48 protein-coding genes and 3 tRNA genes (2 of these 51 cut by a window edge) are annotated in these 57671 nt (G+C 43.7%); 23 read left to right on the plus strand and 28 right to left on the minus strand.

Annotation, left to right across the window (positions count from 1 at the left end; genetic code table 11):
* The 5 genes from gyrA to VXQ11_RS08815 form a co-directional block, all read right to left on the minus strand.
* Window positions 1–2088 carry the 5' portion of a DNA gyrase subunit A gene (gene gyrA / locus VXQ11_RS08795; protein WP_416680795.1) on the minus strand. The gene continues 894 nt to the left of window position 1, outside the view, so only the first 2088 of its 2982 coding nucleotides appear in the window; the start codon lies at window positions 2086–2088; the stop codon falls past the left edge of the window.
* A 322-nt stretch (window positions 2089–2410) separates the two neighbouring features.
* Entirely contained in the window at window positions 2411–3070 is a 660-nt protein-coding gene (locus VXQ11_RS08800; protein ID WP_416705847.1) for a hypothetical protein, read from the minus strand.
* A 177-nt stretch (window positions 3071–3247) separates the two neighbouring features.
* Window positions 3248–4180: an FAD-binding protein gene (locus tag VXQ11_RS08805; protein WP_064096284.1), complete on the minus strand. Its 933-nt coding sequence runs from the start codon at window positions 4178–4180 to the stop codon at window positions 3248–3250.
* An 18-nt stretch (window positions 4181–4198) separates the two neighbouring features.
* Window positions 4199–4951: an electron transfer flavoprotein subunit beta/FixA family protein gene (locus tag VXQ11_RS08810; protein ID WP_064096285.1), complete on the minus strand. Its 753-nt coding sequence runs from the start codon at window positions 4949–4951 to the stop codon at window positions 4199–4201.
* Between the two features lie 521 nt (window positions 4952–5472).
* On the minus strand, window positions 5473–6078 hold the full coding sequence (locus tag VXQ11_RS08815) for a LysE family translocator (protein WP_416705848.1): 606 nt from the start codon (window positions 6076–6078) through the stop codon (window positions 5473–5475).
* 112 nt (window positions 6079–6190) lie between these two features.
* Here VXQ11_RS08815 and VXQ11_RS08820 point away from each other — a divergent pair, with 112 nt between their 5' ends.
* Window positions 6191–6685, plus strand: a complete 495-nt coding sequence (locus VXQ11_RS08820; RefSeq protein ID WP_064096287.1) for an Lrp/AsnC family transcriptional regulator — start codon at window positions 6191–6193, stop codon at window positions 6683–6685.
* A 223-nt stretch (window positions 6686–6908) separates the two neighbouring features.
* On the opposite strand, the gene VXQ11_RS08825 is transcribed toward VXQ11_RS08820, so the two are convergent.
* From VXQ11_RS08825 to VXQ11_RS08855, 7 genes are all read right to left on the minus strand, one after another.
* The gene (locus tag VXQ11_RS08825; RefSeq protein WP_064096288.1) at window positions 6909–7292 is read right to left on the minus strand and encodes a hypothetical protein; all 384 of its coding nucleotides are present in this window, start codon (window positions 7290–7292) and stop codon (window positions 6909–6911) included.
* Between the two features lie 231 nt (window positions 7293–7523).
* Window positions 7524–8459, minus strand: a complete 936-nt coding sequence (gene xerA, locus VXQ11_RS08830) for a site-specific tyrosine recombinase/integron integrase (RefSeq protein ID WP_064096289.1) — start codon at window positions 8457–8459, stop codon at window positions 7524–7526.
* A complete protein-coding gene (locus tag VXQ11_RS08835) occupies window positions 8460–9065 on the minus strand; it encodes an alpha/beta fold hydrolase (protein WP_064096290.1) in 606 nt (201 codons plus the stop codon).
* A gap of 87 nt (window positions 9066–9152) precedes the next feature.
* A complete protein-coding gene (dapF, locus tag VXQ11_RS08840; protein ID WP_416705849.1) occupies window positions 9153–9998 on the minus strand; it encodes a diaminopimelate epimerase in 846 nt (281 codons plus the stop codon).
* 13 nt (window positions 9999–10011) lie between these two features.
* Entirely contained in the window at window positions 10012–11256 is a 1245-nt protein-coding gene (gene lysA, locus VXQ11_RS08845) for a diaminopimelate decarboxylase (protein ID WP_144724599.1), read from the minus strand.
* 24 nt (window positions 11257–11280) lie between these two features.
* Window positions 11281–11514, minus strand: coding sequence for an LPS translocon maturation chaperone LptM (gene lptM / locus VXQ11_RS08850; protein ID WP_064096473.1), 234 nt, complete (start codon window positions 11512–11514; stop codon window positions 11281–11283).
* A 132-nt stretch (window positions 11515–11646) separates the two neighbouring features.
* Window positions 11647–13050 (minus strand): amino acid permease, encoded by a 1404-nt coding sequence (locus VXQ11_RS08855; RefSeq protein WP_064096293.1) that lies wholly within the window; start codon window positions 13048–13050, stop codon window positions 11647–11649.
* A 319-nt stretch (window positions 13051–13369) separates the two neighbouring features.
* Between VXQ11_RS08855 and VXQ11_RS08860 the strand changes: the two genes are divergently transcribed.
* Window positions 13370–14716 carry an alanine/glycine:cation symporter family protein gene (locus VXQ11_RS08860; RefSeq protein WP_064096294.1) on the plus strand — a complete coding sequence of 449 codons (1347 nt, stop codon included), beginning with the start codon at window positions 13370–13372 and terminating at the stop codon, window positions 14714–14716.
* A 96-nt stretch (window positions 14717–14812) separates the two neighbouring features.
* Here the strand turns inward: VXQ11_RS08860 and VXQ11_RS08865 are convergent, their stop codons facing one another.
* Entirely contained in the window at window positions 14813–15217 is a 405-nt protein-coding gene (locus tag VXQ11_RS08865) for a hypothetical protein (RefSeq protein ID WP_416705850.1), read from the minus strand.
* A gap of 174 nt (window positions 15218–15391) precedes the next feature.
* Here VXQ11_RS08865 and radA point away from each other — a divergent pair, with 174 nt between their 5' ends.
* The 12 genes from radA (at window position 15392) to VXQ11_RS08925 (ending at window position 31546) form a co-directional block, all read left to right on the plus strand.
* A complete protein-coding gene (gene radA, locus VXQ11_RS08870; protein WP_416705851.1) occupies window positions 15392–16783 on the plus strand; it encodes a DNA repair protein RadA in 1392 nt (463 codons plus the stop codon).
* Between the two features lie 118 nt (window positions 16784–16901).
* Window positions 16902–17906, plus strand: a complete 1005-nt coding sequence (locus tag VXQ11_RS08875; protein ID WP_064096296.1) for a Tim44 domain-containing protein — start codon at window positions 16902–16904, stop codon at window positions 17904–17906.
* Between the two features lie 221 nt (window positions 17907–18127).
* Window positions 18128–18484, plus strand: a complete 357-nt coding sequence (locus VXQ11_RS08880; RefSeq protein WP_064096297.1) for a hypothetical protein — start codon at window positions 18128–18130, stop codon at window positions 18482–18484.
* A gap of 1 nt (window position 18485) precedes the next feature.
* A complete protein-coding gene (locus VXQ11_RS08885) occupies window positions 18486–20219 on the plus strand; it encodes a PepSY-associated TM helix domain-containing protein (protein WP_416705852.1) in 1734 nt (577 codons plus the stop codon).
* A complete protein-coding gene (locus VXQ11_RS08890; protein WP_416705853.1) occupies window positions 20216–20554 on the plus strand; it encodes a DUF3325 domain-containing protein in 339 nt (112 codons plus the stop codon). Before VXQ11_RS08885 ends, VXQ11_RS08890 begins: the two co-directional genes overlap by 4 nt.
* 97 nt (window positions 20555–20651) lie before the next feature.
* Entirely contained in the window at window positions 20652–21176 is a 525-nt protein-coding gene (locus VXQ11_RS08895; protein ID WP_213687532.1) for a tetratricopeptide repeat protein, read from the plus strand.
* Between the two features lie 344 nt (window positions 21177–21520).
* On the plus strand, window positions 21521–22903 hold the full coding sequence (gene ahcY / locus VXQ11_RS08900; RefSeq protein WP_416705854.1) for an adenosylhomocysteinase: 1383 nt from the start codon (window positions 21521–21523) through the stop codon (window positions 22901–22903).
* A 182-nt stretch (window positions 22904–23085) separates the two neighbouring features.
* Window positions 23086–23922: a methylenetetrahydrofolate reductase [NAD(P)H] gene (gene metF, locus VXQ11_RS08905; protein ID WP_416705855.1), complete on the plus strand. Its 837-nt coding sequence runs from the start codon at window positions 23086–23088 to the stop codon at window positions 23920–23922.
* A gap of 108 nt (window positions 23923–24030) precedes the next feature.
* A complete protein-coding gene (locus VXQ11_RS08910) occupies window positions 24031–24741 on the plus strand; it encodes a 16S rRNA (uracil(1498)-N(3))-methyltransferase (RefSeq protein ID WP_416705856.1) in 711 nt (236 codons plus the stop codon).
* 178 nt (window positions 24742–24919) lie between these two features.
* Window positions 24920–27796 carry a putative bifunctional diguanylate cyclase/phosphodiesterase gene (locus VXQ11_RS08915; protein ID WP_416705858.1) on the plus strand — a complete coding sequence of 959 codons (2877 nt, stop codon included), beginning with the start codon at window positions 24920–24922 and terminating at the stop codon, window positions 27794–27796.
* Between the two features lie 139 nt (window positions 27797–27935).
* The gene (locus VXQ11_RS08920; RefSeq protein ID WP_064096305.1) at window positions 27936–30215 is read left to right on the plus strand and encodes an NADP-dependent malic enzyme; all 2280 of its coding nucleotides are present in this window, start codon (window positions 27936–27938) and stop codon (window positions 30213–30215) included.
* Window positions 30216–30310: 95 nt separating this feature from the next.
* A complete protein-coding gene (locus VXQ11_RS08925) occupies window positions 30311–31546 on the plus strand; it encodes a multifunctional CCA addition/repair protein (RefSeq protein ID WP_416705860.1) in 1236 nt (411 codons plus the stop codon).
* An 82-nt stretch (window positions 31547–31628) separates the two neighbouring features.
* Here VXQ11_RS08925 and epmA read toward each other — a convergent pair whose 3' ends face one another.
* From epmA to greB, 5 genes are all read right to left on the minus strand, one after another.
* On the minus strand, window positions 31629–32603 hold the full coding sequence (gene epmA, locus VXQ11_RS08930) for an EF-P lysine aminoacylase EpmA (RefSeq protein ID WP_416705861.1): 975 nt from the start codon (window positions 32601–32603) through the stop codon (window positions 31629–31631).
* The gene (locus tag VXQ11_RS08935) at window positions 32600–33667 is read right to left on the minus strand and encodes a 4-phosphoerythronate dehydrogenase (RefSeq protein WP_144725253.1); all 1068 of its coding nucleotides are present in this window, start codon (window positions 33665–33667) and stop codon (window positions 32600–32602) included. Before VXQ11_RS08935 ends, epmA begins: the two co-directional genes overlap by 4 nt.
* Window positions 33668–33845: 178 nt before the next feature.
* Window positions 33846–33935 (minus strand) — tRNA-Ser (locus VXQ11_RS08940).
* Between the two features lie 273 nt (window positions 33936–34208).
* Window positions 34209–34298 (minus strand) — tRNA-Ser (locus VXQ11_RS08945).
* An 88-nt stretch (window positions 34299–34386) separates the two neighbouring features.
* Window positions 34387–34881 (minus strand): transcription elongation factor GreB, encoded by a 495-nt coding sequence (gene greB / locus VXQ11_RS08950; protein ID WP_064096309.1) that lies wholly within the window; start codon window positions 34879–34881, stop codon window positions 34387–34389.
* 363 nt (window positions 34882–35244) lie between these two features.
* Between greB and VXQ11_RS08955 the strand changes: the two genes are divergently transcribed.
* On the plus strand, window positions 35245–36360 hold the full coding sequence (locus VXQ11_RS08955; RefSeq protein WP_191730776.1) for a transglycosylase SLT domain-containing protein: 1116 nt from the start codon (window positions 35245–35247) through the stop codon (window positions 36358–36360).
* 91 nt (window positions 36361–36451) lie between these two features.
* Here the strand turns inward: VXQ11_RS08955 and VXQ11_RS08960 are convergent, their stop codons facing one another.
* Both VXQ11_RS08960 and ttcA read right to left on the minus strand, forming a co-directional pair.
* Window positions 36452–36838 (minus strand): SCP2 sterol-binding domain-containing protein, encoded by a 387-nt coding sequence (locus VXQ11_RS08960; protein ID WP_004280536.1) that lies wholly within the window; start codon window positions 36836–36838, stop codon window positions 36452–36454.
* A 206-nt stretch (window positions 36839–37044) separates the two neighbouring features.
* Entirely contained in the window at window positions 37045–37971 is a 927-nt protein-coding gene (gene ttcA / locus VXQ11_RS08965; protein ID WP_064096311.1) for a tRNA 2-thiocytidine(32) synthetase TtcA, read from the minus strand.
* A 500-nt stretch (window positions 37972–38471) separates the two neighbouring features.
* Here ttcA and VXQ11_RS08970 point away from each other — a divergent pair, with 500 nt between their 5' ends.
* The gene (locus VXQ11_RS08970; RefSeq protein WP_144724385.1) at window positions 38472–39344 is read left to right on the plus strand and encodes a lytic transglycosylase domain-containing protein; all 873 of its coding nucleotides are present in this window, start codon (window positions 38472–38474) and stop codon (window positions 39342–39344) included.
* Window positions 39345–39520: 176 nt separating this feature from the next.
* Window positions 39521–40426 (plus strand): protease HtpX, encoded by a 906-nt coding sequence (gene htpX / locus VXQ11_RS08975; protein WP_064096313.1) that lies wholly within the window; start codon window positions 39521–39523, stop codon window positions 40424–40426.
* A gap of 102 nt (window positions 40427–40528) precedes the next feature.
* Here htpX and VXQ11_RS08980 read toward each other — a convergent pair whose 3' ends face one another.
* The 5 genes from VXQ11_RS08980 to VXQ11_RS09000 all read right to left on the minus strand — a co-directional run bounded on the left by VXQ11_RS08980 (window position 40529) and on the right by VXQ11_RS09000 (window position 50799).
* Window positions 40529–41107 (minus strand): DUF4112 domain-containing protein, encoded by a 579-nt coding sequence (locus VXQ11_RS08980; protein WP_416705864.1) that lies wholly within the window; start codon window positions 41105–41107, stop codon window positions 40529–40531.
* Between the two features lie 74 nt (window positions 41108–41181).
* The gene (gene mgtE, locus VXQ11_RS08985; RefSeq protein ID WP_416705865.1) at window positions 41182–42516 is read right to left on the minus strand and encodes a magnesium transporter; all 1335 of its coding nucleotides are present in this window, start codon (window positions 42514–42516) and stop codon (window positions 41182–41184) included.
* A 41-nt stretch (window positions 42517–42557) separates the two neighbouring features.
* A complete protein-coding gene (locus tag VXQ11_RS08990; protein ID WP_416705866.1) occupies window positions 42558–45683 on the minus strand; it encodes an efflux RND transporter permease subunit in 3126 nt (1041 codons plus the stop codon).
* Between the two features lie 160 nt (window positions 45684–45843).
* On the minus strand, window positions 45844–48939 hold the full coding sequence (locus VXQ11_RS08995; RefSeq protein ID WP_416705867.1) for a multidrug efflux RND transporter permease subunit: 3096 nt from the start codon (window positions 48937–48939) through the stop codon (window positions 45844–45846).
* A 258-nt stretch (window positions 48940–49197) separates the two neighbouring features.
* Window positions 49198–50799, minus strand: coding sequence for an isocitrate lyase (locus VXQ11_RS09000; RefSeq protein WP_416705868.1), 1602 nt, complete (start codon window positions 50797–50799; stop codon window positions 49198–49200).
* Between the two features lie 659 nt (window positions 50800–51458).
* Here VXQ11_RS09000 and VXQ11_RS09005 point away from each other — a divergent pair.
* From VXQ11_RS09005 to VXQ11_RS09015, 3 genes are all read left to right on the plus strand, one after another.
* Entirely contained in the window at window positions 51459–52448 is a 990-nt protein-coding gene (locus VXQ11_RS09005; RefSeq protein WP_064096319.1) for a LysR family transcriptional regulator, read from the plus strand.
* A gap of 127 nt (window positions 52449–52575) precedes the next feature.
* Window positions 52576–53898: a hemolysin family protein gene (locus tag VXQ11_RS09010; RefSeq protein WP_064096320.1), complete on the plus strand. Its 1323-nt coding sequence runs from the start codon at window positions 52576–52578 to the stop codon at window positions 53896–53898.
* 61 nt (window positions 53899–53959) lie between these two features.
* Window positions 53960–54238, plus strand: a complete 279-nt coding sequence (locus tag VXQ11_RS09015) for a hypothetical protein (protein WP_416680768.1) — start codon at window positions 53960–53962, stop codon at window positions 54236–54238.
* Between the two features lie 37 nt (window positions 54239–54275).
* Here VXQ11_RS09015 and VXQ11_RS09020 read toward each other — a convergent pair whose 3' ends face one another.
* Entirely contained in the window at window positions 54276–54782 is a 507-nt protein-coding gene (locus VXQ11_RS09020; protein WP_064096322.1) for a hypothetical protein, read from the minus strand.
* Window positions 54783–54955: 173 nt separating this feature from the next.
* On the opposite strand from VXQ11_RS09020, the gene VXQ11_RS09025 reads away from it, so the two are divergent.
* From VXQ11_RS09025 to VXQ11_RS09035, 3 genes are all read left to right on the plus strand, one after another.
* Window positions 54956–55684, plus strand: a complete 729-nt coding sequence (locus VXQ11_RS09025) for a hypothetical protein (protein WP_416680766.1) — start codon at window positions 54956–54958, stop codon at window positions 55682–55684.
* A gap of 171 nt (window positions 55685–55855) precedes the next feature.
* Window positions 55856–55941 (plus strand) — tRNA-Leu (locus VXQ11_RS09030).
* Window positions 55942–56034: 93 nt separating this feature from the next.
* The gene (locus VXQ11_RS09035) at window positions 56035–56718 is read left to right on the plus strand and encodes a hypothetical protein (protein ID WP_416705869.1); all 684 of its coding nucleotides are present in this window, start codon (window positions 56035–56037) and stop codon (window positions 56716–56718) included.
* 33 nt (window positions 56719–56751) lie between these two features.
* Here the strand turns inward: VXQ11_RS09035 and VXQ11_RS09040 are convergent, their stop codons facing one another.
* Both VXQ11_RS09040 and folP read right to left on the minus strand, forming a co-directional pair.
* A complete protein-coding gene (locus VXQ11_RS09040; RefSeq protein ID WP_064096325.1) occupies window positions 56752–57066 on the minus strand; it encodes a DUF5713 family protein in 315 nt (104 codons plus the stop codon).
* Between the two features lie 108 nt (window positions 57067–57174).
* On the minus strand, window positions 57175–57671 hold the 3' portion of the coding sequence (gene folP, locus VXQ11_RS09045; RefSeq protein ID WP_416680764.1) for a dihydropteroate synthase. The gene runs 355 nt beyond the window's last position; 497 of the gene's 852 nt are visible here — the last part of the coding sequence; the start codon falls outside the window, past its right edge; the stop codon is at window positions 57175–57177.

Genomic DNA, 57671 nt, shown 5'->3' on the forward strand with positions numbered 1-57671 from the left:
AAGTGCATCAGAAATATCATCTGCGCCATCTTCAGATTCAGCCAATGCAGCTTCAAGTGCAGCAAAATGACTATTGATCACTTCATTACTTTGCAATTGTGCTGCATTTGCTTTTACAAATGCCTTGAAGTCCGCCAGACGTTCTTTAAATTTCTTCGGTGCATCAATCACAGGCAAGATGGCTGTAATCGTCTCGTTTTCGTCTAGTGGCAACAAGTTCACCATTGGACGGCCTTTGGCACCACGTGAGGCTTGTGGCACTTCGTAGACTTTCAGACGGTAAACCTTACCGACATTGGTGAAGCAAAGCACGGTTGCATGATTCGAAGTGACCACCATATGCTGGATGTAATCATCTTCTTTCATGCTGGTTGCAGACTTGCCACGGCCACCACGACGCTGTGCAGCGTAGTCAGACAATGGTTGAGTTTTTGCATAACCTGTTTTTGAAACCGTCAGCACCATTTGCTCTTCAGGAATCAGATCTTCACGAGAGAAATCGATACGTGACTCGACAATTGACGTTTTACGAGCATCGCCATACTGCTGCAGAATCAAGGCTAGCTCTTCACGAATCACGTTCATCAATAAGTTAAAGTCATTCAAGATAGCCGTGTATTCAGCAATCTGCGCAAGAATTTCAGAATATTCAGCTTGAAGTTTATCTTGCTCAAGGCCAGTCAAGCGATGTAGACGCAGTTCCATAATCGCGTTAACTTGCGTCGGTGATAAGCGATATACATCGCCATCAATACCGAATGGACGGCTAGGATCTTCGCCTTCAATTTCGTCAGGACGTACAGAAACAGCACCGGCTTTTTCAAGTAAAGCTGCTACACCACCTGCTGCCCACTCGCCCGCTTGTAAACGCTCACGCGCCTCAGCCGGGTTTGCAGATGTTTTGATGGTTTCAATAATCTGATCGATATTGGCAAGTGCAACTGTCAAACCTTCCAAGATATGACCACGTTCACGCGCTTTGCGTAATTCGAACATGGTACGGCGGGTGACCACTTCCTGACGGTGACGGATAAATGCCGCAATGATGTCTTTCAGGTTCATCAACTTCGGCTGGCCATTGTCCAGACAGACCATGTTGATGCTGAAAGAGTTTTCAAGTTGCGTGTTCTGGAACAGGTTGTTCACGATCACTTCTGCGTTTTCACCGCGCTTCAGGTCAATCGCGATACGCATACCGTCTTTGTCAGACTCATCACGAAGCTCTGAAATGCCTTCGAGCTTTTTCTCTTTGACCAGTTCAGCAATGCGCTCAATAGTTTTTGCTTTATTGACCTGATACGGAATTTCAGTGAAGACAATCGTGGTGCGGCCATTCTTCGGATCTTCTTCGAAATGGTACTTCCCACGGATATGCAAACGGCCCTTACCGGTACGGTAAGCATCGACGATACCTGATTTACCGTAAATGATGCCGCCTGTCGGAAAATCCGGACCAGAAATATGTTCCATCAACCCTTCAATACTGATCTGGGGATCATTGGCATAGGCCAGACATGCATTCACCACTTCAGTCATGTTATGCGGCGCCATATTGGTCGCCATACCGACTGCAATACCGGTCACACCGTTAATCAACAAGTTCGGAACACGGGTTGGCATGACCTGAGGAATACGCTCAGAGCCATCGTAGTTGTCTTCCCACTCGACGGTATCTTTTTCAAGATCCGCTAACAGTTCGTGGGTCAGTTTACGCATACGCACTTCGGTATAACGCATCGCTGCTGCGCTATCGCCATCGACTGAGCCAAAGTTACCCTGGCCATCTACCAACTGGTAACGCAAGCTGAAATCTTGCGCCATTCGTACAATCGTTTCATATACGGCAGAGTCACCATGCGGGTGATATTTACCGATGACGTCACCGACTACACGTGCAGACTTTTTATAAGCTTTGTTATAGTCATTGCCTAATTCGTGCATTGCGAAAAGCACACGACGATGAACAGGTTTCAAACCATCTCGTACATCGGGCAATGCACGTGACACAATCACGCTCATCGCATAATCGAGATATGAGCTTTTAAGTTCATCCTCAATGGCAATCGGTCTAATTTCCGATACGCTCATGCATACTCCTTATTCTACAAGCCAATTTTGGCTTGTATTTATATGTCGTAAAACTAGCAAAATCATTAACTCAAACGACTGAGTTAAAAACTAAAATACAGCCCTAAATTATAGCATACACACTTGTATTTTTGTGTCGAAATATTCGGCTTAACCTTGTTAATTATCTTCATTTTAGTGATCATTTTCTTATTATTTAAAAAGCAAAAATCAGTCAGTCCGATCCACTTCTTTTTAATCTTTAAATTGTGCAAAAATAGAATAATACAAAAAAAGATACGCCAATTTACTGGCGTATCTTTAGCGTTTTTTTATATGTTTTTTAGTGAGGCTGATTCAATACTCTACGGTAGCTTAAAACTGCAACAATCAATAGAATTGGCAACAACATCTCCACCCCTTCCTCGATCGTCATAATCATGACTTGACTATGTTTTAGCAACTCGATTCCAAACTCTTCTTTCAGGGTTGAGGTCGTACGATCCAGCATCTTGCTCAGTCCACCACAGGCAATGGTAAGAAAGATAAAAAAATGTGCAATATTTAAGGAATCTTTCATACTTCGTACGGTTTGTACCAGTTTTTTCGCCAGCACCAGAAAGACAAAAATAATTCCGAGCAACAAAATAAATCCAAGCAGCTTATCCATTAGCGGAATTTCAGCGCTGCGATAGAAATTCGTTTTGATGAAGCTGATGTCGAACAGGCGCTTGTGAAAATCCATTTCCCGTAACCCCAGCAATACTGCCGCTAAAGCTGCAAACACCCGGGTATCAGGCTTGATTTCAACATTCAGCAAACATAGCACTGCCAGCAAGTACCAGAGCCATGGGCTCATAACTTCAAAAGCACCTGATTCACTAAACAAATACTGGGTCACCGGAATCGGTGCATTCAAGGCGGTATGAATACAGATCCCCAGATAAAGCGCGATCAGCAGGAAACTAATGAACAGGATATGTGCGGTTTTAGAAAAGGACATGATGAGAAACAGGAGAAAAATCAAACCGGGATTTTATCACTTTTCATCCAAATGACATACTCTAGTTTCGACTGCCGAGTATTTTTAAAAAATCAATAAAAAACGCCCTTGCACAAAACAGTAAAAGATTACTTTCACTATTCGCACAAAAGCGTTTTTTTGAAGCTAATTCAGAAATTAGATTTTAGAAACCAATTCAGGAATAACAGCATTCAAGTCACCTACTAACCAGTAGTCAGCAACTGCGTTAATTGGTGCTTCTTCATCTTTGTTGATCGCAACGATCACTTTAGACTCTTTCATACCAGCCAAATGCTGAATCGCACCAGAAATACCGACAGCGATGTACAGGTCAGGTGCAACGATTTTACCAGTTTGACCCACTTGCATATCGTTTGGTACGAAGCCGGCATCTACTGCAGCACGTGACGCGCCTTGAGCAGCACCAAGCTTGTCAGCTAGCGGATCAAGGATTTTATGATAGTTCTCGCCCGAACCTACACCACGACCACCAGAAACAACAATACGTGCAGCTGTCAGTTCAGGACGTTCAGATTTTACGATTTCTTCGTTAATAAACTTAGAAATACCGGCATCACCAGTAGAAGCAATAGCTTCAACCGCAGCAGAACCACCTTCCGCAGCTACAGCATCAAATGCCGTACCACGAACAGTCGCCAATACGATGTTTTCGCCTGATTCTACAGTCGCAATCGCATTACCGGCATAGATTGGGCGTTTAAAAGTCTTAGGACCATCTACCGCAATGATGTCAGTAATCATGCTTACATCAAGAAGCGCAGCAGCACGCGGCAAAATGTTTTTACCAGTCGTGGTAGAAGCAGCAAGGATATGGCTATAATCTTTGCCCAATTCTGCAATCAGTTTTGCTACGTTTTCCGCTAACTGATTTGCATAAGCCGCATCATCAGCAAGCAATACTTTGCTTACGCCTGCAACTTTAGCCGCCTGGTCAGCAACTGCCTGAGCGCCAGAACCAGCCACCAATACAGTGATATCACCACCGATTTTTTGCGCCGCAGCAACAACGTTTAGAGTAGCAGCGTTTAATGCTTTGTTGTCGTGCTCAGCGATAACTAAAATACTCATGATTTTTATCCTTCTGTATTAGATCACTTTCGCTTCGTTTTTCAATTTTTCTACAAGTTCGTCTACAGACTTCACTTGTACGCCAGCTTTACGCTCTGCAGGAGATTCAACTTTCACTGTTTTCAGTTTAGTTGTAGTGGTTACACCGAAATCTGCAGGTGACTTGGTATCAAGCGGTTTTTTACGCGCTTTCATGATGTTTGGAAGTGCCGCATAACGTGGCTCATTCAAACGTAAGTCAGTGGTAATGATTGCTGGAAGTGTCAGCTCAACAGTTTGTAAACCACCGTCAATTTCACGTGTTACTTGTACTTTATCGCCGTCTACTTTCACTTCAGAAGCGAATGTACCCTGACCTGCACCCAATAAAGCACCCAGCATCTGACCAACCTGATTAGAGTCGTCATCAATGGCTTGCTTGCCTAGAAGGATCAATTGTGGTTGTTCAGCATCAACAACGCCTTTCAGAATTTTAGCAACTTCCAGCGCGCCTAGTTGGCTGTCATCAGCTTCAACCAGAATACCGCGGTCAGCACCAAGCGCCATTGCAGAACGGATTTGTTCTTGGGCTTCTTTAGGACCAATAGAAACAACAATGATTTCTGAAACAGTTCCTTTTTCTTTTAAACGAACCGCTTCTTCCACTGCGATTTCACAGAATGGATTAATTGACATTTTAACGTTAGTTAAGTCAACACCACTGTTGTCCGGTTTAACACGAACTTTAACGTTGGCATCAACCACACGTTTTACAGCAACAAGAGCCTTCATGTAATCCTCGGCTGTTTTAGCAAATGTAAATGTTGAGAAAAGTTAGTGTAACTCTTCACTTAAATTTTTTTAGGTGCCCTATCTTGCAATGTGTACGGCATTTCGGTCAAGTCACAATTCAACAAAGAGCTGTAAAAATGCGTAATTTTCCCTGAACGATGCGTTCACAATTAATTGTTATCGTTTTATTACAATGAAATTTATCGATATTTACTTAAAATTTAACCATTGATTTATATTATTTTTTTATCTGATTAATAACATCAGAAGTTTTGATTGATGATTTTAAATTTAAATTGATTTAAAGCCGCTTGAAGCAAAACGGACGGAATATAGATAGGTCAGCTTTTGTCATTTTAGACAGAAATCATATTGAGAGCGAATTAAACTCAATATATAGACAAATTGAATAAATAATAAACCAGTACATTCATCCGGCTCTGACAAAGTAATTACTTCTTTTCAAATTTTCTCAATCATAAAAAAGCATACTGCGAACAGTATACTTTTTCGGGATCCGATTAATTGATGATGAGCCAGCTTGCTGCAAGTGCCAGTAAACCACCAGAAGTTCCATCCACCCATTTTTGTTTACGTTCATCTATTTGAGTTTTCTGGCTGATTTTGCTGAATAAAATACTTAAGCCACAATACACCACAAAAATAAGACTGATAAAAATAAAAGAAAGAATCAAACCCTGGCTCACTGTATTGGCTGCTTTATCAATAAACTGCGGTAAAATTGCAAAATAGATCAGCATACCTTTTGGATTTAACAGGGCAGTAAAAAATCCTTTTTGAATCGGATTGGACGAAGTTTTTTTCTCAATATTTAGCGCATTTTTACTGAATACCGATTTGAGCAAACCAAAAGCCAGATACAACAGATACGCGATCCCGAGCCAGCGAATAGTTTCAAACAGCACCGGAAAAGAAACAATGATGGCTGCAATACCTAGCGCTACCAGGATCGAATGCACCAGATAACCGCAACACACTCCTACGGTTGCCATCATACCTGCTTTTGCATCTTTACCCATCACTTGAGACAGGATAAACAACATATCGGGTCCAGGCGTAAAAATCAGGGGAAGCACGGTCAGTGCAAAGAGTACAAATACAGACATTTCCTTTTCCTTTCAAACTCCAGAAAATGAAATAAGTATCTGTGATTTTTTATAAAATTGGCTTTCTTTTTATTCTATAATAAGTTTTATTTTTCGAATATTATTCTAATTTATGAAAATATCCACAAAGTCTGTGCGGGTAAAACTTGATCGGATTGATAAAAATATCATTCGTTACTTACAAGCCAACGGCCGTATTCAGAATAATGATCTGGCACGGGAAATCGGACTTTCACCATCATCCTGTTTGCGCCGGGTAAAATTACTGGAAGATGCAGGTGTCATTCAGAATTACACTACTATCGTTGATCAACAAAAAATTGGGTTTCAATTGATCCTGTTTTCGCGCATCTGGCTGGTCGGTCAGGATGCTGAAACCATTGACACTTTTATTGAAGCGATGAAAGAACTGCCTCAGGTGATGGAGTGCTACATTATTCTGGGGGAAAGTGATGCGATGCTGAAAGTCGTGGTGCCTGATCTGGAAAGTTACCGGAAATTCCAGTCGACTCATCTGACAAAAAAAAATGGCATTACCAGTGTCAAAACGGATTTACCCAGCCAGATTATCAAACAGAGTTTCCAGCTGCCTTTAGAAGATCTATAAAAGAATGAATTACAAGTAGCGACGCTGGCATAGGTTTAATTTTAATTCTGAACAGTATCTTTAATCCGAAGCTGGACTGAAATTAACTAAGCTGCAAGTTTTATTAAAAGATAAAAGTGAGGTTGCCTGTGCTGATATGCTTAAAGACAACCCTCTCCTCTTGAGCAAAACCAGAATACAGCCCGAGTCTTAATTTTTTATATTATGGTAGCTGTAGGAACATTTAATGAGTTTCTTGTGCCAAAAAATCACGATGCACATGGCTTAAATCCACCAGTTCATAGTTTGCCAACTCAAAAATTTGCCAAATCGCAACTGCATCTTCTTTTAAGTCGACTGCCTGTGTCGCACGATTCGACAATTGCCATTGCAGGTCAGAAATCCATAAATAGTATTGTCCGGTGCTCGCGTTAAATGCCTGAACTTTACCATCGGCATTAATGCCTTGAATAATGGCACCTTCAGGCAAAGTCGCTTCAAGATTGGGTAAGCTAATGTCCACAAAATGCTTGATTTGCCGCAAACCATAACCGGCAAACATTTCTTTTTGAGCCTCACTTAACTGTGCATATTTTTGTTCTATGTCCGCAATTACCAGTGTGTCCATATTGCCTCCCATCGGTCAAATACTGAGACTCTGCTCAGTAATATTTCATTTTAAATATTAAATAGTATTTATTGTTATACCTGAAATGGCGCATTTAACGAATAAGACAATAGTGAAATGCCAATCCCAACGCCAATGTTCAGTTGAATTCCATTTTAAGGTTTATATATGAAAGTTTTATGCCAAAAATACATTTTTTATGATCTCTATTCCTTAAAACCTGGCATATGATCAATCTTCTTTATGTTGCGCACGCGGATGAGCCTGATCATAAATTTGAGCCAGATGATCAAAATCGACATGGGTATAAATTTGCGTAGTGGTTAAATTACTGTGTCCCAGCATTTCCTGCACGGCGCGTAAGTCCCGGCTATTGGATAACATGTGACTCGCAAAACAATGTCTTAACAAATGCGGATGTAAATCTACATTGACGCCTGCACGCTGCGCCTGAAATTTAACCCGGTTTTCAATCTGTCTTGCACCAAGCGGATTGCCTTTCTGGGTAATAAATACATTCGCCTCGGGCACAAAATCACCATTCCATAAGGGATAGACTTGCAACCAGGCCATCACGCTGTCTTTGGCCTTGGAGCCAAAAGGCACAATCCGGGTTTTATTGCCTTTACCAGTAATACGTAATAATTGCCGGTTGAAATCAATATCTTTAATTCTCAGGCTTTGCAGTTCTGCCAGACGCAGCCCACTGGAATAAAGCAACTCTAACATCGCTTTGTCCCGGAGCCACATTTGCTGCTGTATTTCATTGTCAGGCGCAGGCTGATCAATAATCTGGTTAACGGTTTCAATATCCACCATGCCCGGCAAAGGGCGCGATTGACGTTTTAACTGAAAATCATCCGCAGGATTAAAAGCCATATGCTGAGCCTGCTCGGCCCATTTCATAAACTGGCGAATGGCTGAAAGCATACGTTGCATGCTGCTGGGACTCAGTTGATGCTGTTCGACTTTCTCAGCCAGAAACTGGCGTAAATCGGTGGCTTCCACATCGTTTAAATTGAGCTGTTCACGCTGGCAAAACTCTAAAAAATCCGAGACATCACGCCCATAAGCTTGCAAGGTATGTTTGGACTGGTTTTGAATTTCACGTTCTTTCAGCCACATGTTGAGCAAGAGTTGAGGTGGGACAATCACTGCTTGCTCCATTTAGAGTTGCTCCAGATAATCTTGAATCAGCATTGCAACCTGATCTGCATGAGTGCTAGCAAAGAAATGATCTCCACCTTTAATAATATGCAATTTTGCATTTTTAAAAATTCCTGCCAAGTATTGTCCAAGCTGAACAGTGCTTAAAGGATCATGATCGCCCCAGATCAGCAAGATCGGAACGTCCAGACTTGCGAGCTGAAGGCGGCTAAATTCAGTTTGGTCTTGTTCAAACCAGTCCGGCGCTGTTTTAAACAGTTCACGATAATCTGTTCGCCAGTCTGCACAATGAAATGTTTTTAAATTCAGACCACCAGATGTCGCCAACAATACCAACCCTTTGACTTTCTGTGGATGCTTAAGTGCCAACCCAATGGCCAAGACCCCGCCCATAGACTGGGCAATTAGAATGGAATCATCTTCAATTTGCTTTTTCACGAATTCTTGCAGATCATGCAGGTTTTGAATAGCTAAATTTGGTGCTACACCATCAAAGCCTGGATAGGCAATGACTTGCTGATCTGTATATTCGGTTAATGCTGCTCTTAATGGCTGCCAAAAGTGCTGGCTTCCTGAAGCACCCGGCAGGAAAACAAGCTTATTCATCTCATTCAAATTCTACAGTTTTTCCCATCCTAGCATAAAAAAAAGCACCATCGATCAGACAGTGCTTTTTCTCAAACGGCACGAAATCTAGCTCTGGAAGTAACGTAAATCAAGACGACCTTCATACACGGTAGCCGTTGGTCCAGTCATCCAGACCACATCACCTTCTTTCCACTCAATCTGCAACTTTCCACCTGCAAGTTCGATTTCGACTTTGCTCGACAGCAGACCACGGCGCATACCAGACACTGCGGCTGCACAGGCACCTGTACCACAGGCCAAGGTCTCGCCTACACCACGTTCATATACACGTAAACGTGCCTGTTTCTCATCAATAATCTGCATAAATCCGGCATTGACCCGTGCCGGGAAACGCGCATGGGACTCGACCTGCGGACCAATACGTGCGACATCTGCAGTAATCACATCCGGTACAATCGTCACCGCATGCGGATTACCCATATTCACCACATCAATCGTCAGCTTTTCACCGTCGGCAAGATCGATGTCATACAGGCTTTCCGGTGCATCAGCCACAAATGGAATTTCCTGCGGCAGGAATTTTGGATAGCCCATATTCACACGCACCCAGCCATTCGCGCCCAATTCTGGTACTACAATACCTGACTTGGTTTGTACCTTGATTTTGGTTTTGGCGGTCAACTGCCGATCATGCACAAACTTGGCAAAACAGCGCACACCATTGCCACATTGTTCCACTTCCGACCCATCAGCATTAAAAATCCGGTATTTAAAATCTGCACTCGGAATATCAGGCGGCTCAACGATCAATAACTGATCAAAACCGACCCCAAAGTGACGGTTGGCCAGGCGTTGAATCGTCAGGGTATCCAGATAAGCACGCTGGCTGATCAGGTCCACTACCATAAAGTCATTGCCCAAGCCATGCATCTTGGTAAATTCTAATAACATCCTGATTTACTCCTTAAGGCAATAAACGCTCACGTTCCCAGAGGGATTCAATCGTTTCACGTTCACGAATCAGATGCGCCTGATCGGCGTCGACCATCACCTCAGCAGCACGGCCACGGCTGTTATAGTTTGAACTCATGACAAAGCCGTATGCACCCGCACCAAGCACTGCCAGCACATCATCTTCCTTGATCGCAAGCTCGCGCTCTTTACCCAGGAAATCACCGGTTTCACAGATGGCACCCACGACATCCCATTTTTTGCTTTCGACATCAGTACGCGGCCTAACAGGTTGAATGTCCATCCATGCTTCATACAAAGCTGGACGAATCAGGTCATTCATCGCTGCATCAATGATCGCGAAATTGCGGTGACTGGTCGGTTTGAGTAGATCCACTTTGGTCAGTAGCACCCCCGCATTGGCAGAAATACTGCGTCCCGGCTCCATATACACCTTCAAGCCCAGTTTTTCTAAAGCTGGACGCAGTGCGTTGGCATATTCTTCAACCGACGGCGGGGTTTCATCTTTATACGTCACGCCCAGACCGCCACCAATATCGATGTGCTTAAGGTGGATGCCCAGCTCTTTTAACTGCTCAATCATGACAATGACCCGATCCAGTGCATCGACAAATGGCTGGGTTTCGGTCAGCTGTGAACCGATATGGCAGTCAATTCCGACCACATCCAGATTTGGCAATGATGCCGCATATTGATAGGTTTCAAACACGCTATCCGATGGAATACCGAATTTATTTTCTTTTAAACCGGTTGAAATATAAGGATGGGTTTTGGCATCGACATCCGGATTCACGCGCAATGAAATCGGTGCTTTGACATTCAATTCAGCCGCCACCTTTTGAATACGATCCAGCTCGGCATAAGATTCTACGTTGAAACACGCGATCCCGACTTCCAAAGCTTTTTTGATATCTGCTTCAGTTTTACCCAAACCGGAAAATACAATTTTCGATGCATCACCACCGGCTTTTAGCACACGGGCCAATTCACCACCGGTCACAATATCAAAACCTGCACCTTGCTTTGCCAATACATTCAATACCGCAAGATTAGAGTTGGACTTTACCGCAAAACAGATTTGATGATCGATAAAGTTAAAAGCACGGTCCATATCTAAAAAATGTTTTTCCAAAGTGGCTTTGGAATAAACGTAGAGTGGTGTGCCAAATTGCTCCGCGAGCTGTTGTAATGAACATTGCTCAGCGTGCAATACCCCATTAATGCGGGTGAAACTCATGAAGGTATCCTTTCTGTGAAAGCGTTATGGTGTGGTTTTAACGTCTGAATCGGCAGGTGCAGCAAACTGTTGTGGCATGGGTATCTCGCGTTCTTCATCGGACGCTTTGGACTCATTTTCAGTATTTTTGTATAGCAGATACTTGGCCCGCTTGTCGTAATTCGGATCATTTGGCAAGTGCAAAGCACCTGACTGTCCACAACCTGCAAGAACGAGACCTGTCGCTAAGATACTGATGTAGCAAATGACTTGGCGCATCTGACCACCTAATGTAATAGTTTCGATGAAGTATAACGCGATCATTCAGCATGACCCAAGCGTTAAACGCTAGAGAGTATCTTTAGACAAAAAAAAACGCCAGCAGATCGCTGACGTTTTTATTGATAAGGTTTATTTATGTTTCTGTTTATAGAAGCCAAAATAGCCAATGATGAGCAAAATAAACCAGATCGGGCTGACCATCAGGGCCTGGCGGGTATCTTCTTCCAGTGCCAAGACCACAATCATGCTGAGGAAGAAGATAATTACCATCCAGCATGTCACCAGACCGCCCGGCAACTTAAAGGTTGATTTGGCATGCAGTTCCGGACGTGTTTTGTAATACACGATATAGCTCCAGATAATAATGATCCAGACACAGATAAACAGAATCGTGGACAAAGTTGTGGCCAAGGTAAATGCCCGGACAGTATTTGGAACAAAATACTGCAGTGCTGCTCCCAACAACAAACATACCGCTGAGAAATACAAGGCGTTGGCAGGGACCGCACGACGGTTCAGGCGACCAAAAGCCACCGGTGCCTGCTTTTCACGTGACAGGCCAAACAGCATACGGCTGGTCGAGAATACACCACTGTTCATTGATGACATTACCGAGGACAACACCACCAGATTCATGATAATCGCAGCCGCTGCAATGCCAGCCTGACTGAACAGGTTTACAAAGGGCGAAACATTCGGGTCAATCTGGTTCCAAGGTGTCACTGACATCACAATCAGCAATGCCAAAACATAGAAAATAATGATACGGATCGGAATAGAATTCACCGCTTTTGGCAGGTTCTTTTCTGGATCTTTGGTTTCAGCCGCAGTAGTCCCCACCAGCTCCACCCCGACAAAGGCAAAGATGGCAATCTGGAAACCGGCAAGGAAGCCCATGGCACCTGTAGGGAATATCCCGCCATGATCCCAGATATGACTAAATGAAGCGACCGTTCCAGCATCAGAAGTGAATCCTGTAAAGATCATCCAGAGGCCGACGGCAATCAGCACCACAATGGCAATAATCTTGACCAGGGCAAACCAGAATTCCATTTCACCAAACAGTTTTACCGTAACCAGATTCAAGCCTATGATAAACACAATCGAGGCAATACTGATCATTACCCCCTCTTCAGGACTAAAGGGCAAGCCATTATTGAAGAATTGCAGATAGTAAATGATGGCGGACAGATCTGCGATCCCGATGGTGATCCAGCACAGCCAGTAGGTCCAGCCAACAAAGTATCCGGCCCAAGGCCCAATCAGATCCGTGGCAAAATCAATAAATGATTTATATTGCAAGTTGGAAAGTAACAGTTCGCCCAGTGCACGCATCACCAGAAAGACCATAAAACCGATGATCATATAGATCACCAGAATCGAAGGTCCTGCGAGACTGATGGTTTTACCCGATCCCATAAACAGGCCGGTTCCGATGGCACCCCCAATGGCAATTAGCTGTAGGTGCCGGTTGGATAGACTCCGCTTTAATTCATCGTGCTCCGCCGACGAATTGTTATAGTTTTCTGACATTATTAATTACAACTTCGAATTTTACTTGCGACAAATTAACGTAAAAAATGCTGAATACAAAAATAAAAATCACATCATTTGTATTTCCTGATTAATTGAAGAAGTTAATTTATTTTTCTTATATCGCTCTCCAAACACATTTCTGCCTTATTTTTGACCTGCAAGATTTCAGTAATTTCTTGTCAAACCCCTAAAATTATGTAAAAAATGGAACACTATTCAGCCATTTTATGCACTCAGGATGAAGGCATCTGGCATAGCAATTGCTTTTTAATCAATATCTCGAACGACGCAAACATGGATCCATAAGAAGAATTTTATGCAAAATTTACAAAGTTTAATGGAAACTTTAAGCGGCTGGGTCTGGGGCCCTTATATGTTGGTACTGATTGTCGGTACCGGGGTATTCCTCACCTTCCGTTTATTGTTCTGGCAGTTCCGCATGTTGCCACTGGCTTTTAAACAGGTCTTTGGCAAGCACCCAGACCACGCAGGTGATATTTCCCAATTTGCTTCACTCATGACCGCACTTTCTGCCACGATTGGTACCGGTAATATTGCCGGCGTGGCCACTGCCTGTGTTCTTGGTGGTCCAGGGGCTGTGTTCTGGATGTGGATGACTGCCCTCTTTGGTATGGCAACCAAATACGGTGAAGGTGTTCTGGCAGTCAAATACCGAATTAAAAATGAGAAAGGTGAAATGTCCGGTGGCCCGATGTACTACATCGAACGAGGCCTCAAATGGAAATGGCTGGCGCTGATTTTTGCCTTGTTCGGAACTCTGGCTTCTTTTGGAATCGGCAGCTCCGTACAGTCCAATACCGTAGCATTGGCAGTGCAAAACAGCTTGGGCATCGAAACCTGGATGACGGGTATCATTATCACCGCTTTTTCGGCACTGGTGATTTTGGGCGGGATTAAATCAATTTCCAGAGCAGCGTCACTGATTGTTCCTATTATGGCTATAGGCTATGTGGCAGGGGGATTAATTATCATCTTTAATAATCTCGAACTGGTCGTTCCTGCGCTTAAAATCATCTTCACCTATGCCTTTACTGGAGAGGCCGCAGTGGGCGGTGCAATTGGTGCGGCGATTCGTTATGGTGTAGCACGTGGCGTATTCTCCAACGAAGCGGGTATGGGCTCTGCACCCATTGCGGCCGCAGCGGCAAAAACCGATCATCCGGCCCGTCAAGGTCTGGTGTCTATGACCGGTACCTTCATTGATACCATTATTGTCTGTTCAATCACCGGTATTGTTCTGGTCATGGGCTATATCATGGCAGGCAATTCATTCGGAGGCCAAACCGGTGCCGTATTAACCATCGGTGTATTCGACAAGCTGCTACCTGGTATTGGTGGCTGGGTGGTGACTTTCGGAATCATTTTCTTCGCTTATTCCACTATTTTGGGCTGGAGCTACTATGGCGAAAAATGTACCAGCTATTTACTTGGCGAAAAATTCGTTTTGCCCTATCGCATTATTTATATTGCCTCAGTGTTTATCGGCTGCATTGCAACACTGGATCTGGTCTGGCTATTCGCCGATACCTTTAACGGCCTCATGGCGGTGCCGAACTTAATCGCATTATTATTACTGTCTGGTGTCATTGCCAAAGAATCGAAAGACTTCATTGCAAAACGTAAATCTGGTGAGCTGTATTAATAGATAAGTTTTGTAAATACTCAATCCAAGTATAAAAAAGCCACGTAAATCGTGGCTTTTTTATACTTCAGTTTTCCCATTTTTCATTATGAAATTTTAGCAACGTAAACCACTACAGGCGAGCTTGTCCCGCTCAGATTCAAGCTCCAGTGCCAGTCCTAAAGATAAAACAAAGAACTGAATGCCTTCAATTTTCATATTGCCCTGTTCATCTTCCAGATAATGACTCAGTTTTTGATAGGTTTTATGATGCAGATCAAAAGGTACATCCAGATAAAGCCCACCCAGGTAGATTTCACTATGGACCGTTTGATCCAGACCTAAACACGGCATATAGGCAATCCCCTGCTGCTCTAGCCAGCCGATCAACATTTGGCGAACCGAGTCTGCATTCCGATCTGGATGTACATAATGATCAAAATGCACAAATAACACATCACGGTTTTTTTCACGTGCGATCGCATCAATATGTTTCAACAAGTGTGACAAAATCTGTTCCATTCCAGCATGACAAGACCGGCATTATAGACAGCGTTGATGCACAACATCCGCATCAGCCTAAATAAAAACGACAAGCCTTGTCGTAAAAACCATGATTTTTCAGGTGAAAGGCTTGGTTTTAGCTAGCATTCACCGCTATGCTGTCATTCAATTTCAATCGCTGCATCTTAAAATATGGCTAAAGCAAAAAGTGTGTATCGTTGTGAACAATGTGGTGCCGATCATCCGAAATGGTCCGGTCAATGTTCAGAATGTGGGGAATGGAACAGCCTGCTTGAAGTGACCATTGCACCTGCCGTTACCCATCGCGCTCAGCCAAAGATCGGGGGTGGATATGCAGGTCAGGCGTCCAGTATCACCACTTTAAATCAGGTCTCGGTATCGCATGAAACCCGATTACCGACCGGGATCAGCGAATTTGACCGGGTTCTGGGTGGCGGGCTGGTCACAGGTTCGGTGGTCCTGATCGGCGGTGATCCCGGAATTGGTAAATCCACCATCTTGCTACAAACAGCCACGCACATGGCATCTGCCAAAAATCCGGCCCTGTATGTGACCGGTGAGGAATCTTTGTCTCAGGTTGCTTTACGTGCCCAACGTCTGGATCTGCCAACCGACCAGCTCAAAGTCATGGCAGAAACCTGTGTCGAACGTATTTGTGAAGTACTGGCCCAGCAACGTCCTGCGGTAGCCATTCTGGACTCGATCCAAACCCTGTATACCGAAACCCTGCAATCTGCACCGGGTGGTGTCTCACAGATTCGTGAATCAGCGGCCCTGTTAACCCGTTTTGCCAAAAATAGTGGTACGTCTTTGTTTCTGGTCGGTCATGTAACCAAAGAAGGCGCACTGGCCGGCCCACGTGTACTGGAACATATGGTCGACTGTGTGCTGTATTTTGAAGGCCAGTCGGATTCACGTTACAGGATGATCCGAGCGGTCAAAAACCGTTTTGGTGCGGTTAATGAACTCGGTGTGTTCGGCATGACCGACAAAGGTCTACGCGAAGTTTCCAATCCTTCAGCCATCTTTTTAAGCCGTTATGATGAAGCGATTCCCGGCTCAATTGTAATGATCAGCCGGGAAGGTACGCGCCCGCTCCTGGTTGAAGTTCAGGCCCTAGTCGATGATGCACATGGCCAACCACGACGTGTAGCGCTTGGCCTGGATCAGAATCGCTTGAATATGCTCCTTGCAGTCATGCATCGGCATGGTGGTGTGCAAACCTCCGGCCAGGATGTTTATGTCAATATCGTCGGTGGGTTGAAAATCACCGAAACCGGTTCGGATCTGGCGGTACTTCTCGCCTGCGCCTCCAGCATTCGTGGCAAAGCCTTACCGCAACAGCTGGCGGTTTTTGGTGAAGTCGGCCTGTCTGGAGAGATTCGTCCTGTGCCGAACGGCCAGGAACGCCTAAAAGAAGCGATTAAACATGGGTTTAAATATATTATTGTCCCTCGCGGCAATGCACCGCAAAAACCCATTGAAGGCGTGCAAATTATTGCAGTTGCGCGTTTACATGAAGCCTTAAGCGAGGCGATGGCGCTGAGTGATGAACTCAACTAACTGTAAACTGGCCTATTTGGTACAAAGAGCAAAAAAATACAGATTTTTGATTGAAATTCCACACAAAGCCTATATAAATAGACTGTACAAACAGGTTTTATTCTCATAGGAAAAATGAATGGAAGTTCGACAGCGCGGTTTGATCACAGGTCTCTTGACAGCAGTTTTATTGGTTGCGCCTTTTGCAGCTGAAGCAAAACGTGCCGGTGGCGGTAAAAGTCACGGCATGCAACGTTCTGCACAACCTACTCAATCTTATCAACAACCTCGTCAAACTGCGCCTGCTCAACAAGCGCCAGTTGCCGGTGCTGCAACCCAGCAAAAATCTGGTCCGGGTGTCGGCGGTATGGTGGCCGCGGGTGTAGCCGGTGCTGCGATTGGTGCAGTTGCTGCCAATGCCTTGGCGGATGATCAAAGTGTAGCAGCATCTGAAGCTCAGGCTGCTCAAGCAGAAGAGGAAAAAGGTGGTATTCCGGGCTGGATCTGGATCCTTCTTGCTGCTGCTGTTGCCTTCTTCATTTTCCGTAAAATGAGCGCAAAAAAAAAAGTAGCTTCTAACCCTTTTGCACCAAATAGCGGTGCTGGTAATACAGCACCTTTTGGTCAGGCACCGACTGCACCTCGCGGTGGTGACAGTACCAATATTTTTGGCCAGAACGTGGGTGGTCAAACGTCAAGCAATAATGCTCCGCTTGGTTCCGCTCCGGTAAATAATGCGCCTTTTGGTGCAGCTTATACCCAAAGTGGCAGCCAGTTACCGGATGGTACTGAACCTGCTGCATTCTTGCGTGTAGCGCGTCAGCGTTTTAACCATATTCAGTCCATGAATACAGCAAGCAACATTTCTGAAATTCAGCGTTATCTGACTCCTGATCTTTATCAGTCAATGTATAACGACATCATGAGCAATCAGGATCAGGATGTTGCCGAGTTTTTAAATCTGAATGCGATGGTTGTCGACTCATCGACTGACAATGGCCAGTATATTGTCAGCGTACGCTTTACCGGTACGGTAAGCGAAGACTTAAACAGCTTGCCGCAACCGTTCGCAGAAATCTGGCATTTCACCAAACCAGCAGCTTCAAATCAGGACTGGGTGGTTGCAGGTATTCAGCAAGACTAATTCGTAATAGATTGTTTTTAAACAGCGGCTTTCAAGCCGCTGTTTTTATTTTTAAATTCTATATATTTTAATCCACGCTCCCCCTCCCCCCCTTTTTTTAGACTTATCAATAGTTCTTTATATTTTTCACTTAAATAGCTTTATATTTCTTATTTTAAATATAAATAATAATTGTTATCATTCTCACTAATTACTTCATAAATTTGTAAATAGAATTTCCGATGATGAATAGTCCGAATATGCAAACCATAGCGACTGGAACAGTTACTGCACCAAATCCCTCAAGCAAAAATAAAGTCAAAGCCAATATGCTGGCTTACCGTGGGATGATTTTATATCGCTTTATTCTGGCGGGTGTGGGCGGTTATCTACTGGCTACACTGGCAACGATCGTGATTGCCCAGCTTTTTATCGACAGTGGAAGCAGTGCTGCCATGTCCGCGACCCTGAGTGGCTTTAGCTTGAATACTGCTGCATTTATCTGGGTATTTATGGTGAATAAAACGCTCAAAGCTACGCTCGGGATCGCGATTCCCGGTGTTTTGCTCTATATCGCCTATAAGCTTTTAGGAAATTAAAATGAGAATAGATGCAAAACCCGAAGGTCCGCGCCAATCGATGGCATGGTTGCATACCTGGGCCAGTCTGATTTTAGGCTGGCTTTTATATGCGATATTTTTAACGGGAACCTTGAGTTTTTTCCAGAACGAAATTACCGTCTGGATGAAACCGGAATTTCATCAGTCAGTTCCACCAAAGACTCAAATCGAACAAACCCGTGTGGCACTGGCTTATCTGCAACAGCACCATCCGGATGCCGGCAGCTGGGCGATTCAGCTTCCTACCACACGCCAAAATACCACCACCCTGACTATTCGTAGTACCGGTGAAGATCCGCGTGCCCGTCGTGGTGGTACCCGTGTGACAATTGACAGCGCCACGGGCGAAGTTTTGCAAGCGCGTGAAACACGCGGCGGTTCATTCTTATACCGTTTCCACTTTGAATTGTATGGTTTGCCAAGAATCTGGGCGCGCTGGATTATCGGTATTGCAACCCTGCTCATGCTGGTGGCAATCATCAGCGGTGTCATTACCCATAAGAAAATTTTCAAGGATTTTTTTACTTTCCGTCCCGGCAAAGGTCAGCGTTCCTGGTTGGATGCACATAATGCTACTGCGGTATTTGCCCTGCCCTTTCATATCATGATTACCTTCAGTGGCTTATTACTATTACTCTTTACCCTGATGCCTTGGGGCGTAAACCAGATTTATGAAAATCGAGGTGCTTTCCTTCAGGATCAACGTAAAAGTTTGATTCAGAACACCAGTATTCAAGCTGAATCCCGTGATGGCCGTAGTGAAAGTAAAGAACGTCGACCGCAAGCTGAGAGAGAAAATCGTGGCGAGCGCGGTGAAATGTCTGCACGTGGTGAAAGTCGCCACTCTCGTGATGAAATGCAAGCTGCACCTCCTGCACCATTAACCGATTTGACTCCGATCTTGGCAATAGCCGAAAAAGAATGGAAAAATAATCCAGTGGGTACGATAACTATCATCCAGCCAAATACCGTAAAAGCTGAAATTGAACTTCGTGCTTTAAACGGAGTCAGCGTAGCTTATCGCAATGTTTATCCGAGCCTTGCTTTCAATGGCGTAACAGGTGAATTAAAGTCGGATCAAACCACACTGAAAACACCTTCGGTTGCAAATGGTATTTATAATGTATTCACCACATTGCATGAAGCACGTGGCGTGGATCTGGCTTTACGCTGGTTATTGTTCATGTCAGGTGTGGTCGGCACCTTGATGATTGCGACTGGCTTGATTCTATGGTGTGTTAAACGTGCACCACAGCAACAGAAGCAAGGCTATAAATCCTTTGGCTATCGCGTGGTTGAAGTCACCAATATCGCTGCCATTATTGGTTTACCGATTGCCTGTGCTGCCTATTTCTATGCCAACCGCTTTATTCCGGCAGACATGGAGATGCGTTTGAACTGGGAAATTCGTAGCTTCTTTATTGTCTGGTTACTGACATTGCTGTATGCCATGATTCGCAGTCATCGTCAGGCCTGGCTGGAACTATTACTGCTTTCCACTGCTGCATTTGCCTTGCTGCCAATCGTGAATTTCATGACCGGCGGTGAGGCGATCTGGAATAGCATCTTGCATGGTCAATGGGTCATTGCTTCTTTTGATCTGGCGATGTGGGTGCTTGCGATCTTGTTCTGGTTTTCATTTAAAAAAGTGAAAAACCATAAAGGCTTGTCGCCTAAAAAAGTCAAGGTTGCTCTCAAGGAGAAGCAGGCATGATGTTCTTCTTACTGATTTGGGCTTTAACTTCACTGGGTTTCTTTGCGCTTGCAATGTCGATATCCAAACGTCAAAAACAGATTGTTGACACAGAACTTGACCCTGCAAAAACACAACTTGCGACTATTCTCGGTTGGGTATTGCTCATAATTTCCCTGACTCTGTGTCTGTTAACAGGAGCTGTCAGCAATATGATCAGTTACTGGCTGGGTAGTCTGACTTTTGCAGCACTGGTGGTCGGTTTAAGTCTGAGTTATCTGGCAAGTAAAATTAAAGTGATCGTAATGTTCTGTGTGTTCATCGCCTCGATCTCAGGGATTTTTTGCTTGATCTAATCATTGGATTGACCAATCTCTTTAAAAAGCTGACCTTCGGATTGGCTTTTTTGCTTTAAACCTTTTAGTCTACGCACAATATTTTTGAGATGTTGATATGACCCAGCGTGTTTCTCCCCCTGCTGCCTTGACTAATCTTGCCTTAGCCGGCAATGCTGAAGCGCAATTTGAACTGGCTGAACTGTATATGCAAAGCGAGCATGATGATGACATCATTCTTGCTGAAGAATGGGCGTTGAAAGCTGCCAACGGCGGGCTGGTGGATGCAATGTACTGGTTAGGTGAAGGTTATACCGTTTATGCCAAAGAACTAGCAGAAGAAGATCCGGAAGAATCCAAAGCTCACTTTGAGTTAGCCTATTACTGGTTAAGCAAGGCCAATATCGAGAAGCACCCTGCTGCGACTTTAGAGCTGGCGGGTTTCTACCGTCGCGGTGATGTGATTGAAAAAGATGTAGAGAAATCAATTTCTTTAGTGAAACAGGCTGCGGAATGGGGTGAAGTTCAGGCCATGCGCGATCTTGCTTTTATTTATGCCAATGGTTTAGGTGTAGATGGTGATGAAGAACTAGCTGAGTTCTGGACCCAAAAAGCGGATGCTGCTGAGCAAGAAGCTAAATAAAACGAAAAGCCCGTCAAATGATAGGCTTTTTATTTAACTCTCATACTCCCTCCTACATGATGCAGAAGAATCTTAAAAGAAAACATTTAATTTACCGTATTTATATTGATAGGCTTTTGATCAATTAAAAGCTCAAAATACAGAAAATAAATAATATTATCTTTTTCAACTTGGCTCATGTTTAGATTCCAAGTACAATACTGCGCTAGTCGAGGGATGCTGCGACGTTTTACAGGCACTAAATGTAAAATCGCTAGGCTCGACCATCGGTCAGACATTCGTTCTGATCAACAACGGCATCCGCGAACAGAACGATCCAATCTATTTTTTCCTAGGAGATCCTGATGAACGCGGTTACTGCTTCATTTACAGATTACAAAGTTGCTGATATTTCACTTGCTGATTACGGCCGTAAAGAAATTAAACTTGCTGAAGCTGAAATGCCAGCCCTAATGGGTCTGCGTAAACGCTATGCTGCTGCTAAACCACTTGCTGGCGCGAAAATTCTCGGCTGTATCCACATGACAATCCAAACCGCTGTTCTTATTGAAACACTGGTTGAATTGGGCGCCGAAGTTCGCTGGACTTCATGTAACATCTTCTCGACTCAAGATCATGCTGCTGCTGCAATTGCTGCTGCGGGTATTCCTGTGTTTGCCTGGAAAGGCGAAACTGAAGAAGAATACATGTGGTGTCTTGAACAACAGATCAATGTCAATGGCAAACCTTGGGATGCCAACATGATTCTTGACGATGGCGGTGATTTAACGCTACTTGTTCACGAAAAATACCCAGAAGTGATTGCAAAAATTCACGGTGTCACTGAAGAAACAACAACAGGTGTTCAACGTCTGTACGAAATGCTTCGTGATGGCACTTTAAAAGTTCCTGCAATCAACGTAAACGATTCAGTAACCAAGTCTAAAAACGACAACAAATACGGTTGCCGCCATTCACTCAATGATGCAATCAAACGTGGTACAGATATGCTTTTATCTGGCCGTCGTGCGCTTGTAATCGGTTACGGTGACGTAGGTAAAGGTTCTGCTCAATCACTTCGTCAAGAAGGCATGATTGTACGCGTCACTGAAGTTGATCCAATCTGCGCAATGCAAGCATGCATGGACGGTTACGAAGTTGTTTCTCCATACAAAAATGGCGTACAAACTGGCAAGAAAGAAGACATCAATATTGATCTTCTTCAAAACACTGACCTGATCGTAACGACTACGGGTAACTACCACGTTTGTGATTCAGCAATGCTTGATTCATTAAAAGCGGGTGCTGTTGTATGTAATATCGGTCACTTCGATACTGAAATTGATACAGCTTACCTACGTGGCTATAAGTGGGTTGAAGTTAAACCTCAAGTACACCAAGTGTATCGTTCAGAAAATGAAAATGATTACCTGATTCTTCTTTCTGAAGGCCGTTTGGTAAACCTTGGTAATGCGACTGGTCATCCATCACGCATTATGGATGGTTCATTTGCCAACCAGGTATTGGGCCAAATGCATTTATTCGCTGAGAAATTTGCTGACCTTCCAGAATCTGAAAAAGCTGCACAAATTCGTGTAGAACTTCTTCCTAAGAAATTAGATGAAGAAGTTGCTGCTGCGATGGTTGCTGGTTTCGGTGGTGTCTTGACTCAACTGACTCAAGAACAAGCGGATTACTTGGGCGTTCAAGTTGAAGGCCCATTCAAGTCGGATGCTTATAAATACTAATTTTTGTTTTACCTCTCCCTAGCCCTCTCCTAAAAGGAGAGGGAAACTTCTATTGTGAAAATAGTTAGAGGGTAAGCCTTAAAGACCTTAACTATCATAATGGAAGTCCCTTCTCCCTTTGGGAGAAGGTTAGGATGAGGGCAATCCAAAATTACAAGTATTTATAAAAAAAGGATTTGAACATGTCTAAACAGATTCCAATTTCATTTGAATTCTTCCCAACCAAAACTGATGTAGGCGCGGAAAAACTCAAGCTTGTACATCAAGAGTTACAACTCTTAAATCCAGAATTCTTTTCTGTGACCTATGGTGCTGGCGGTTCAACCCGTGAACGCACCCTGTCTACTATCAATGACTTTAATGGCAAAGGTGCACCTGTTGCCCCTCACCTGTCTTGTATTGGCGATGATAAGGCACGTATTGCAGAACTTCTAGACCTGTACAAATCTCAAGGTATTGACCGTATTGTTGCCCTGCGTGGTGACTTACCTTCTGGTCAGGTCGGTTTGGGTGAATTACCTTATGCACAGGATCTGGTCCGCTTTATTCGTGAACATTCAGGTGATCATTTCAAGATTGAAGTGGCAGCTTATCCGGAAATGCATCCACAGGCTGAAAGCTTTGACAAAGACATTCAGCACTTTGTTGATAAAGTCAATGCGGGCGCCAATGCGGCATTAACCCAGTTCTTCTTCAATCCAGATGCTTATTTCTATTTTGTAGATCGTATTCAGAAAGCAAGAATCGATATTCCGGTTGCCCCTGGCATCATGCCAATTACCAATGCCAGTAATCTGATTCGTTTTGCTGATGGTACCGGTGCTGAAATTCCACGCTGGATTCGTAAACAACTGGCTACCTATGGTGATGACACGGCCAGTATTAAAGCCTTCGGCCATGAAGTTGTGGTGAAATTCTGTGAGCGCCTGCTTGCAGGTGGGGCGCCAAGCCTGCACTTTTACACCATGAATACTACTGATCCTACACGCCAGCTTGTGAAAGACTTAGGTCTCGCATAAGTTTCTAGGCTGCATTGAGTTTCCCCACTCTTTCTTTCTCTGGAAGAAATTCAAAGAGGGAAAACAGCAATGCAGTCCTGTTTTGTTCCACCTGAGAGTAATCACCCCATGCCACGTTTTTATATTGAAGCAGACTTAAATGTTGATACTGCGGTCGAGTTAACAGAAACCGTTTTTCATCATTGGGTGAAGGTATTACGCGCTCAAGTGGGCGAAACCGCAACATTGTTTAATGGACAGGGTGGCGAATATGACGTGACCCTTACTGAAGTTGCTAAAAAATCAGCTACGGTCTCGGTCAATGCATTCCATCCCGCTAATCGCACGCCCAAGTTTCAGGCTTTGCTCGGTCAGGTCATGAGCAAAGGCGACCGTATGGATTATGCAATTCAGAAAGCTGTCGAACTGGGCGTATCTGAGATTCAGCTGTTGACCTCGGAACGTTGCGAAATGCGTTTAAAGTATGATCGCGACCAGAAAAAACTGGAACATTGGCAAGGTGTTGCTATTGCCGCTTGTGAACAGTGTGGTCTAAACATTGTACCCAAGATTTTAGCGCCAATCTCACTTGAAAAATGGCTGGAAAATGAACTGCCAGACACCAAACTGGTTTTAGCACCCAATAAAGATGAAACAGATGTACTGGCAGAGGCGACCTTAGATCTTGCCCTGCTGATTGGCCCTGAAGGTGGCCTGAGTGAGGCAGAAATTAGTGCCGCAAACCAGAAAGGTTTTCTCAACTGGTGTATAGGTGAGCGTGTCCTGCGTACCGAAACCGCTCCTGTTGTTGCCCTGTCAATTTTGAATTATGTGCTTTAGTTCATCGGATGAGTAAAAATTTGTCTTTAATTTTGTTGATTTTTATTTTTAAGACATCTAATCTCGACTAAAGAATAATAAATACTTATTAATTGATTTCACACATTTCCTGGGGGTTTTTATAACAACAATGCACAAGGACGAAAACCGTTTAGGATGAATACAGGCATTGAATCACATGGTTGATAATCAGGACGACTATATTCAGCAGCATTTACATGATGCTCAGATTGCGAACACGCTTCGCCATAGTCGCTATTTTTTGCTCAGTATAATGGTGATCTGCCTTTATATTTTTTGTATTTATCACATTCAATATAGCCCGTCTAATACCTATTTTAATACCTGGTTTATTCTGACAGAACTTCTGGTCAGCATGTGTTGGCTAGTAAGTACGCTGTATTTCAAGCCTGAACAATATAACCAGAAAAGTGCACACCGCTGGTTACAGATACAGAGTCTGGCTGTTGGCATCAGTATCGCGGCAGGTATTTTTACAATTTACTATTATTTGCCACAAGCCAATCCTGCATTTGAAGATATTGAAGCACTGACCTTGTCTGCCTTGTTGCTCATTGTGAGCCAAGCCTTCGGTTTAACCTATTTAACCCAGAAACTCAGTTATTTCTGCCTGGCATTTTTCCCGTCTTTACTGCCCTTTTTACTGTCGCAAATTTATCATATAGGTCATTCCAATCCGTTCTTTGCACTGGCCTTAAATTTCGCCATGATTGTGATTTTGCTGTGCGCGACGAGTAGTTATCGAATTCACAGCCGCACCTCACGTCTGTACGCGGAAAATGATATTCTGGTAAAAAATGCAGAACAGCAAGTGCATTGGACTGATGAACTGTGTCAGCAACTCAAAACTGAAGTCAATAAATCCAAAGATATTGAACTGCAATTACAGCTCAGCAATCAATTGCTGGAGCAAAAAGTACGGGAACGTACCTATGATATTGAACAGATCAATCATGATCTGAAAAATCAACAGCAAAACCTAGAACTTGCACATGAAATTGCCGGTATTCGGCCATGGGACTGGAATATTCAAGAGCGCTGCATCACCTTAACCAATCATAAAGACGAAAAGATTCTGCGTGATTCCAAAGATCACCATCTGCAATTACAGCATCTGATTCACCCTGAAGATCTGGACTATTTTAAGCACAATATGAAACAGCATCTGCGTGGCCAGATTGACCGCTATGATGCTACTTACCGGATCAGGCTCAGTGAAGGTGGCTGGAGTTGGGTGCATGATATCGGCCGGGTGATCAGTCGTGATCCTAAAAATAAAAAACCCTTGCGCATGGTCGGTATCCGGCGTGATATCCAGCAGGAACGTCTGTCTCAGGAACGTTTAAAGCTGGTGGCCAGTGTACTGGAACAGGCTGCGGAAGGCATTTTCATTCTGAATCCTGATTTGGATTATATTGATGTGAATCCTCATTACGAATACCTGAGCGGTTTTGAGCGTGACGAGATTATCGGTAAATCCTTATTTGATATTGCGGTGCAAAATAAATCCCAGCAACGTGCTTTTCAGGCCAATATTGTCAAACAGATTCAAAAGATTGGCTCTTATGATGGAGAGGTCTATGCCAAATTTCTGTCTGGCAAAGAGTCGACCTTATGGCTGCATATTAATGCCGTGACTGATGATGAAGGCCGGATTACCCATTATATTGGCATCGTATCAGATCTGACTGAACGTAAATTACAGGAACAGCGCCTGTCCTATCTGGAAAATTATGACACGCTGACCGATTTACCGAACCGCTTCTATTATAATTATCAGTTGCATCAATATCTGGTTTCGCAAAAAGACTCGATTAAAGAGATGGCTGTGATTCGGCTTAACATCGACCGTTTCCGCCCATTGAATGAATATCTGTCCAATAACGGCGGTGATGAACTTTTACGTCAGGTGGCGCAGCGGCTGCGCATGACCAATGCAGAAGCGCTATTTGTGGCACATCTGAATGGCGATGATTTTGCGATTCTCTATGAAATTTCGCATATTCGCCCTTCAGTTCAGCACCATTGTGAACGCATTGCCCAGGCCTTTAGCAGACCATTTAATATTTACGGTCAAGATCATGTGATTACCCTGTCCATGGGCGTGGCATTCTATCCTGATCATGGTCGTCAGCTGGATTATTTAAATAACTGTGCCGAACAGGCATTGAACGAAGCCAAAAATCTCGGTGGCAACACCATTCATTTTTATTGCAGTGAAAATCATTCATTACAGAACAAAGGAGTTTTTCTGGAACGGGATTTGCGTAAAGCGATCCAGAATAATGAACTGGTTGTTTATTATCAGCCAAAAATCAATTTCAGCGATCACAGCATTTATGGCTTTGAAGCGCTGATTCGCTGGGCCCATCCAGAAAAAGGGACTATTGCACCCGATCTGTTTATTCCTTTAGCCGAACAAACCAGCCTGATTTCAGATATTGGCCGTCTGGTCATTCAGCAGACTGCTAAACAGATTCGCCAATGGAATGATCTGGGCTTTAATCATATTTGTGTATCAGTCAATGTCGTGGCGCAGCAGTTGCGTCGCGGTCAGCTGCTCGATGATCTGGATCAGGCCATTGCAGACCACCAGATTTCAGGCAACAGTCTCGAACTGGAAATTACGGAATCTTCGTTAATTGAAAATTCAGAAGCAGTCAAAAACCTGCTGAACGAGATCAAACAGCGACATATTCATATTGCGCTGGATGATTTTGGCACAGGCTATTCATCCCTTTCCTATCTTGCTGATTTTCCAATTGATACCTTAAAAATTGATCGCAGTTTTGTTTCTAAGATTGGAAAAAACAAACATGAAGCAATTGTCAGTGCTATGGTGGCCATGGGTAAAGCCATGGGCATGACTGTGGTTGCAGAAGGGATCGAGACTGAAGAACAATTAGAATATTTACGGGATTTAGACTGTGATATAGCCCAAGGCTTCTTATTTTCCAAAGCCCTACCTGAACGAGAAGCAACCGCTTATTTAGTGCGAGACAAGAGAGATCAATCTTATACATATCAAGTCTAAGTCTATATTTGACACAATAAGTTTGTTGGAAAAACGGCCGTCTTTGTCTGTCCGAACTGGTTAACAAATGGTATATTCAGGAACATAAATAAATTCTTTGCCCACTGACTGGGTAATCTTTACAACGATCGAGAGACTGATGGACGAACAATCTTTAAAGCAACAGGCCCTTTACTATCACGAATTTCCTACCCCGGGGAAAATCAGCGTTACACCAAGCAAACAATTGGTCAACCAACGTGACTTGGCCCTTGCTTACTCGCCTGGCGTAGCTGCACCTTGCCTTGAGATTGAACGCGACCCTTCAACTGCTGCATTGTATACAGCACGGGGTAACCTGGTTGCTGTAGTAACCAATGGTACGGCTGTGCTGGGCTTGGGTAATATTGGTCCTTTGGCTTCTAAACCGGTGATGGAAGGTAAAGGCGTATTATTCAAAAAATTTGCTGGTGTGGATGTATTCGATATTGAAATTGCTGAAAATGATCCAGACAAAATTGTAGATATTGTCGCGGCATTAGAACCGACTTTTGGCGGGATTAACCTAGAAGATATCAAGGCGCCAGAGTGTTTCTATATTGAGCAGAAACTGCGTGAACGCATGAATATTCCAGTATTCCATGATGACCAGCACGGCACTTCGATCATTGTCGGTTCTGCTTTACTTAACGCCCTGGAAATTAATGGCAAAAAAATTGAAGAGATCAAGATTGTGGCTTCAGGCGCGGGCGCTGCCGCACTGTCTTGCTTAAATCTGCTTTGCGCCCTAGGTGCTAAAAAAGAGAACATCATTGTTGCCGATTCACGCGGTCTGCTGACTACGCATCGTGAAGGTCTGGATGAATCCAAGAAAGCTTATGTGCAAGACATTGAAGCTACTCAGCTAGGTGACGTGATTGCAGGCGCAGACATGTTCCTCGGTCTTTCTGCTGCCGGTATTCTGACCAAAGAAATGGTCAAGGTCATGGCAAAAGATCCGATCATCTTTGCATTGGCGAACCCGGATCCAGAAATCCTGCCTGAACATGCACATGAAGTTCGTGATGATGTCATCATGGCGACTGGCCGTTCTGACTATCCGAACCAGGTGAATAACGCGCTGTGCTTCCCGTATATCTTCCGTGGTGCGCTGGATGTGGGTGCAACCACTATTAATGAAGACATGAAAATTGCCTGTGTCCATGCAATTGCACGTATGGCGCATATTGAAGCCGATGCGGCAACCTATGGTGAAAAATCAGCTTCATTTGGCCGCGAATACCTGATTCCTGGTCCACTGGATCAACGTCTGATTCTGGAGATTGCCCCTGCTGTGGCACAAGCTGCAATGGATTCTGGCGTGGCAACTCGTCCAATTCAGGATTTCTCGGCGTATCGTCAACGTTTGTCTGAGTTTGTCTACAACTCGGCATTCGTCATGAAACCGATCTTTGAACAGGCGAAATCTGATCCTAAACGCATTGCCTATGCTGAAGGTGAAGACCTGCGTGTATTACGTGCTGCACAAATTGCTGTGGATGAAGGTCTGGCAAAACCGATTCTGGTAGGCCGTCCGGCAGTCATCGAAGCCAATATCAAGAAACTGGGTTTACGCCTTGAAGACGGTGTAAATATCACTATCATTGATCAGGAAAAGAACCCGAACTATGAAATGTTCGCGGATGATTACTACAATATCATGCAGCGCAAGGGTGTAACGCCTGAATATGCACAGCGTGAAGCACGTCGCCGCTCTACCCTGATCGCTGCGATGTTGGTAAAACATGGCATGGCAGACGGTATGCTGTGTGGTACTTATTCAAGCTACGATATTCATCTGGACTTCGTCAGCAACATCATTGGCAAGAAAGATGGTCATAACACTTTCTTTACCTTGAATGCCTTGATGCTTGAAGACCGCAACCTGTTCATCGCCGATACCTATGTCAACACCAATCCTACGGCTGAACAGCTGGCTGAAATGACCATTCTGGCGGCTGAAGAAGTGCGCCGTTTTGGTATGACACCACGTATTGCCCTGCTTTCTCATTCAAGCTTTGGTTCAGACCAGCATGATGCCAGCGCGCAAAAAATGCGCAAAGTGTATGACATTCTGTCTGAAATCGCGCCTGAGCTGGAAGTTGAAGGTGAAATGCATGGTGATGCAGCACTGGATGAAAACATTCGTCAGTTTGCATTCCCGAATTCACGTTTCAAGGGCTCTGCAAACCTGCTGATCATGCCGAATCTAGATGCTGCCAATATCTCGTTTAACCTGTTAAAAGCAACTTCAGGCAACAATGTGACCATTGGACCAATTCTTCTGGGTGCTGCAAAACCTGTACACATCTTGACACCGACTGCAACTACGCGCCGTGTGATCAATATGACTGCGCTCACTGTGGCAGAAATCCAGCAAGCGGAACAAGATGCACTTTAAGCCAATGACAAGATAACGACGCATTCGCCTCGTTTCTTAACTTGAGAAAACCTCTATTCTGTAGCATGATGCTTCTAAGAATAGAGGTTTTTTTCATGCAAGTTTATTTAGTAGGCGGCGCCGTTCGAGATCATTTGCTCGGACACCCCTATCACGAAAAAGATTATGTCGTCGTGGGTACAACTCCCGCACAAATGCTTGAGCTAGGCTATCAGCCAGTAGGCAAAGACTTTCCTGTTTTTTTACATCCCCAAACAAAAGAAGAATATGCACTGGCGCGTACTGAACGTAAATCTGGGCATGGTTACCATGGTTTTGAGTTTCATACTGATGTTAGCGTTACCTTGGAGCAAGATCTGATCCGGCGTGATCTGACCATTAATGCCATGGCCATGGATGAAGCTGGTCAGATTTATGATCCTTATGGCGGTCAGCAAGATCTGGAAAACCGGATTCTACGTCATGTTTCCGATGCTTTTGTTGAAGATCCATTACGGGTACTGCGGATTGCCCGGTTTGCTGCACGCTATACCAGTACGGGTTTCGTGATTGCCGATGAAACCATGGCATTGATGCAGCGCTTGACTGAATCTGGCGAATTAAATGCGCTCATACCTGAACGTGTCTGGAAAGAAACTTCGCGTGCATTATCGGAACGTCATGCTGATGTGTATTTTGAAGTATTACGTCAATGTGGGGCTTTAAAGGTGCTATTCCCTGAGATTGATGCCTTATATGGCATTCCGCAACGTCCTGAATATCATCCGGAAATTGACTGTGGCATTCACACCATGATGTCCTTACAGCAAGCTTGCCGTCAAAACTACAGCCTGGATGTACGTTTTGCCGTTTTAGTGCATGATTTAGGCAAGGCTTTAACGCCGCTTGAAGAATTACCGCGACATATCATGCATGAAGAACGTGGCATTAAACCAGTGAATGAACTGTGTGAGCGTTTAAAAGTGCCGACTTATACCAAGCAACTGGCTTTGGCGGTGTGCAAAGAACATCTGAAATGTCATCAGGCCTTCAATCTTAAACCGGGAACTTTATGGCGATTATTACAACGCCTGGATGTATTACGTCGCCCTGAACGTGTTGAAGCTTTTGTACAGGCTTGTGAATGTGATTCACGTGGCCGCCTGGGTCTGGAAGATCGTGCTTATCCACAAGCACAGTATATTCTTGATGCTATGCAGACCGTACGTGCCATCAAGGCACAAGACCTTCCTGCCGATATTCAGGGTCCGGATATTGGCGAAATGCTGATTGAACGACGGATTCAGGCACTTGGTCAGCTCAAAGCGCAACAAACCGTAGCGATTGAATAATAAAAAAGCACCTTCGGGTGCTTTTTTAATGGCTTAGTTTCTCTTTATCACAAAAAAATTAAGAAATATTGAATCAGTACCATCAGGAAATATCTGCCGGAAAGCTGATTACTTGCTCCAGTTTCATTTGATTAGTTGCAATCATCAACAAACGGTCAATTCCCAAAGCAATTCCTGAACATTCCGGCATCTTCGGTAAAGCCGCCAGTAAATATTCATCGATGGGCATGACATGCAAGCCAAGTTTGGCTCGTTCAGCATTATCTGCCTCAAAGCGCGAACGCAATACCTCGGCATCAATCAGCTCATTATAAGCATTGGCCAATTCTAAACCTTCGATATACAGTTCAAAACGTGCGGCGACCAGTTCACCATCTTCATCGATTCGGGTTTTGGCCAAAGAAGCCATTTCAGGGGGAAAATCGGTCAGGAATACTGCGGTATCAAACCCCAGACTAGGTTCAACCATATGTGAAAATAACAGGTCGATATAAGCGAGACGATCCTCGCCTAAATCCAGATTGAGACCGACGCGGCGGCAGCAGTCTTTCAGTTCTTGTATAGTTGCCTGAAGCGGATTGAGATCCAGACGATCCATAAATGCATTCTTATAACTCAGAATGGTCGGACGGATTTCGCCAAAACGTGCTTTCAAGGTCACATTCAACAGATCAGATACTTCAAACATCAGATCTTTTAAACTGAACCCCGGACGATACCATTCCAGCATGGTGAATTCGCTATTGTGCTTACGCCCATGCTCATCATCACGGAAAACTTTACAGATCTGGTAAATGGGTCCAGAACCACTTGCCAATAAGCGCTTCATGGCAAATTCAGGTGAGGTCTGCAAATAATGTGTATGCGCTTTACCCAGCACATGACGCTGGGCCTGTACCGAAGTCAAATGCACATCGGTCACACCGGCTTGAGATAAAATCGGTGTTTCGACTTCTAATACATCGCGCTCAGCAAAAAACTGACGGATTTGACGATATAAATTCGCACGCGCATGCATGGCTTGAAGGTCACAAGTGGGTTGATATGTCATCATCATGCCTTCGGCCCACCATGTGCTGCCCACTCACGACGTAGTGGGTAGGTTTTACGTAAATGATCAAATGCCTGCTGATCGACTTTACCTTCTTTGAGACAGGCACGTAGATTGGCATCATCACGAGCAATGTCATAAATTTGGGATAAATGCTGTTGCAATGCCATTTTTAAATCCTGCCCCTGAAAAAACTGCTCACAGACAGGCAGCTGGGATTCAAACTGTTTATTGGCCGCAAAACCGAAAGTGTGACAAAAAGCTTCGTAGATCATCTGGGTACCACGTGCCTTGCCTTCCAGACTATAGCCGGCAATATGCGGAGTGACCAAAGTCACCAGATCCAGAAGTTCTGCTGAAATCAGCGGCTCATGCTCAAAAACATCCAAAACCACGGTGCGATGTGTCGCCTGTATATCCTGGATCAGCGCGGCTTCTTCAATGACTGGCCCACGTGCTGAATTAATCAGGATTGCATCAGGCCGCATGTGCGCCAGCGAAGCAGCATTAAATAAATGATAGGTTGGATATGCGCCTGTTATGGTTAAAGGGACATGAATCGAAATTGCATCCGCCTGCTGCAATAATTCATGAAATTCAACTTGATCAACCTGCTCTCTTTGCACCAAAGGATCATAGCCAATCACGCGCCAGCCCAAGAGCTTCGCCATGTAGGCCAGTCGGATTCCAACATTACCCAAACCGACAATACCCAAGGTAAATGTCGCATTGGCATCGATTAATTCAGGACGCACCTGCAATAACGCGGTAATCACATATTCAGCCACTGCTTGCGCATTACAGCCGGCTGCATTACTCCATTGAATCCCATGCTGTTCTAATGCAGCAATATCCAAATGATCTGTGCCGATGGTGGCACTTCCTACAAATTTGATCGAACTATTCTTTAGCAGTGCTTCATTGACCTGAGTCACTGAACGTACCAGCAAGCTATCAGCATCTTTGACATCATCAGCGCTTAAGGTTCGTCCTGCACGATGTTGAATATCACCAAACTCGGAAAAAAAGTAATCGGTAAATGCCAGATTTTCATCTGCGACAATTTTCATAATGAGATCCATATGATGCTTGGGCGTATGATAGCGCGTTGATGCTTCTGACTCTATATTTGGCTGATGTGTCAATTTTCAAGATTTGGTAGCTTGATTTCAGAACTGAGGAATTTAAGATTCAGTATTTGCAGCTTAAAAAGAAAAACCCCAATCTTTCGACTGGGGTTTTAAAATTTGGCGGAAGCGGTGAGATTCGAACTCACGGAGGACTCACACCCTCGTCGGTTTTCAAGACCGGTGCATTAAACCGCTCTGCCACGCTTCCATGGCCGACATAATATAAATAAATCAGATTTTTGGCAATAAAATTTAGCGAAACTTCTATAAAAAGCAGTTTATTCAGCTAAAAATCATCCGAAATCAAAGCCAACCTGAGTATTTCCATTCAAAGATTTGAATCTTGAAATGATCTTGAGTTGAATTTAACTCAGTAGAGAATGATGAGAGAAATAACCACATTCGGCATCCAGTCCGATCAACAATCGAAAAATATTGAGACATAAAAAAACCCAGTCAAATTGACTGGGTTTTTAAAATTTGGCGGAAGCGGTGAGATTCGAACTCACGGAGGACTCACACCCTCGTCGGTTTTCAAGACCGGTGCATTAAACCGCTCTGCCACGCTTCCATGGCCGACATAATATAAACAAAAATCATGCTTGGCAAATATTTTTATGCTTTTACCGAATCAACTGCACAAAATAAAATCAATTCAATTAATCTTCTGAATTTTCTGGCTTTTCATAGCGAATTGAATTAATGAACCAGAGCTTCTTTCCAGAGGGTGTCAGCACCTCGGCCTCATCATCAATCTGCTTGCCCAGTAAGGCGCGTGCCATCGGCGAATCAATCGAAATATGCTGCGGATGATGATCATAAATTTCATCTACTCCTACAATGCGCAAAGTCTTTTGTTCACCTTCTTCATTTTCAATGCCCACCCAGGCGCCAAAATAGACCTTGCCTGCCTGCTCTGGAGAAAAATCGACAATTCTCAGCTCTTCCAGACGTTTTCCCAAATAGCGAACCCGGCGGTCAATTTTGCGTAAAAGTTGCTTGTTGTACTGGTAATCCGCATTTTCAGAACGGTCACCGAGACTGGCTGCCCAATTCACTTTTTTGGTAATTTCCGGACGTTCTTCATGCCAGAGATTCTTAAGTTCTGCCACCAATTTATCGTGTCCGCCACGAGTAATTAAGTTAGATTTCATACATCTTGCTGATCATATTTTCACTGTTTTAACTCACAAACAGCTTATTTTATTTACCATTTTAAAACAATGCCAAATTTCAAAAAATATTACTATTATATTTCAATAATTTAAAATTATTTTTAAAAATAATTTGTGTACAAAATTTGACAATCGTTTTTCAGATCATTAATATGCCAACAATTTCCGGATATGCTTACTTTTTAAACTATGTAGTTTTTCTACATAATTATCTTTAAATCTCTTGTCATTTTGAATGACGTCATGACTGCCCAACCCTTATTGAATTTATCAAACTGTTAAAATCTCTGGCTGTTTTAGCTGTGATTTTTAGGGCATAAATTACTTTGTAGCGGAGACAACATGCACAGTAGTTCATCCACTGGGTCGAGGCTTTGCCTAAGATCTGTAATTTCCTCTCTCCCTTTGAAAGTACTTGTACTGAGCACTGCATTTATTCCACTACACAGTATCAATGCAAGTAAGACCACACTCCAGTTTGATCATGTGGTAAACAGCAATAAGTTAACCGTAGTTGCGATTGCGAATCCGACTACTGTATTTCAGGATGGGCAACATCTGCATGGCTTTGGTTATGATCTGGTTCGCAACTATGCCAACAGCCTGAATGTAAAGCTCGATTTTAAGATTGTTCCTGACAATCAGACCGCCCTACAGTGGGTTGCGCAGGGTAAAGCCAACCTGGCCATGACCACGACCGATTTAAGTGCAATTGAAAATAAGAAATTGACCTCATTTTCAGCCACGTGTGGAGATCAGTCAATTCTGGTAAATAATGGCCTGAATACCAATTTAAATCTGGTATTTAAATCTGCCACCGATCCTTTAAGCCAGACTGCCAGTGCGTTTATCTGTAAAGGCAAACAAAGCGGTGCCATCAAGCAGCTTGCTTCATTTTATAATCAGAATGTGGTGAAAGAGGAATCCTGGACAACCATTCAACGTGACTTGAGCAACCGACTGCCGATGTATAAAGCCAGCTTTAAACAGACCGCACAGCAATATGATCTGGATTGGCATTTACTGGCAGCCATTGGTTATCAGGAATCTTATCTGAAACCAAATTCGGTTTCTCCAACAGGTGTTCGCGGCTTGATGATGCTGACCAACAGTACAGCCAAAGCAATGGGCGTGAGTAACCGTACTGATCCGGCTCAAAGTATTCAGGGTGGTGCCAAATATTATGATCAAATGCTTAGTCGCTATGATCATATTCCATTTCCAGATCGGAACTGGTTTGCACTAGTAGCTTATAATATGGGCCCAGGTGCAGTGAATCAGTTGCAAAAACGTATCCAGTCGCAAGGCAAGAACCCGGATAACTGGGTCAACCTATATGCCTATCTGGATCAGAATAAAGCCAATAATGGTCGTTACCGTCAAGCAGTACAATATGTAACCCGTATTCGTGCTTATCTGGAACATATCAAGACCACACCGCAATTGGTGAATATCTAGGTTAACCCTGCGCATTGAACACCATGCCATAAAAAAAGCTTACCTTAGGGTAAGCTTTTTTCGTCTTTATTCGAGCCAATCCAAGCAAGAATTAAGCCGTAGTATTTTCAAGCACTTTCTTGAACAAGTCTTTCTGTTCCTGACTTGGCTTGGCAGTTTGAAGTGCCATCAATTGTGACATATCGCCCTGTACTTTGATTTTGCCAGTCATGAACGCCTGCATTGCAGCAGCCATGTCAAATTCCAGGAAAACTTTACGTAAGGTTTCGCCATCCATATTCAACGTGGTTTTGGCGTTTGAAGACAAACCTTTTTTGATTGCCCCACCATCTAAAGAGAGTTCAGTATTACCTGTAGTGTCTGCTACAACCAAATTAATCGCAAGGTTCGCCAAAGCCGGTGGCAGATTCAAATCGCCAGCTTGCGCTGTTAGAGTTTCTACAGTTGAAAACCAATCATCAGTTAAAAAAGCAGGCATGATCTTTCCTCAAATTATTTGTTCATTTGTGTCGGCTATCCAGACGACATCATGTTGAAGCTATTATGCTTGTGCTTTGTTATATCATGATCATTAGCGCAAAGGCTAACGAATTTTGTACGCCCCGTTCAATTTTTGTAGTTCTGTTTTATTTATATTTACAGCACAGACATCAACCTGTAGGCCAATGTCTGCAAATTCTCAAACTATTCTGCAGCAAAGCCCAGATTGACCATATTGATCCGGCGATTCTCCCCTTCCACGGCTTCTTCAGTCGAATCACTGCCTTTGAAGTCGAATTCACGCTGGCTGTCCAGCACTTCAAAATCAAATAATTCACGATCGACCAGCTGCGATGGCGAGACATTTTGCAAGGCACCAAAAATACTATGTAGACGTTTTGGATGTGCTTTATCCCAATCACGTAACATGTCATTGATAATTGCGCGCTGCAGATTATCCTGAGAGCCACATAAATTACATGGAATAATTGGAAATTGGCGCATTTCTGCATATTTGATGATGTCTTTTTCTTCCACATATGCCAGTGGACGAATCAGAATATTCTTTTTGTCTGAAGACAGCAGTTTCGGTGGCATCGCCTTCAAGCTGCCGCCATGGAACAGGTTCAGGAAAAAAGTCGCCAAGATATCATCACGATGATGGCCTAAAGCAACTTTGGTCGCACCAATTTCTTGTGCAAAACCGTATAAAGAACCACGACGCAAACGCGAACAGACGGCGCAATAGGTTTTGCCTTCAGGTGTCAGCTTCTTGGTGATGCTGTACGTGTCTTTTTCCAGAATGTAATACGGAATGTTATTTTCTTCTAAATAACGCGGCAATACATCTTCCGGAAAACCTGGCTGTTTCTGGTCCAGATTGACGGCCACCACATCGAAGTTGATCGGTGCGATACGCTTGAACTGCAGCAGGATATCTAGCAGGGTATAACTGTCTTTACCACCAGAAATACACACCATGACCTTATCGCCTTCTTCAATCATCTTGAAGTCACGAATGGCATGTCCGACCTGGCGGCGAAGCTTCTTTAACAAACGGTAGTAGGCTGAGCTTGTTGGCAATTCAGGTTTGAAATTAAATCCTTGTTCGGACTCAACTGGCGAGTACATAGACGAGATTAACCCATAAATAAAAATACCGCGCAATTTTAGCCGATTCGGCCCCGTATCGCATCAAAAGAATTTATTTTCATGAAAATGTCTTATTAATTTCATTTTCATGTTTTATTTAGATTGATATATTGAACGATTGCGTTCAATTTTTAGGCAAAATGCTTATCTTTTGGACTTTTCCACAGTTGTCCACAAAAGCTGTGGATAACTTTGTGGATTGAAACAGGCTTGACAACTTGTCCGGCTCAAAAGATAAGGCTTTTCTTTAAATTGATCATTTTTTGATCAATTTAATTATATATAAAAATCAATAACTTATACCTGTCAAGCCTAAGGTTTTAAATTAAATCATATTTTTTTTTCTACTGCTAAAATGTAAAAAATGACTTGCATTTACAAACTCGTTTATAAATGCAGCGCACAAGTCTTTTCATTCCGTAATTTTTTGTTAAACTCTTGATTAAATTTTTCTCTATTGTGTTTACTTAATATAAACAATGAAAATAAATGTACATGTTTTGGGGCGTTATGGGATCAGCGGCTTGCTATTGGCAAGTTGTTGTCATTTTGTTTATGCCGGTCAAACGATTTATCAGTTACGTGACAGTAATGGCAGTACTTTATTGACTAACAAGAAAAGTCGCTATAATCACTTACAGGTAGAAAAGAAGACTTATTATCCAGACAGCAATATTCACAGTTATAGCAACTGGGGCTCTAGTGAAGCTTCGGTGTTGCCTAGCTATAGTAGAAATAAAAATGCTTATGACTCGATTATCCGTCAGGCATCCCAAACTTATGGCGTTTCTGAAGGCTTGATTAAAGCCGTGATGCATACTGAATCTGGTTTCAATGTACATGCGCGTTCACCAGTCGGTGCACAGGGCCTAATGCAACTCATGCCGGCCACTGCCCGTCGTTTTAATGTCAGCAATGCCTATGATCCCCAGCAGAATATTATGGCGGGCGCCAAATATCTGGCCTGGTTATTGAAACGTTTTAATGGCAATACCAGTCTGGCACTGGCTGGTTATAATGCCGGTGAAGGCAATGTCAGCAAATACGGTGGTATTCCGCCCTTTCGTGAAACCCAGGACTATGTGCGCCGTGTGACCAGTCGCTATCAGAATCTGTATACCGAAGGCCTGAGCACCAATAGTATTTCACCTAGCCCTGCGTCGAGTCAGGGGCGTATTATTGCCAGCTCCGACAATTACTCCACGGGCTCCACCACCGCTTCCAATATTCAGGCTGCCAAGTATCAGCGTCAGATCATCGCACAGGCCGATGGCAGTTTCACGGATGCACCCGCAGGCTCTTATGCCACTGCAAATGCAACGGCATCAGCAAAGATCTATTTGAGTGAATAATCTCTAAACAGCTTTATTTTTAAACACCTATGTTTTAATTCGAACAAAAAATACCCTGTATTTTTTGTAGCCAAATGCTATTTTTTCCTTGAATTCTTCTCAATTTCGCCTCATATTGATTTCAATGATTTACATTTAATAATCAGATTATTTTTCTGTAATAAGAGGATTTCTCAATGATGCGGATTGGTTTGTTCTTGCTAACCAACCTCGCGGTACTGGTTGTAGCTGGCATTATCTTGTCACTCTTCGGTGTCGGTAGTTACCATGGCGCAGGTGGCCTGAATCTAGGCAACCTGTTGGTCATCTGTTTTGTGTTCGGTATGGTCGGCTCAATCATTTCCCTGTTCATGTCTAAATGGATGGCGAAAAAAACCACGGGTACTGAACTGATTGACCCGAATGCTCCTCGTAACCAAGCTGAAGCCTGGTTACTCCATGAAGTTGCACAGCTTTCTCAGCGTGCAGGCATTAAAATGCCGGAAGTGGGTATTTTCCCTTCTTACCAGTCCAATGCCTTTGCCACTGGCTGGAATAAAAACGATGCTCTAGTTGCGGTATCAACCGGCTTGCTTGAGCGTATGAACAAAGACGAACTTCGTGCTGTATTGGCGCATGAAATCGGTCACGTTGCCAATGGCGATATGGTGACTCTTGCCCTGATCCAGGGTGTGGTGAACGCCTTTGTAATGTTCTTCGCACGTGTCGCAGGTGATTTTATTGATCGCAATGTCTTTGGTCGTGAAGATGGTGAAGCTCCGGGTATTGCCTATTTCGTGATTACTATTGTGCTAGATATCGTGTTCGGTATTCTTGCGTCGTCTATTGTGATGTGGTTCTCGCGCCACCGTGAATACCGTGCCGATGAAGCAGGTGCACGTCTGGCTGGTAAACAGGCCATGATTTCAGCATTACTACGCTTACAGGCAGAATCTGAAATGCCAGATGCCATGCCGAAAGAAATGAAAGCATTTGCGATTTCTGCGGGTAAAGAGGAAGGTTTTAGCCTTGCTGCATTGTTCCAGACGCATCCAAGCATCGAACAGCGTGTCGCTGCATTACAACAGCTTGATTGTGCTTAATCTAAAACATGCACAAGTAATACCCATATTAATTCAAAAAAGCCTGCAGTAATTGCAGGCTTTTTTATTGGATTCATTCGCGTATTCTTTAGCTCAATTTAATCAGCTGATCCATTGATACAGCGCCATAATGCCCCATCCGATCGCGAAAACAAACAGGATCAGGAATATGGTGCCCAAAATATCCGGGATATAAATCCAGATCCAGGCCACGACACGATTCCGCCAGAAAGCAGATTGCTGCTGTTTACGTTCCAGACTTTCATGCAGAAATGGATGTACCACATGCCGGTCGCTGCTAATCTGATATTCCTCACGTATATGCAGATGCACGACATCCAGCGCCTTGCGACTCGGCCGGATAAAAATATCAAAGACGGTACCAGCCACAGGAATAAATCCAACCACTGCATCCATTACTGCCAGCTTCATGACCGGATTGAGTTTGGCACTCGGTACCCCGATCTGTTTGGCCTTATGAATGGCATAACAGGTCAACACAAAACCGGCAATATCTCCAGCAACCGGAATCGTACTTAAAGCCGCATCTGCCCCCACGCCTTGCTTGGTAAACGGAATACGCACCACTGAATCCATCATATTGGCAAACTTGGCCAGATCACGTTCCAGACGTATCACCTCTTGTTGGCTTAGTTTTGGTTTTTGTCCAGGCTCAGGCATAGGTTATTCCAGAAATAATGCTGATTTTCTTGAGCATAAAGTATTTTTTATACGCTGATGTATCAATCTGTGAATTAAAACAATAATTTGGAAGCCACAAATAAATACAGAATCACACCAGTAGCATCGCAGATGGAAGTCACCAACGGCGCCGAAGCACTGGCAGGATCAAGTTTGAGTTTATTTAAAATAAAAGGCAGACTCATGCCGATCAGACAGCCCATCAACACAATTCCGAGCATACTGATGGCCAGCACCACAGCGACCATCCAGTCACCTCTTATATACCCCAAGATGGATACGGCAATCGCCATGGTGCCTCCCAGACATAAGGCAACCAGAGATTCACGTCCAAGCAGACTAAACCAGTCCTTAAACTGTACATCGCCTGTGGCCAGGGCGCGCACCATCAAGGTAGCGGACTGCGAACCGGCATTTCCGCCACTGCCGACCAGTAGAGGCAGGAAAAATACCAGCACAATATGGGAGGCGATAATCTCTTCAAAATGCGCAATCCCAATTCCAGACAATAGACTCCCGAAAACCAGTATCACCAGCCAGAATACCCGTTTCTGATACAGGCTAAAGATCGGTGCAGTTTTCAGACTGAGTTCGTTCAAAGGTGTGACGGCACCAGATTTTAAAATATCCTCGGTACTTTCAGCCTCCGCAATATCCATGGCATCATCATAGGTAATAATGCCGACCAGCTTCTGTGCAGCATCGACTACCGGTAAGGCAATAAAATCATAATAGGCCAAGGTACGGGCGACCTGTTCCTGGTCTTCATCGACTGTGGCATACACCACATCCGTAGTCATGACTTCGGCAATCGTGGCATCCGGCGCTGCCTGTATAATCTGCCGCAAGGAAATCACACCCAGTAGATGCTGCTGTGCATCTACAATATAAATCAGATATAAGGTGTCATGATTTCCGGCAATTTCACGTAATACTTCGATCGCCTGATGCATATTAAGTTCCGGCGCCAGTGTGATAAAGTCCGAACTCATTAAGGCACCAGCCGTTTCCTCCGGATAGGCATGCAGCTCTCGCAGCACCTGCAGCGACTGGGTAGACAGCTTGCCCAGTAATTGCTGCTGTATTTCATAAGGCATCTGCTTATATAAATCAATAAAATCATCTGAATGCATGGCATCCATCAGACTGGCCAGCTGATCTGGAGGAAACTGGTAAGCCAACTGGATTTGCATGGCCAGTGGCAAGAACTCCAGTACCTCGGCCTGCCGCTCTAGCTGCTGAAATTGCAGATAGCGTTCCGCAGGTCCAAGTTCCGACAAAATTCTGGCCTGATCGGCAATGTTTAACTGCTGTAGAAGTTGGTGAATATTATTGTTCCCAGTAAGCAGACTCTCATGTAACTGCTGTATTTTTTCTTGATGCTGCATTCCCATCCCATTATTTGCTGCAGGTATGAAAGCTACCCGCCCTAGAGTGAGTATTCCTGATTTTCTTGATTGATTTGTATAACTTTATTTGTTGCTTTGACACGAAACAGAGTTCGAATCAAGACAAACATAAATGGAATAAAGAACAGTACCAGAATGGTCGCAAAAATAACCCCTCCAAAAACACTGGCACCAATTTCCTGACGGCTAATCGCACTCACCCCTGTCGCAAAAATCAGAGGAAGTACACCGGCAGCAAAGGCTATAGAGGTCATCAAAATAGGACGTAAGCGTAAACTTGCGCCCTCCAAAGCTGCAGCCATGGTGGTTTTGCCTGCCTGCTCTGCCTGTGCGGCAAACTCCACAATCAAAATGGCATTTTTACAGGACAGGCCGATGGTCGTCAGTAAAGCAATGTGGAAAAAGATGTCATTGGCGAAACCAAAAGCCCAGCAAAATAAGATACTGCCACCTACCCCTAATGGAATGGCACTGATGACTGCCGCAGGAATAGTCCAACTTTCATATAAAGCCGTTAAGCACAGGAAAATAAATGCGATAGAAATAATGTAAAGGAAAATGGCCTGACCACTGCTACGCTTTTCTTCCAGTGCGGCTCCGCTCCAGGCCAGGTTCACACCTTCCTGTTCATCGACCAATGTTTCAACATCCTGCATGGTCTGACTGGAGAATTTGTCTTTTGGAATACCGGCATAGACCGGAACGGCATTATAGCCCATATAACGGTTAATACTGTTTGGACCACCCTGCCAGTTAAGGCTGCTAAACTGGTTAAAAGACAACATTTCACCTTGGTTATTTCTGACATGCCAATAGGCCAGGTCTTCAGGTTTGGAACGGTATTCAGCTTCACCCTGCATAATGACACGCTTAATCTGCCCACGATCAATAAAGTCATTGATATAGGTACCACCCCACGCTGCAGCCAAAGTAGTGTTGACATTTTGCTGAGGAATAGCATGCTTCAATACGCGCTCAATATCGAGTTGCATATTTAGCTCAGCACTCTCTTTGGGCTGGTCCAACTGTAAAAATTCAATGGATGCTTGTCCTTGGGCGCGTGACTCAATCTGGCCAAATGCCTCCTGTAAAAACCCGGCCCCTTTATAATCCAAATCTTGTAACCAGAAATCTACAACTCGCCCATTACTCGACATGGACGGAGCCATAAAGAAAATCTGGGCATTGGCATGATTGGCAAAGTGTTTCTGGGCGCGATCTACCATGGCAAAAACCGAATCTTCGGGATTTTTACGTGCTGCCCAGTCCTTCAATACCACAAAGAGCTGCCCACGATAAGGCCCCACACCGACGTTATTTCCGCTATACCAGACGCCGATACTCTTGATACGTTCCGATTCATGCTGCATTAAATAGTCTTGTACTTCACGTCCCACTTTCTCAATCTCGGAACGTGGCGCATTACCTGGCATTACGATCTTCCCCATCACAAAGCCCATGTCTTCAGTAGGCATTAAACCTTCGGGTAAATTTTTATAGACCCATCCAAACCCCAGGATACAGATACCGAACAATGCCAACATGCCGAATTTAAATCGCATACTTCCTGCAGACACTTTCTGGTAGCCTGCATTGAGCCGATCCATACCACGATTAAAACTTCGCGCCCAGCGTGCTTGATGAGTTTTGCGTTTAAGCAGTTGTGCTGCAAATGTCGGGGTAATAATCAAGGCAACGAATAATGACAGCAACATGGCCACCACCAAAGTGATAGAAAATTGCCGATAAATCACGCCGGTGATACTGCCAAAGAATGCCATGGGAATGAATACTGCGGTCAACACCAATGTAATGCCGACCAGTGCCCCGCTCATTTCCTGCATCGACTTTAAGGCCGCAGCTTTGGCATCCAGATTTTCTTCATGCATCAGCCGTTCAATATTTTCAACCACGACAATGGCATCATCCACCAATAGGCCAATCGCCAGAATCAGGGCGAATAAGGTAAAACTGTTCAGGGTCATCCCCAAAACATACAACACGGCAAACGTGGCCAGAACCACAATCGGAATGGTGACAGCAGGAATAATGGTGGCACGCCAGTTCTGCAGGAAGATAAACATCACGATAATCACCAGAAAAATGGCTTCAACCAGTGTTTTGGCCACCTGTTCAATGGAACCGGTAATAAAGGGCGTTTTATCCATGGTCATACGCAACTGATAGTGTGGCGGCAAATTGGCTTGCGCATTTTTTAATACCGCCTGAATCTGCTCCGAGACAGCAAGGGCATTACTACGAGGGGCCAAAGTAATGGATAAAGCTGAAGATAACTGACCATTGGTATAGTTAATGTGGTTATAACTTTCTGCACCAAGTTCTACTCGCGCAACATCTTTTAAATACAGCAATGAACCGGAATCAGTCGTTTTCACAATGATCTTTTCAAATTCCTGAACACTACTTAAACGTGAACCACCACTTACCTTGGCATTGAGATATTGACCCTCGAGGGTTGGCAAACCGCCTATCGCACCTGAAGCCAATGGTGCATTCTGGGTTTCTATGGCATTACGGATATCGCTGGGCATCAGGTTGAATTGATTTAACTTGTGGGGATTGAGCCAGATCCGCATGGCATAGCCAGCACCATACAGCTCGATCTCCCCCATACCCTCAATACGTGACAGACGAGGTTCTACATGTACCATCAAATAATCTGAAAGTTCGGTCACAGTACTTTGACCACTCTCATCATATAAACTTAACAGTGCAAACTGATCATAACCTGACTTATAGACATTGACCCCGCCTTGCTGGGTTTCTTCCGGCAAGCGACCCAGTACACCATTGACGGCGTTTTGCACCTGTAACTGGGCTTGATCCAGATCGACCCCTTGTTCAAATTGCAAATCAAGTTGAGCACGTCCTACCGAACTGCTGGAATGAAAGGTTTCCAGGCCTTCAATCCCTTTGACTGCCTGTTCCAGAATCTGGGTGACCGATTGCTCAACAGTTTCTGCCGATGCTCCACGATAGCCTGCATAAACTCCTAGTGCTGGCGCATCCATATTCGGCATATGTTCAACGGGAATTTTTTGCAGGGCAAATATTCCCAGGCTCATCATGAAAATCGCAATAACTGCTGCAAATTTGGGACGGTAAATAAAAAAGCGCGACAACATAAACTAGAAATCCCCATCAGATGCATTCTGTTATCAATAGATGATTTCTATAGCAATTTTTAAACCATGCTGCAAAATTAACCAGTCATCGGATAAATGATTGGCCATAAAAAATCCCCGTCAATACGGGGATTTTTTAGCTTTGCAGTCTTTGTGTATATTAAGCACGCGATTTTTTAATGATCAGTCGACGAATCAGAACATACATAAAGGGAATAAAAATTAGAACCAGCACAGTTCCAAAAATCACCCCGCCCAGTACACTTACCCCGATTTCCTGACGGCTCACCGCGCCGGCACCAGTAGCAAAGACCAAAGGTAAAATCCCAGCGCCAAATGCCAAAGAAGTCATCAGAATTGGGCGAAAACGCAAAGATGCACCTTCAAGAGCCGCTTCCACTACAGATTTGCCTTGTTGCTGTGCCAGCGAAGCAAATTCTACAATCAGAATGGCATTTTTACAGGACAGGCCAATAGTAGTCAGCAAGGCAATCTGGAAATAGATATCATTTGGGAAACCAGCCAGATAACTGAAAATGATATTACCACCAATACCCAATGGAATCGCAGACATGACTGCAGTAGGAATACTCCAGCTTTCGTACAATGCCGCCAGACAAAGAAAAATAAAACCAATTGAAATCAGATAAAGCCAAATGGCCTGATTACTCGACTGTTTCTCCTCAAAGGAAAGACCGCTCCAGACCACATCGACTCCCTCCAGTTCGGCAATCAGTGCTTCCACATCCTGCATAGCCTGACCTGAACTGCTATCTTTGGCCCGGTCTGCTTCCATTTGCAGCGCGGTATAGCCCATAAACCGGTTCACCACTTCAGGGCCACCACTCCAGTCCACTTGCGAGAAGTTGCTAAAAGGTACCATCTGATTCTGGTCATTGCGTACATGCCACTGCGCCAGATCTTCCGGCTTGGAACGGAATTCTGCATCCCCCTGCATAATTACCCGTTTAATCCGGCCACGATCAATAAAGTCATTGATATAACTGCCGCCCCAGGCACTGGATAAAGTACTGTTAATCGCCGATTGGGTCAGACCATTGGCCATGGCCTGTTTTTGGTCGATATTGACGCGCAACTCTGCTTTGTCCGGATTAGAACGTTTGCCCAGGTTTTCAAAACTGGTGTAATTGCCGGTCTGAGCTTCCAGTGCTTTAAACTGCTGTTCCAGATATTGTCGGCCATTGCCATTAATATCACGAATCCAGAAATCCAGACCATCCGTTTGTCCCAGACCATTGACTGAAGGTGGCATGGACACGTTAATTTGTGCATTGCGATTGCCTTGAAAATGCTTCAGGGCCCGTTCACGAATCGCTTGTGCGGTATTGTCCTGACCTGAACGCTCATCCCAATGTTTCAATGCCACAAAACCGGTCGCCAGATTCTGACCAGTTCCAGAGAAATTTCGCCCATAACGGATCATCACCAGATTGACATTGGCTTGTTCCTGATCGAGAAAATATTGGCGGACTTGCTCTCCGATCTGAATGGTATTTTTCAGCGGTGCGCCCTCCTGCAATTTAATCTGCAGACTTAAAATCCCCTGGTCTTCAGCCGGCAAGAAACTGGTCGGCAAGGCCCGGTAGAACAGACCGAATACACAGATCAATCCGGCAAAGATCACCAGACACACCGCCTGATGCCGGATCGTCATCTGAGCCAGTTTAAGATAGCGCTGTTTCAGATGATCCAGTTTCCGGTTAAACCATGCACCCCATTTGGCTGGTTGAGGATTTGGCTTGAGAATGAGGGCACACAGTGCGGGAGTCAGAACAAGCGCCACCATCAGGGACAGAGACATGGCTGCAACCAGGGTAATAGAGAACTGACGGTAAATCACCCCGGTAGAACCGCCAAAGAAAGCCATGGGAATAAATACTGCGGTCAGCACCAAAGTAATCCCGATCAGTGCCCCACTAATTTCCTGCATGGACTCTAAAGCTGCCTCCTGCGCAGACAGATTCTGTTCATGCATCAGACGTTCGACATTTTCTACTACCACAATTGCATCATCGACCAGCAGGCCAATTGCCAATACCAGAGCGAACAATGTGAGCGTATTGATACTCATCCCAAGCGTATAGAGGACTGCCATCGTCCCCAATATCACCACTGGAACCGTCACAGTTGGGATTAAAGTCGCACGCCAGTTCTGCAAGAAAATAAACATCACAATGATCACCAGAATCACTGCTTCAAACAGGGTTTTTACAACCTCTTTAATTGATTCCTGTACGAAAGGTGTATTGTCCCGTGGGTAGGCAATTTTGTAGCCATCAGGCAATTGCTGAGAAATCCGGGCAATTTCAGCTTTAATCAGATTAGAGGTTTCAATAGCATTCGCCCCTGAGGCCAGTGAAATACCCAGACCTGCTGATGGATAACCATTATTGGTACTATAAGACTGATAATTTTCAGCACCCAGTTCCACCCGGGCAATATCTTTTAAATAAATAAAGCTGCCGGCACGATCCGATTTGACAATAATATTCTGGAATTCGTCCACGGTTTTCAGTCGCGAACCCGAAGTGACTTTGGCATTCAGGTATTGCTCCTCCACTGCAGGCAAATCTCCGATTGCACCTGCAGCGACCTGGGTATTCTGGGATTCGATTGCGGCACGCACATCACTTGGCATCAGGTTATATTGTTTTAATTTCCTTGGGTCCAGCCAGATCCGCATCGCATATTGCGACCCGAAGACATCCACCTCACCAATTCCCTCGATCCGGGAAATATCCTGTTCCAGATGGGTCATCAGATAATCAGAAAGTTCAATATTGTTGCTGCGTCCGGATTCATCGTACAGGCTGATCACCATATGCGTATCACCAAGCGACTTAAAGACATTAACACCTTGGCGTTGTACATCTTCTGGCAAGCGGTTCAGAACGCCATTAATCGCATTTTGTACCTGCACCTGTGCGGTATCCGGATCGGTACCATTTTCAAAACTAATGCTGACCCGGCTACGCCCCGAAGAATCACTACTCGAACTAAAATACAGCAAATGATCGATACCTTTAATCTGCTGTTCCAGCACCTGGGTCACGCTTTCTTCTACAGTTTCCGCAGAAGCACCGCTATAGGTTGCTGCCACTGTTATCCGTGGCGGTGCAATATCCGGATAACGTTCCACTGGCAAGTTCATTACCGCGAACATGCCAATTGCCATGACCATAATCGCCAGTACTGCAGCAAAGATCGGGCGGTGGATAAAAAATTTAGACAGCATAAGTCCGAGTCACTTTTAATTAATTGGGGATAGAGGTCGTGCAAAATACAAGCAGTCTATATTTGAATATTCAGTGACATAGCAGCAGATTGCAAGAATTAAACACATAAAACTGCGATAAAAACCAATCATGGAGAAATTATGGATAATCCCTCTTGAGCACATTTTTGAGATCGCTCTTCCCTATTTATTAATAGCATTTTTCCAAACAAAAAACCCTGCAGATGCAGGGTTTTTTTGGTGAATCAATTGAGCGGATTAAGCGCTGAACTGGTTCATTGTGTTTTTAGAATCATCACCAGCTTTCAATGCATTGTCACCAGCGAAGATTTCTTTGTGGTCATCACCGATGTCAGAACCAGCCATTGCCTGGTGTTTCACACAAGCGATACCACCACGGATTTCTTTACGTTGTACGCCAGCAACATAAGCCAACATACCTTCAGAACCGAAATAACCTTGAGCAAGCTCATGCGTAGAAAGCGCAGCTGTGTGGTAAGTCGGAAGAGTGATCAAGTGATGGAATACACCTGCTTCACGAGAAGCGTCTGCTTGGAATGTACGTACTTTTTCGTCAGCTTCAGCAGCCAATTCAGAATCGTCGTACTCAGCGCTCATCAATTTAGCGCGGTCGTATGCAGATACGTCTTTACCTTCAGCAACCCAACGGTCGTACGCTTGTTGACGGAAGTTCAGTGTCCAGTTGAATGATGGAGAGTTGTTGTAAACAAGTTTCGCATTTGGCACAACTTCACGTACACGATTAACCATGTGAGCGATTTCAGCTACGTTTGGAGTCGCAGTTTCGATCCAAAGAAGGTCAGCACCGTTTTGTAAGCTAGTGATACAGTCAAGTACAACGCGGTCGATTTGTGTGCCTTCACGGAACTGGTACAAGCCAGAAGCAAGACGTTTTGGACGGTGAAGTTTACCATCACGTTTGATCAGGATTTCATCTTCTTGCGCTTCAGAGATGTCAATTTCTTGAGTGTCTAAGTAGCTGATGTATTGAGAAGCGATGTCGCCTGGCTCTTTAACCACTGGGATTTTTTGAGTCAAGTCAGCGCCTTCAGAGTCAGTACGTGCAACAATGATACCATCGTCCAGACCCATTTCCAGGAATGCATAGCGAAGTGCGTGGATTTTCGCGATGAAATCTTCGTGTGGAACAGTTACTTTACCAGCCTGGTGACCACATTGTTTCGCATCAGAAACCTGGTTTTCGATTTGTAGTGCACAAGCACCCGCTTCGATCATTTTCTTGGCAAGCAAGTAAGTTGCTTCTTCGTTACCGAAACCAGCGTCGATGTCCGCAATGATTGGCACAACGTGAGTTTGGAAGTTGTCGATTTGTGAAGTGATTTCAGCTGCTTTAGCAGTATCGCCCGCTTCTTGAGCTTTTTTAAGCGCACGGAAAAGATCATTCAGTTCTTTCGCGTCAGCTTGACGTAAGAATGTGTAGATTTCTTCAATCAATGCTGGAACAGATGTTTTTTCGTGCATAGATTGGTCAGGAAGTGGACCGAACTCTGAACGAAGTGCTGCAACCATCCAGCCAGAAAGGTAGATGTAGCGACGTTCAGTTGTACCGAAGTATTTTTTGTTCGCAATCATTTTTTGTTGCGCGATAAAACCGTGCCAGCAACCTAATGATTGAGTGTATTTGCTAGAGTCGGCATCATAAGCAGCCATATCACGACGCATAATTGCCGCTGTATATTTCGCAATGTCCAAACCAGTTTTGAAACGGTTTTGAAGTTGCATACGCGCAGCATCTTCAGGACTGATGTCTGCCCAAGTGTTACCGAATTTCGCTTTTAATTCGCGGATTGCATCAATCGCTGTTTGGTATGTAGTCATGATATATTCCTGTAATAATATTAGGATTTTTCTGCAACGAACCGCTCAAATCACACCCTCAATGACTTGTTCAGATTTTCGACGATCCGTTGGGATAACTAAAGATTAGTTGGCTTATGAAAATTAATCCAATAGTCTGCAAGAATCTTCAGTATTTATTTAAAAAATGAGTAGATCAAAGTCTTAGTAAAGTTTCAAAACAACAAATTAAAACACTGTTTTATATAAATTTATTGAAAAATATTAATGAGTAAAATTTAGACATGAAGGTTAAAAATAATTCATTAGACTTAAGTCTGGAACGGGGTCAGATACTATTTTATTTCACAAAATAAAGATTTATGATTATTTCTTAGTCTTAAGACATGAATTTATTGGTTTATTTTTCACGCAAATATTCATATATCAAACTCATAATATCTACCTATAAAACTAGTGTATTAAGGGTTGGTCTCTAGAGAGCAAGTTACTAGATCAGCTTTCAGAAATCCCTCCTATTCCCCTTAGCAACCCCCCTTGATAATCCAGCTCAACCTAAACAAATTCCATAGACTATGGTTGTTTTATCATGGCTTTTTTTTCATCGGTGCTTTACACAAAGCCCGTCAGTTATGGCATAATGAGCATAATTTCTTGTATTTATTCTCGGTATTTCTTTTATGAATCTGGAGCGAGTTGATCTCAATCTATTAATTTATCTTGATGTACTTCTTCGCGAAAAAAATGTCACCCGTGCAGCAGAACAATTGGGTGTTACCCAGCCTGCCATGAGTAATATTTTACGCCGATTACGCAATTTATTTAATGATCCCCTCCTGATTCGTTCTTCTGAAGGCATGACACCCACTGAACGTGCTTTGGAATTGCAGCCCCGCATTCGGGATGCCCTGGCTGACTTGTCCATGATTCTGGAACCGCGTACCGAGTTCCGTCCATATACCTCAAATCGTGTCTTCCGGATCATGACCTCGGATTATGCCGAAGCCACTTTAGTACCACGCTTAGTCAAAGCCTTGCGTTCAGAAGCTCCAAATGTTGTTCTCGACTTCCTGACGCCAAGTGACGTGTCTTATCGGGATATGGAGCAGGGCAAGGTCGATCTGGCAATCAACCGCTTTAATGAGATTCCGCAAAGTTTTCATCAGGTATTGGTCTGGCGTGACAGCTTTTCTTGTCTTTTAAATAACAAGCATCCTGCCGCAAGCAACTTAAACCTTAAAAGTTACCTGGATGCACAGCATATCTGGGTTTCTAAAACCGGTATGGGTGTTGGTTTCGGGGTGAATCCTGAAAAACAGGCCGGTTTAGGCTGGATTGATCAGGCTTTGGAACGTATTGGCCAGAAACGTAAGATTTCGGTATTTACCCGTCATTATCAAATGCCAGGCTTATTAGCATCCAATGTAGATCTGATTGCAACACTGCCTTCACGTATTGCGCGCTTGCAAGCCAAAAATCACAATCTGATTTTAAAAGATCCGCCGTTTTATATTCCGGAATTTGAATTGAAAATGGCGTGGTGCCCATTATTGCATCATCATCCGGCACATCGCTGGTTACGTCAGCTGATTTTATATGTTGCACGGCAAATGATTGAAGAGGAAAATCGTGAATTCCTGAGCAATAATTCTCAATTTTCAAACTATTAACCTTACAATCTTCTAAATTCTTATTTTTGAAGATTATACTTTGAGGACTTGAGCTGTCATTGTTACACCTCAAGTCTTTTTTTATGCTAAAAATATCCTAAGATATTATTTATCCACAGGTGGATTTGTGAGCCTCTTACAAAATATCGTGATTATCTTAATACTCATCGCGGGGGCCGGTTTTTTATCTTTAACAGAAATCGCCCTCGCAGGTGCCCGTAAAGTCAAACTGAAAATTCTGGCTGAATCGGGTGAACATCGCGCTCAAAAAGTTTTAGATCTACAAGAAAATTCTGCTGACTTCTTTGCAGCCTCTCAAATTGGTTTAAATGCAGTCGCCATTCTCGGTGGTATTTTAGGTGAAGGCGCTTTTCGTCCTTATATTTATAATTTTGTTTCCCGCTTTTACCAAGGACCTTGGGCTGAAAATATCAGCTTTGCGCTTTCCTTTACTGTCGTCACTTCATTATTTATTTTATTTGCGGACCTGATGCCGAAACGTCTGGCCATGATTGCGCCAGAAAAGATCGCAGTCTCAGTCATCGAGCCAATTCAGATTTTCATTAAAGTCTGTAAACCTTTGGCTTGGTTCATTAACGCGATTGCCAACATGCTGTTCCGTCTGTTTAAAGTGAATACCATCCGTGATGACAATATTACTTTTGATGATATTTCTGCAGTGATGGATGCCGGTGCACAGGCCGGTGTACTCCAGAAGCAGGAACACCATTTCATTGAAAACGTATTCGAGCTGGAAGAACGTAACGTGCCTTCGAGTATGACCACACGTGAAAATGTGGTGTTTTTCACCTTGAATGAACCTGAAGAAAGTATTCGGCAAAAGCTGGCGGAATATCCCTATTCCAAATTTTTGGTATGCAGCAATGACATTGACAGTGTGATTGGCTATGTGGACGCCAAAGACATTCTGGTGCGTATTCTGAATAACCAGTCACTGCTGCAGCTCAATGAAAATACCATCCGTAATGTCCTGACCATTCCGGATACTTTGACCTTATCGGAAGTTCTGGACCGTTTCCGCTCTACCAAGGAAAAGTTTGCCGTCGTCATTAATGAATATGCGCTGGTCGTTGGAGTGATTACCCTTTCCGATATTATGATTACCGTGATGGGTGACTGGGTGACGCCAATTGAAGCCGATCAGCAAATTATTAAACGTGACAACAATTCCTGGCTGATTGAAGGCAGCACCCCGATTGAAGACATCAAGCATGCGCTTGAAATTGATGAAATGCCTGATGATGAAAACTATGAAACCATCGCTGGCTTCATGATGTATAAATTACGCAAGATTCCACGTCCTGCAGATGCAGTGATATTTGGGGCTTATAAGTTTGAAGTGGTGGATGTCGATCATTTTAAAATTGACCAGTTACTGGTGACCCGCTTAATCGAAACCAATTCAGTTATTCAAGAAGAATCAGATTAGTCTGGTTCTTCTTTCTAAGAAATAGTCAAAATTATTCTAATAAAAAATCATAAGGTGAGTGATGAATATTTCTGCATTATTGGCATGTCTGTTTTTTTATTCCGCCCTATATTTATTTTATTTCTTTTTTGCCAAACTGCAGAATCCCCTGCTTTTACTGGCAGCCATCATTCTGATGGTTTTAACCGTTTTCATTATTCCCTATCCGCATGAACGTCGCCGACAAGGTTTCGACTCGACCTTGAGATTTGGAGAGTATTTTTATTGGCCCTTGATCACTTGGTGGCGTTTATTTATTTTGCCCATCAGCTGGCTCATTTCACTGATCTATCGCGATTAAAAAGCACCCGAAGGTGCTTTTTAAAACTATTTATAATTTAGACTTTCGCTAATAAAGCCTCTAGAACAGCTTGATAGTGAATCTGGATATCATCTTCTAAAATTTTATAAGCATTATCGAATTGCACCATAGGCCAGCCTTCTTTCCAGAACGGAAAAATATTGTGCAGGTCATGAGTAACAATGGCATCTTCACGCACAATTGCTTGTGCAATTTGTGACAGTACCTGTGCAGTTTCAGCACCATCAATCGCCATATAATCGATACCGTGTGCTTTTAAAATACGGATCCGGTCTTTTTTATAACGGATTTTTTTGATCTGTGCTGAATTTAAACCCAAAGCCAAAGATACCGCCTCAACAAATTTGTCTTCAAATGACTGATTCAATGCTACCAAGGCTGCTTTATGTGCTTCCTGACGACCAGCTTTACCACCCTGACGAATTGCTGCTTGCGCCTCAGTATTTAGCTCATCCTTTTTCATACTTTGCAGGATGTCTAAAATTTCGATGTCGCTTAACGCCTGAGGAGATTGATCAGTCATAAACTGTCCTTAAAAAATAAATCTTGAATGGACTATTTTCGCATAATTCGACGCTAAAAAATCAAAATCTTCATGATTAAAACAGCGCTACGTTCTGAAACTGCATTTCTTCTGCGATTTTGCGCCAAATCGACTATAGTGCTTCATCTAAATATTAAATTAATCTTAGGATGATGCCCACTAGACAAGTGACGCTGTTGTTACAGCAGCTTAAACGACAGTATCCGGCTGCATTTAAAGGAAATTACCTGTTCTATAGCCAGATCAAAATTCGAGGAATCTGGGATAAAGCCAAGTCTTTTATTCCATGGACTTTGGCCGCCATGATTTTTATTCCCCTCAGTTTGATGTCACGAGATCTGCTAGAGCATGCTTTTATGCAAATCAGCGAATTTCAGGCACAGAGTTATGCCATTTTAGGCATTCTGTTGTTCCTGATGTTGAGTCTTACCTTGATTTTGCAACAGATTCAACATTCTTCTTATTCATTGTACCAGTCATTGCGTCACACTCCGATCAAAATGGCTATTGTGATTCTTTTGCTAGCCTTAAATTTACTGTTTATGAAAAGCAGTTTGCTGATGTGGGCTCTCTTCTTCTTTGGTGTGAGCTTTGGCTTTGTACGCTTTTATCGGGAGAATTTATTCCGAACAAATAGCCAGAATGCTGAACATTACCAGCTGCAACAATTACGTAAAATCTGCTTCTGGGCTTATAAACAGACCTGTCTGATCCGACTAAAATTACGTTTTTATTCAAGCCATGATCCTCGGCATGCCGAACTAAAACAGCAATTAAATCACTATGCCGGGTTATATACGCGACTGCTGAAATATGAGCATCAATATTGCAAAACCATCAAGTATCTGGACATCGATAGTTATCTGAAAGATAACTCATAGTAATATCAATCACTCTTAATTCTCTCTATTAAATATCTACAACTCTTCATTAAGAGAACAGGTAGATAGACCTAGTTTGTAGATAAGAAGTGATGGAATTGCTTGAAAAGAAAGCGATCATTTAGAAATTTGCTTGCCAAGCTTTATTTCGTCCTCTATTATTGCGCACATGCCCGAGTGGTGAAATCGGTAGACACAGGGGATTTAAAATCCCCCGCCCACAAAGCGTGCCAGTTCGAGTCTGGCCTCGGGCACCATTTTAATTTTTATTAAAATGGTGCAATAAAAAACCCAGCATTGTGCTGGTTTTTTTGTGCCTGAATTTTATATTTTTTAGCGCGAAATCCCCCATGTCAGAATTAAAACACTTCGATCTCGCCACATTACAATTACGTCATCCAGACGCTTTTTTCCTGAAGTTGCATTATAGCCGCTTTAAATTTAATGCCCTGCAAAATATCCAGTTTGTTATCGCGATTAATTTACTGTCCCTTCTGGTCTGTGTAGCCTGTAGTATCAGCTCTGTATTTCTGGAATATTATTTTTTCAAAAATGCTACGATTGCCTTTAATGTCACCTTAATTATGCTGATGGCACTACTATATCCTTATATCTGTTATGCGCAATATCAGGCACAGTACAGCTCCAAAACCTATGGTCAGCGTTTACAAAATTGCCTCTATCTGCAAATTCCAATTTTTCTATGTTTGCTGCTTAACCTTTATCTGGTTCATTCGGATGTTCTGGTCATTATCAGCATGATCTTTTTAGCGATTTCCTCCTTTGGGGTGGTTATCCTGGAACCTTTATTTAAAAGTTCCTGTAGCGCAATTGATCAGATCAAATTGCAGAAACTCCGGCAATTGGCTTTTTGGGCTTATCAACAATCCAGATCAAAAACACCACAACCAATTCAAGGTCAGTCAGATCTGCAAGCTTATTACCAGAATCTGTATCAGCAATGCATGAATGAAGAGCAACTATTATTAGGCTCGATTCGCTTTAATAGCTTTAAAGAGTATTTCAATAGATAATAAAAAACCCTGCAGCTGCAGGGTTTTCTTAAATCACCATTCACGATTGGTAATCAGTTCTTCCATTTCAATCTCGAACAGACCATGCTCTTGCACCACCATCATCATGGCTTCGGCAATATAATCTGCAGCGCTATCATCCAGAGATGAATCCAGATCTTCAAACTGAGGTTTCATGACATTAATATCAGCCACAGTCAGATTGGCAAGCTGGTAAATTTCTTGATCTGACAAACCTGATTTAGCGACTTTTTGGGCAAAACGTTCGATGTGCTGCTTGATTTCAGCAACCAGAATATCGGGATAATATTCATCATCGAACATGGGGAGAAGTAAATCTGCAAACATTACAGGCACTCTAAAGGATGACTATCTAATCTAAGCGTGCCTATATAGCATATTGTTGCTTAAAAGCCAAACCACATTGCCAATGTAGGGATTTCCCAGCCTCGCTTTCTAAGCCATTTGCATGGCTTGCCAGACTTTAATCGCATCGGCTGTAGCCTTAACATCATGTGCCCGTACCATGCAGGCACCTTGCTGAATACTCAGTAAATGTGCTGTTGCAGAGCCTACTGCCCGCTCTTGCGGTACTGCACCATCTAGAACTGTCCCGATAAAGCGTTTACGAGATAAAGCAGACAGAATCGGATAGCCCATTTCTGTCAGTTTATAAAATTCGTTCAGCAGCTGTAAATTTTGCTGGGCATTTTTAGCGAAACCAAAACCCGGATCAATCATGATATTTTCCGCTTTTACTCCCACATCCAAGGCATCCTGAACGCGTTGGGATAACTCGCGAATCACATCAACAGTAACATCCTCATATTGATCCAGATTGTTCATTGTGGTTGGTTCACCGCGCATATGCATGATGATCACTGGAATATTCAGCTCTGCTGCGGTCTGCAATGCATTCGGCCGAGTCAAAGCACGAACATCATTCCAGATAT

The organism is Acinetobacter sp. 197 (assembly GCF_048148385.1).
Taxonomy (GTDB): Bacteria; Pseudomonadota; Gammaproteobacteria; order Pseudomonadales; family Moraxellaceae; genus Acinetobacter; species Acinetobacter pecorum.

Coding starts and splice junctions, on each gene's coding strand:
- VXQ11_RS08935 (WP_144725253.1), bottom strand. CDS start 33,667: ATGAAAATTGTCGCAGATGAAAATCTGGCATTTACCGATTACTTTTTT.
- VXQ11_RS09020 (WP_064096322.1), bottom strand. CDS start 54,782: ATGACTGATCAATCTCCTCAGGCGTTAAGCGACATCGAAATTTTAGAC.
- VXQ11_RS09040 (WP_064096325.1), bottom strand. CDS start 57,066: ATGTTTGCAGATTTACTTCTCCCCATGTTCGATGATGAATATTATCCC.
- VXQ11_RS08880 (WP_064096297.1), top strand. CDS start 18,128: ATGATGAATAGTCCGAATATGCAAACCATAGCGACTGGAACAGTTACT.
- VXQ11_RS08885 (WP_416705852.1), top strand. CDS start 18,486: ATGAGAATAGATGCAAAACCCGAAGGTCCGCGCCAATCGATGGCATGG.
- VXQ11_RS08910 (WP_416705856.1), top strand. CDS start 24,031: ATGCCACGTTTTTATATTGAAGCAGACTTAAATGTTGATACTGCGGTC.
- VXQ11_RS08960 (WP_004280536.1), bottom strand. CDS start 36,838: ATGCCTGCTTTTTTAACTGATGATTGGTTTTCAACTGTAGAAACTCTA.
- lptM (WP_064096473.1), bottom strand. CDS start 11,514: ATGCGCCAAGTCATTTGCTACATCAGTATCTTAGCGACAGGTCTCGTT.
- VXQ11_RS09000 (WP_416705868.1), bottom strand. CDS start 50,799: ATGACTACATACCAAACAGCGATTGATGCAATCCGCGAATTAAAAGCG.
- VXQ11_RS08820 (WP_064096287.1), top strand. CDS start 6,191: ATGAAAATATCCACAAAGTCTGTGCGGGTAAAACTTGATCGGATTGAT.
- radA (WP_416705851.1), top strand. CDS start 15,392: ATGGCTAAAGCAAAAAGTGTGTATCGTTGTGAACAATGTGGTGCCGAT.
- VXQ11_RS08835 (WP_064096290.1), bottom strand. CDS start 9,065: ATGAATAAGCTTGTTTTCCTGCCGGGTGCTTCAGGAAGCCAGCACTTT.
- ahcY (WP_416705854.1), top strand. CDS start 21,521: ATGAACGCGGTTACTGCTTCATTTACAGATTACAAAGTTGCTGATATT.
- VXQ11_RS08865 (WP_416705850.1), bottom strand. CDS start 15,217: ATGGAACAGATTTTGTCACACTTGTTGAAACATATTGATGCGATCGCA.
- VXQ11_RS08920 (WP_064096305.1), top strand. CDS start 27,936: ATGGACGAACAATCTTTAAAGCAACAGGCCCTTTACTATCACGAATTT.
- VXQ11_RS08895 (WP_213687532.1), top strand. CDS start 20,652: ATGACCCAGCGTGTTTCTCCCCCTGCTGCCTTGACTAATCTTGCCTTA.
- VXQ11_RS08805 (WP_064096284.1), bottom strand. CDS start 4,180: ATGAGTATTTTAGTTATCGCTGAGCACGACAACAAAGCATTAAACGCT.
- VXQ11_RS08860 (WP_064096294.1), top strand. CDS start 13,370: ATGCAAAATTTACAAAGTTTAATGGAAACTTTAAGCGGCTGGGTCTGG.
- VXQ11_RS09015 (WP_416680768.1), top strand. CDS start 53,960: ATGAATATTTCTGCATTATTGGCATGTCTGTTTTTTTATTCCGCCCTA.
- dapF (WP_416705849.1), bottom strand. CDS start 9,998: ATGTTATTAGAATTTACCAAGATGCATGGCTTGGGCAATGACTTTATG.
- lysA (WP_144724599.1), bottom strand. CDS start 11,256: ATGAGTTTCACCCGCATTAATGGGGTATTGCACGCTGAGCAATGTTCA.
- VXQ11_RS08890 (WP_416705853.1), top strand. CDS start 20,216: ATGATGTTCTTCTTACTGATTTGGGCTTTAACTTCACTGGGTTTCTTT.
- VXQ11_RS08995 (WP_416705867.1), bottom strand. CDS start 48,939: ATGCTGTCTAAATTTTTTATCCACCGCCCGATCTTTGCTGCAGTACTG.
- VXQ11_RS08800 (WP_416705847.1), bottom strand. CDS start 3,070: ATGTCCTTTTCTAAAACCGCACATATCCTGTTCATTAGTTTCCTGCTG.
- VXQ11_RS08810 (WP_064096285.1), bottom strand. CDS start 4,951: ATGAAGGCTCTTGTTGCTGTAAAACGTGTGGTTGATGCCAACGTTAAA.
- metF (WP_416705855.1), top strand. CDS start 23,086: ATGTCTAAACAGATTCCAATTTCATTTGAATTCTTCCCAACCAAAACT.
- ttcA (WP_064096311.1), bottom strand. CDS start 37,971: ATGTACTCGCCAGTTGAGTCCGAACAAGGATTTAATTTCAAACCTGAA.
- VXQ11_RS08970 (WP_144724385.1), top strand. CDS start 38,472: ATGAAAATAAATGTACATGTTTTGGGGCGTTATGGGATCAGCGGCTTG.
- VXQ11_RS08815 (WP_416705848.1), bottom strand. CDS start 6,078: ATGTCTGTATTTGTACTCTTTGCACTGACCGTGCTTCCCCTGATTTTT.
- epmA (WP_416705861.1), bottom strand. CDS start 32,603: ATGATGATGACATATCAACCCACTTGTGACCTTCAAGCCATGCATGCG.
- xerA (WP_064096289.1), bottom strand. CDS start 8,459: ATGGAGCAAGCAGTGATTGTCCCACCTCAACTCTTGCTCAACATGTGG.
- VXQ11_RS08980 (WP_416705864.1), bottom strand. CDS start 41,107: ATGCCTGAGCCTGGACAAAAACCAAAACTAAGCCAACAAGAGGTGATA.
- VXQ11_RS08855 (WP_064096293.1), bottom strand. CDS start 13,050: ATGTCAGAAAACTATAACAATTCGTCGGCGGAGCACGATGAATTAAAG.
- VXQ11_RS09025 (WP_416680766.1), top strand. CDS start 54,956: ATGCCCACTAGACAAGTGACGCTGTTGTTACAGCAGCTTAAACGACAG.
- greB (WP_064096309.1), bottom strand. CDS start 34,881: ATGAAATCTAACTTAATTACTCGTGGCGGACACGATAAATTGGTGGCA.
- htpX (WP_064096313.1), top strand. CDS start 39,521: ATGATGCGGATTGGTTTGTTCTTGCTAACCAACCTCGCGGTACTGGTT.
- VXQ11_RS08990 (WP_416705866.1), bottom strand. CDS start 45,683: ATGTTGTCGCGCTTTTTTATTTACCGTCCCAAATTTGCAGCAGTTATT.
- VXQ11_RS08925 (WP_416705860.1), top strand. CDS start 30,311: ATGCAAGTTTATTTAGTAGGCGGCGCCGTTCGAGATCATTTGCTCGGA.
- VXQ11_RS09035 (WP_416705869.1), top strand. CDS start 56,035: ATGTCAGAATTAAAACACTTCGATCTCGCCACATTACAATTACGTCAT.
- VXQ11_RS08875 (WP_064096296.1), top strand. CDS start 16,902: ATGGAAGTTCGACAGCGCGGTTTGATCACAGGTCTCTTGACAGCAGTT.
- mgtE (WP_416705865.1), bottom strand. CDS start 42,516: ATGCAGCATCAAGAAAAAATACAGCAGTTACATGAGAGTCTGCTTACT.
- VXQ11_RS08955 (WP_191730776.1), top strand. CDS start 35,245: ATGCACAGTAGTTCATCCACTGGGTCGAGGCTTTGCCTAAGATCTGTA.
- VXQ11_RS09005 (WP_064096319.1), top strand. CDS start 51,459: ATGAATCTGGAGCGAGTTGATCTCAATCTATTAATTTATCTTGATGTA.
- VXQ11_RS08825 (WP_064096288.1), bottom strand. CDS start 7,292: ATGGACACACTGGTAATTGCGGACATAGAACAAAAATATGCACAGTTA.
- VXQ11_RS08915 (WP_416705858.1), top strand. CDS start 24,920: ATGGTTGATAATCAGGACGACTATATTCAGCAGCATTTACATGATGCT.